At 38.6% G+C, this 57671-nt stretch carries 58 protein-coding genes and 1 pseudogene (1 of these 59 running past the window's edge); 9 read left to right on the top strand and 50 right to left on the bottom strand.

Annotated features, from left to right (window positions below; genetic code table 11):
- From ACTVAI_RS05875 to comGA, 16 genes are all read right to left on the bottom strand, one after another.
- Window positions 1–87 carry the start of a TlyA family RNA methyltransferase gene (locus ACTVAI_RS05875; protein ID WP_443486142.1) on the bottom strand. The gene continues 753 nt to the left of window position 1, outside the view, so only the first 87 of its 840 coding nucleotides appear in the window; it begins with the start codon at window positions 85–87; its stop codon lies beyond the left edge, outside the window.
- A 3-nt stretch (window positions 88–90) separates the two neighbouring features.
- Complete coding sequence (locus tag ACTVAI_RS05870; protein WP_443486141.1) at window positions 91–1011, bottom strand: polyprenyl synthetase family protein; 921 nt, start codon at window positions 1009–1011, stop codon at window positions 91–93.
- 6 nt (window positions 1012–1017) lie between these two features.
- Complete coding sequence (locus tag ACTVAI_RS05865) at window positions 1018–1251, bottom strand: exodeoxyribonuclease VII small subunit (protein WP_443473076.1); 234 nt, start codon at window positions 1249–1251, stop codon at window positions 1018–1020.
- A complete protein-coding gene (gene xseA, locus ACTVAI_RS05860; RefSeq protein ID WP_443486140.1) occupies window positions 1244–2587 on the bottom strand; it encodes an exodeoxyribonuclease VII large subunit in 1344 nt (447 codons plus the stop codon). Before xseA ends, ACTVAI_RS05865 begins: the two co-directional genes overlap by 8 nt.
- A gap of 9 nt (window positions 2588–2596) precedes the next feature.
- Window positions 2597–3442, bottom strand: coding sequence for a bifunctional methylenetetrahydrofolate dehydrogenase/methenyltetrahydrofolate cyclohydrolase FolD (folD, locus tag ACTVAI_RS05855; RefSeq protein ID WP_443486139.1), 846 nt, complete (start codon window positions 3440–3442; stop codon window positions 2597–2599).
- Window positions 3443–3539: 97 nt separating this feature from the next.
- Window positions 3540–3989 (bottom strand): transcription antitermination factor NusB, encoded by a 450-nt coding sequence (nusB, locus tag ACTVAI_RS05850; RefSeq protein WP_443486138.1) that lies wholly within the window; start codon window positions 3987–3989, stop codon window positions 3540–3542.
- Window positions 3986–4408 (bottom strand): Asp23/Gls24 family envelope stress response protein, encoded by a 423-nt coding sequence (locus ACTVAI_RS05845; protein ID WP_443473072.1) that lies wholly within the window; start codon window positions 4406–4408, stop codon window positions 3986–3988. The genes nusB and ACTVAI_RS05845 overlap by 4 nt, the downstream gene beginning before the upstream one ends.
- A gap of 26 nt (window positions 4409–4434) precedes the next feature.
- On the bottom strand, window positions 4435–4992 hold the full coding sequence (efp, locus tag ACTVAI_RS05840) for an elongation factor P (RefSeq protein ID WP_443473071.1): 558 nt from the start codon (window positions 4990–4992) through the stop codon (window positions 4435–4437).
- 65 nt (window positions 4993–5057) lie between these two features.
- Entirely contained in the window at window positions 5058–6119 is a 1062-nt protein-coding gene (locus ACTVAI_RS05835) for a M24 family metallopeptidase (protein ID WP_443473070.1), read from the bottom strand.
- Window positions 6120–6234: 115 nt separating this feature from the next.
- Window positions 6235–6549, bottom strand: coding sequence for a hypothetical protein (locus ACTVAI_RS05830; RefSeq protein WP_443473069.1), 315 nt, complete (start codon window positions 6547–6549; stop codon window positions 6235–6237).
- Window positions 6530–6985, bottom strand: a complete 456-nt coding sequence (gene comGF / locus ACTVAI_RS05825) for a competence type IV pilus minor pilin ComGF (protein ID WP_443473068.1) — start codon at window positions 6983–6985, stop codon at window positions 6530–6532. The genes ACTVAI_RS05830 and comGF overlap by 20 nt, the downstream gene beginning before the upstream one ends.
- Window positions 6966–7280, bottom strand: coding sequence for a hypothetical protein (locus ACTVAI_RS05820; RefSeq protein ID WP_443473067.1), 315 nt, complete (start codon window positions 7278–7280; stop codon window positions 6966–6968). The genes comGF and ACTVAI_RS05820 overlap by 20 nt, the downstream gene beginning before the upstream one ends.
- Window positions 7261–7704: a prepilin-type N-terminal cleavage/methylation domain-containing protein gene (locus tag ACTVAI_RS05815; protein WP_443473066.1), complete on the bottom strand. Its 444-nt coding sequence runs from the start codon at window positions 7702–7704 to the stop codon at window positions 7261–7263. The genes ACTVAI_RS05820 and ACTVAI_RS05815 overlap by 20 nt, the downstream gene beginning before the upstream one ends.
- Window positions 7701–7988 (bottom strand): competence type IV pilus major pilin ComGC, encoded by a 288-nt coding sequence (gene comGC / locus ACTVAI_RS05810; RefSeq protein ID WP_443473065.1) that lies wholly within the window; start codon window positions 7986–7988, stop codon window positions 7701–7703. Before comGC ends, ACTVAI_RS05815 begins: the two co-directional genes overlap by 4 nt.
- A gap of 1 nt (window position 7989) precedes the next feature.
- The gene (gene comGB / locus ACTVAI_RS05805) at window positions 7990–9045 is read right to left on the bottom strand and encodes a competence type IV pilus assembly protein ComGB (protein ID WP_443486137.1); all 1056 of its coding nucleotides are present in this window, start codon (window positions 9043–9045) and stop codon (window positions 7990–7992) included.
- Window positions 8999–10048, bottom strand: coding sequence for a competence type IV pilus ATPase ComGA (gene comGA, locus ACTVAI_RS05800; RefSeq protein WP_443473063.1), 1050 nt, complete (start codon window positions 10046–10048; stop codon window positions 8999–9001). Before comGA ends, comGB begins: the two co-directional genes overlap by 47 nt.
- A 153-nt stretch (window positions 10049–10201) precedes the next feature.
- On the opposite strand from comGA, the gene ACTVAI_RS05795 reads away from it, so the two are divergent.
- A complete protein-coding gene (locus ACTVAI_RS05795; RefSeq protein WP_443473062.1) occupies window positions 10202–11098 on the top strand; it encodes a YitT family protein in 897 nt (298 codons plus the stop codon).
- A gap of 46 nt (window positions 11099–11144) precedes the next feature.
- On the opposite strand, the gene ACTVAI_RS05790 is transcribed toward ACTVAI_RS05795, so the two are convergent.
- Window positions 11145–11882 (bottom strand): YebC/PmpR family DNA-binding transcriptional regulator, encoded by a 738-nt coding sequence (locus ACTVAI_RS05790; RefSeq protein WP_443473061.1) that lies wholly within the window; start codon window positions 11880–11882, stop codon window positions 11145–11147.
- Window positions 11883–12016: 134 nt separating this feature from the next.
- Here ACTVAI_RS05790 and ACTVAI_RS05785 point away from each other — a divergent pair, with 134 nt between their 5' ends.
- Window positions 12017–13828, top strand: a complete 1812-nt coding sequence (locus tag ACTVAI_RS05785; RefSeq protein ID WP_443473060.1) for a M3 family oligoendopeptidase — start codon at window positions 12017–12019, stop codon at window positions 13826–13828.
- A 334-nt stretch (window positions 13829–14162) separates the two neighbouring features.
- On the opposite strand, the gene ACTVAI_RS05780 is transcribed toward ACTVAI_RS05785, so the two are convergent.
- Complete coding sequence (locus ACTVAI_RS05780; protein WP_443473059.1) at window positions 14163–15038, bottom strand: diacylglycerol/lipid kinase family protein; 876 nt, start codon at window positions 15036–15038, stop codon at window positions 14163–14165.
- A 109-nt stretch (window positions 15039–15147) separates the two neighbouring features.
- Here ACTVAI_RS05780 and trhO point away from each other — a divergent pair, with 109 nt between their 5' ends.
- Window positions 15148–16125, top strand: coding sequence for an oxygen-dependent tRNA uridine(34) hydroxylase TrhO (trhO, locus tag ACTVAI_RS05775; RefSeq protein ID WP_443473058.1), 978 nt, complete (start codon window positions 15148–15150; stop codon window positions 16123–16125).
- Between the two features lie 126 nt (window positions 16126–16251).
- Window positions 16252–18924 (top strand): transglycosylase domain-containing protein, encoded by a 2673-nt coding sequence (locus tag ACTVAI_RS05770; protein WP_443486136.1) that lies wholly within the window; start codon window positions 16252–16254, stop codon window positions 18922–18924.
- Window positions 18925–18963: 39 nt separating this feature from the next.
- Here the strand turns inward: ACTVAI_RS05770 and ccpA are convergent, their stop codons facing one another.
- On the bottom strand, window positions 18964–19977 hold the full coding sequence (gene ccpA, locus ACTVAI_RS05765) for a catabolite control protein A (protein WP_443486135.1): 1014 nt from the start codon (window positions 19975–19977) through the stop codon (window positions 18964–18966).
- Between the two features lie 228 nt (window positions 19978–20205).
- On the opposite strand from ccpA, the gene ACTVAI_RS05760 reads away from it, so the two are divergent.
- Complete coding sequence (locus tag ACTVAI_RS05760) at window positions 20206–21288, top strand: aminopeptidase P family protein (protein ID WP_443486227.1); 1083 nt, start codon at window positions 20206–20208, stop codon at window positions 21286–21288.
- A 46-nt stretch (window positions 21289–21334) separates the two neighbouring features.
- On the opposite strand, the gene ACTVAI_RS05755 is transcribed toward ACTVAI_RS05760, so the two are convergent.
- Window positions 21335–21778, bottom strand: a complete 444-nt coding sequence (locus ACTVAI_RS05755) for a YtxH domain-containing protein (protein ID WP_443473055.1) — start codon at window positions 21776–21778, stop codon at window positions 21335–21337.
- 34 nt (window positions 21779–21812) lie between these two features.
- Window positions 21813–22268, bottom strand: a complete 456-nt coding sequence (locus ACTVAI_RS05750) for a DUF948 domain-containing protein (RefSeq protein ID WP_443473054.1) — start codon at window positions 22266–22268, stop codon at window positions 21813–21815.
- 211 nt (window positions 22269–22479) lie between these two features.
- On the opposite strand from ACTVAI_RS05750, the gene ACTVAI_RS05745 reads away from it, so the two are divergent.
- Entirely contained in the window at window positions 22480–23379 is a 900-nt protein-coding gene (locus tag ACTVAI_RS05745) for a mechanosensitive ion channel family protein (RefSeq protein WP_443486134.1), read from the top strand.
- 38 nt (window positions 23380–23417) lie between these two features.
- Here the strand turns inward: ACTVAI_RS05745 and cbpB are convergent, their stop codons facing one another.
- The 4 genes and pseudogenes from cbpB to racE all read right to left on the bottom strand — a co-directional run bounded on the left by cbpB (window position 23418) and on the right by racE (window position 25933).
- Window positions 23418–23903 carry a cyclic-di-AMP-binding protein CbpB gene (gene cbpB, locus ACTVAI_RS05740; RefSeq protein ID WP_443473052.1) on the bottom strand — a complete coding sequence of 162 codons (486 nt, stop codon included), beginning with the start codon at window positions 23901–23903 and terminating at the stop codon, window positions 23418–23420.
- A 58-nt stretch (window positions 23904–23961) separates the two neighbouring features.
- On the bottom strand, window positions 23962–24486 hold the full coding sequence (locus tag ACTVAI_RS05735) for a YfcE family phosphodiesterase (protein ID WP_443486133.1): 525 nt from the start codon (window positions 24484–24486) through the stop codon (window positions 23962–23964).
- Between the two features lie 18 nt (window positions 24487–24504).
- Window positions 24505–25098: pseudogene (locus ACTVAI_RS05730) on the bottom strand (XTP/dITP diphosphatase); the annotation flags it as partial.
- A gap of 16 nt (window positions 25099–25114) precedes the next feature.
- On the bottom strand, window positions 25115–25933 hold the full coding sequence (gene racE / locus ACTVAI_RS05725) for a glutamate racemase (RefSeq protein ID WP_443473050.1): 819 nt from the start codon (window positions 25931–25933) through the stop codon (window positions 25115–25117).
- A 90-nt stretch (window positions 25934–26023) separates the two neighbouring features.
- Between racE and ACTVAI_RS05720 the strand changes: the two genes are divergently transcribed.
- A complete protein-coding gene (locus ACTVAI_RS05720; protein ID WP_443473049.1) occupies window positions 26024–26326 on the top strand; it encodes a hypothetical protein in 303 nt (100 codons plus the stop codon).
- 246 nt (window positions 26327–26572) lie between these two features.
- Window positions 26573–26983, top strand: a complete 411-nt coding sequence (locus ACTVAI_RS05715; RefSeq protein WP_443473048.1) for a DUF2507 domain-containing protein — start codon at window positions 26573–26575, stop codon at window positions 26981–26983.
- 292 nt (window positions 26984–27275) lie between these two features.
- On the opposite strand, the gene trxA is transcribed toward ACTVAI_RS05715, so the two are convergent.
- From trxA to ACTVAI_RS05650, 13 genes are all read right to left on the bottom strand, one after another.
- On the bottom strand, window positions 27276–27587 hold the full coding sequence (gene trxA / locus ACTVAI_RS05710) for a thioredoxin (protein ID WP_443473047.1): 312 nt from the start codon (window positions 27585–27587) through the stop codon (window positions 27276–27278).
- Window positions 27588–27661: 74 nt separating this feature from the next.
- Complete coding sequence (locus tag ACTVAI_RS05705) at window positions 27662–30040, bottom strand: endonuclease MutS2 (RefSeq protein WP_443473046.1); 2379 nt, start codon at window positions 30038–30040, stop codon at window positions 27662–27664.
- Window positions 30041–30076: 36 nt separating this feature from the next.
- The gene (locus ACTVAI_RS05700; protein WP_443473045.1) at window positions 30077–30625 is read right to left on the bottom strand and encodes a CvpA family protein; all 549 of its coding nucleotides are present in this window, start codon (window positions 30623–30625) and stop codon (window positions 30077–30079) included.
- 4 nt (window positions 30626–30629) lie between these two features.
- Entirely contained in the window at window positions 30630–31091 is a 462-nt protein-coding gene (locus tag ACTVAI_RS05695; RefSeq protein ID WP_443486132.1) for a cell division protein ZapA, read from the bottom strand.
- Between the two features lie 116 nt (window positions 31092–31207).
- Window positions 31208–33622 (bottom strand): phenylalanine--tRNA ligase subunit beta, encoded by a 2415-nt coding sequence (pheT, locus tag ACTVAI_RS05690; protein WP_443473043.1) that lies wholly within the window; start codon window positions 33620–33622, stop codon window positions 31208–31210.
- A gap of 3 nt (window positions 33623–33625) precedes the next feature.
- Window positions 33626–34675, bottom strand: a complete 1050-nt coding sequence (gene pheS / locus ACTVAI_RS05685; protein WP_443473042.1) for a phenylalanine--tRNA ligase subunit alpha — start codon at window positions 34673–34675, stop codon at window positions 33626–33628.
- A 319-nt stretch (window positions 34676–34994) separates the two neighbouring features.
- Window positions 34995–35324, bottom strand: coding sequence for a winged helix-turn-helix transcriptional regulator (locus ACTVAI_RS05680; RefSeq protein ID WP_443473041.1), 330 nt, complete (start codon window positions 35322–35324; stop codon window positions 34995–34997).
- A 69-nt stretch (window positions 35325–35393) separates the two neighbouring features.
- Window positions 35394–35924: an HD domain-containing protein gene (locus ACTVAI_RS05675; RefSeq protein WP_443473040.1), complete on the bottom strand. Its 531-nt coding sequence runs from the start codon at window positions 35922–35924 to the stop codon at window positions 35394–35396.
- 102 nt (window positions 35925–36026) lie between these two features.
- Window positions 36027–36767 carry a TrmH family RNA methyltransferase gene (locus ACTVAI_RS05670; protein WP_443473039.1) on the bottom strand — a complete coding sequence of 247 codons (741 nt, stop codon included), beginning with the start codon at window positions 36765–36767 and terminating at the stop codon, window positions 36027–36029.
- Window positions 36768–36840: 73 nt separating this feature from the next.
- Window positions 36841–38175 carry a murein hydrolase activator EnvC family protein gene (locus tag ACTVAI_RS05665; RefSeq protein ID WP_443473038.1) on the bottom strand — a complete coding sequence of 445 codons (1335 nt, stop codon included), beginning with the start codon at window positions 38173–38175 and terminating at the stop codon, window positions 36841–36843.
- A 354-nt stretch (window positions 38176–38529) separates the two neighbouring features.
- Window positions 38530–39933, bottom strand: coding sequence for a dipeptidase PepV (pepV, locus tag ACTVAI_RS05660; protein ID WP_443486131.1), 1404 nt, complete (start codon window positions 39931–39933; stop codon window positions 38530–38532).
- A 44-nt stretch (window positions 39934–39977) separates the two neighbouring features.
- Window positions 39978–40706, bottom strand: coding sequence for a pseudouridine synthase (locus tag ACTVAI_RS05655; protein WP_443473036.1), 729 nt, complete (start codon window positions 40704–40706; stop codon window positions 39978–39980).
- 15 nt (window positions 40707–40721) lie between these two features.
- Window positions 40722–42473, bottom strand: a complete 1752-nt coding sequence (locus tag ACTVAI_RS05650; protein WP_443486130.1) for a putative polysaccharide biosynthesis protein — start codon at window positions 42471–42473, stop codon at window positions 40722–40724.
- A 245-nt stretch (window positions 42474–42718) separates the two neighbouring features.
- Here ACTVAI_RS05650 and ACTVAI_RS05645 point away from each other — a divergent pair, with 245 nt between their 5' ends.
- Window positions 42719–44110 (top strand): LysM peptidoglycan-binding domain-containing protein, encoded by a 1392-nt coding sequence (locus ACTVAI_RS05645; RefSeq protein WP_443473034.1) that lies wholly within the window; start codon window positions 42719–42721, stop codon window positions 44108–44110.
- A gap of 42 nt (window positions 44111–44152) precedes the next feature.
- On the opposite strand, the gene ACTVAI_RS05640 is transcribed toward ACTVAI_RS05645, so the two are convergent.
- The 12 genes from ACTVAI_RS05640 to ACTVAI_RS05585 form a co-directional block, all read right to left on the bottom strand.
- Entirely contained in the window at window positions 44153–45796 is a 1644-nt protein-coding gene (locus tag ACTVAI_RS05640; protein ID WP_443473033.1) for a phosphoenolpyruvate carboxykinase (ATP), read from the bottom strand.
- Window positions 45797–45917: 121 nt separating this feature from the next.
- Window positions 45918–47051: a molecular chaperone DnaJ gene (gene dnaJ / locus ACTVAI_RS05635; RefSeq protein WP_443473032.1), complete on the bottom strand. Its 1134-nt coding sequence runs from the start codon at window positions 47049–47051 to the stop codon at window positions 45918–45920.
- A gap of 173 nt (window positions 47052–47224) precedes the next feature.
- The gene (dnaK, locus tag ACTVAI_RS05630) at window positions 47225–49045 is read right to left on the bottom strand and encodes a molecular chaperone DnaK (protein WP_443473031.1); all 1821 of its coding nucleotides are present in this window, start codon (window positions 49043–49045) and stop codon (window positions 47225–47227) included.
- Between the two features lie 52 nt (window positions 49046–49097).
- Window positions 49098–49598 carry a nucleotide exchange factor GrpE gene (grpE, locus tag ACTVAI_RS05625; RefSeq protein ID WP_443473030.1) on the bottom strand — a complete coding sequence of 167 codons (501 nt, stop codon included), beginning with the start codon at window positions 49596–49598 and terminating at the stop codon, window positions 49098–49100.
- Between the two features lie 12 nt (window positions 49599–49610).
- Complete coding sequence (gene hrcA, locus ACTVAI_RS05620; protein ID WP_443473029.1) at window positions 49611–50657, bottom strand: heat-inducible transcriptional repressor HrcA; 1047 nt, start codon at window positions 50655–50657, stop codon at window positions 49611–49613.
- Between the two features lie 98 nt (window positions 50658–50755).
- Window positions 50756–51889 carry a radical SAM family heme chaperone HemW gene (gene hemW, locus ACTVAI_RS05615; protein WP_443486129.1) on the bottom strand — a complete coding sequence of 378 codons (1134 nt, stop codon included), beginning with the start codon at window positions 51887–51889 and terminating at the stop codon, window positions 50756–50758.
- The gene (gene ribF, locus ACTVAI_RS05610; protein WP_443473027.1) at window positions 51886–52869 is read right to left on the bottom strand and encodes a riboflavin biosynthesis protein RibF; all 984 of its coding nucleotides are present in this window, start codon (window positions 52867–52869) and stop codon (window positions 51886–51888) included. Before ribF ends, hemW begins: the two co-directional genes overlap by 4 nt.
- Window positions 52870–52887: 18 nt before the next feature.
- Window positions 52888–53814 (bottom strand): tRNA pseudouridine(55) synthase TruB, encoded by a 927-nt coding sequence (gene truB / locus ACTVAI_RS05605; RefSeq protein ID WP_443473026.1) that lies wholly within the window; start codon window positions 53812–53814, stop codon window positions 52888–52890.
- An 88-nt stretch (window positions 53815–53902) separates the two neighbouring features.
- Complete coding sequence (locus tag ACTVAI_RS05600; RefSeq protein WP_443473136.1) at window positions 53903–54154, bottom strand: DUF1294 domain-containing protein; 252 nt, start codon at window positions 54152–54154, stop codon at window positions 53903–53905.
- Window positions 54155–54182: 28 nt separating this feature from the next.
- A complete protein-coding gene (gene pepT, locus ACTVAI_RS05595) occupies window positions 54183–55418 on the bottom strand; it encodes a peptidase T (protein WP_443473025.1) in 1236 nt (411 codons plus the stop codon).
- 21 nt (window positions 55419–55439) lie between these two features.
- A complete protein-coding gene (locus tag ACTVAI_RS05590; protein WP_443473024.1) occupies window positions 55440–56582 on the bottom strand; it encodes a Nif3-like dinuclear metal center hexameric protein in 1143 nt (380 codons plus the stop codon).
- The gene (locus ACTVAI_RS05585; RefSeq protein WP_443473023.1) at window positions 56579–57280 is read right to left on the bottom strand and encodes a tRNA (adenine(22)-N(1))-methyltransferase; all 702 of its coding nucleotides are present in this window, start codon (window positions 57278–57280) and stop codon (window positions 56579–56581) included. Before ACTVAI_RS05585 ends, ACTVAI_RS05590 begins: the two co-directional genes overlap by 4 nt.
- Window positions 57281–57671: the final 391 nt, after the last annotated feature.

The following is a 57671-nucleotide window of genomic DNA, read 5'->3' as shown; positions in this document are numbered from 1 at the left end:
GCCGGCCATAATCATTCGCTTAGCTTTTTCGCGTGAATCAGTAAGCCCTTGTTGCACTACTAATAAATCAATCCGTTCTTTTTCCATCTTTTATGCTCCCATTTCAATCCTGACATAATCCATCATCTGGAGTAATATATTCAAACTTTCTAAATTGTATGTTCCAGATTCAAGCGAACGCGCTAAATTATTAATTTCTTTTTCTGCAGCCTCGATTTCGCCTTCCAATTGTTTTAGGGCAGGTTCCAACCCTAATAACGAAGGATACGTATTTTTCCCTAATTCAGCGTCTTGGCCTGCTTTTTTTCCGGATTGGTCAGAATCATAAACAACATCTTTTAAATCATTATGAATTTGATAGGCTAATCCTAAATGTTTTGCATAACTCAAAAGTGAGATGGATGCATTTACCGGTATATCCGCAATGAGGCTACCGGCAGAAATCGCATATTCAATCAAGGCACCCGTTTTTTGACGATGGATTGCTTGTAATTCTTCCAATGTTAACTCTTTGCTTTCGCCTTCGATATCCGCCATTTGTCCAGATACCATTCCTTTAGGACCAGCTGCGACCGCCAAATTTTTTGCAAGTTGGACCCTTTTATTGAGCGGCAACTCTTCATGATCCAAAATCATCGTGAAGGCGGTAGTCAGCATTGCATCACCCGCTAAAATAGCTATCGCTTCATTAAATTTTTTATGGGTCGTAAGCTTTCCTCTGCGATAGTCGTCATTATCCATCGCAGGTAAATCATCATGAATTAATGAATAAGTATGAATCCATTCTAATGCCGCTGCTACCGGAAAAGCTTGAGTCATATCCCCGTTACCGAATTGAACAACAGCCAAGAGCAACATAGGGCGGAACCTTTTTCCACCTGTAGAAAGTGCATAGGTCATGGCCGATTTGAGAGTATCAGAATCATTCGCATAGCGATTTAAATTTCCTTCCATATACTCTTCAAATTCCAGCATATATTTTTTTAATTCCTTTTCCATTATTTCACCCATTTCTGATTATTCCAAAGTCTCTAAATCCTGGATATCCCCGTCAGGAGAGATCATTTTAGTCAATGTCCGTTCAGCATTATTTAGGGTATCTTGACAATATTTGCTTAAGACCATTCCCTCTTGAAAATTTGATAACGCATCTTCTAACGGTACATCGCCAGATTCTAACTTTGTAACAATGGCTTCTAATTTCGCCATGGCATCTTCAAAAGTGAGTCCATTTAATTCTTTATCAGTCATGTTCATTCTCCTTGATTTCAATGATTTTAGCTTTCAAGTTTCCGTCGAGCAAGTGGATCTCTACAGTTTGATTTAATTTTGCATCATCAACGGATTTTAAAATACCATTCTCATCCTGGATGTATGCATATCCACGGTTCATGATTTTTAGGGGGCTTAACATATCAAGGGAAACCATTTTTTGGGAAAGCTCTTGTTTTTGTTTATCCATATAACGCAACATCGTTTCATGCAAATCCTCATCCGCATTTTTCCAAGTTTCTTTTAAGATGCGAACTTGATTGAGTGGATTTACATTTCTCAATTGCAGTTCGAGACGGTGATGGTTATGGGTTTGCTGTTCCATCATTTTCATGGCAACTGTTTGAAGATTGGAAGTTAATTGATCTACCCTCATCAAATGCCCTTCATACAAACGCTTTGGTTGCCTGAAAACATAGGAGTGCATGAGGCGATTTAATTTTTCACTTCCGATGGCTACTTTATTACGCATCACTTGATAGAGGCGCTGTTCTTCTTTTTGAATAGATAAGAGCACTTCTGCCAATACGGGAACGGATAATTCTGCTGCAGCTGTCGGTGTCGCTGCTCGTACATCAGCCGCCAAGTCAGAAAGTGTTGTATCCGTTTCATGGCCAACTGAAGAAATAATTGGAATATTCATGGCAACTATTTGTCTGATGACCGCTTCTTCATTAAAAGACCATAAATCTTCAATGGAACCCCCACCACGTCCGATAATTGCCAAATCAAAATCTTCCGTTTCATTAATCCGTTTTAAGTTCGTAACAATGCTCTGGGCAGAGTCTTTTCCTTGAACAACTGTTGGATAAAGAACTAATTGGACAATGGGATAACGTCTTTTAATCGTAGTCATGATATCTTTAATGACTGCCCCACTCTGGCTTGTTACTATTGCTATTTTTTTTGGATATTTTGGTAAGGTTTTTTTCGGGCGGCTGAACAATCCTTCTTTGGACAGTCTCTCTTTTAATTCTGAATAAGCTTGATACAAGGCGCCAATGCCATCGGGCTCCATATGTTCAACGACTATATTGTAGCTTCCGCTTGGTTCATAAACATTTACACGACCGATGACCAAAACTTTCATGCCATCTTCAAGCTTGAACTTGAGTCGGTTAAATTCTCCCCGATACATGACTGCTGCTATAACAGAGTTATCATCTTTGATACTAAAATATTGGTGATTCGGCCGTTTTCTATAGTTAGAAACTTCACCCGTTAAAAAAACCCGTTCTAGATAGGGATCAGCATCAAATTTACGTTTTATGTATTTTGTTAGAGCTGTTACCGTTAAATATTGTTGGGTGCTCACTTAACCACCTCAGTCTGTTTCTACTTTATTTATTGTTTGGTCTAATAACATGGTAATGGTCATCGGTCCGACTCCCCCTGGTACGGGTGTTACGAAACTCGCGATACCCTTGACAGAGTCTGTATCTACGTCCCCAATAAGCTTACCCTCAGCACTTCGGTTCATTCCCACATCAACGACAACGGCACCTGGTTTAATAAATTCTCCCGTTATCATATGACCTCGCCCAATAGCCGCTACAAGGATATCCGCTTGTTGTGCCAATTCTTTCAGGTTTTCAGTTCTTGAATGGGCGATGGTGATGGTCGCATTTTTCTGCATTAACATCAACGCCATTGGTTTTCCAACAATGTTGCTCCTACCTATGATTAAAGCATTTTTTCCTTCTATAGAGATGTTATAAGCTTCCAGCAACTTCATAATTCCATAAGGCGTACATGGTAACGTACTAACATTACCCAAAAGAAAATTTCCCATATTCATCGGATGGAAACCATCGACATCTTTGGAATAATGAATGGTGCGTAGAACTTTTTGCTCATCAATATGTTTTGGAAGTGGTAATTGAACCAATATTCCGTGGACAGTCTCATCCCTATTTAATAACTCTATTTGATCGAGCAATTCTTGCTCGCCTATTGATTCGGGTAAGCGAATCACTTCTGATTTTATACCTACTGTATTAGCTTGCTTTTCCTTATTTCTTACATAAACTTGACTGGCTTTATCTTCACCAACTAAAATAACTGTTAACCCAGGAATTTTACCCTGCTCCCGTAAACGGTCCACGCGATTTTTCATATCAGCTTGCATTTGTTGTGCTAATTTTTTGCCATCTAATATTTTTGTTTCCATAAAGTTACCACATCCTGAGTTTTTTCTTTATTCTATCATAATGGGGAGAACTACCAAAGCACCTTAATCAAAAGAAAAACCCTAATGATTTTACTCATTAAGGGTTTTGGATTTCTTTAAGTAAATTTGAAAGAACTGCATTTATGAATTTACGTGAACTGTCATCGCAATACTGCTTAGCTAGTTCTATCGCTTCGTTCAAAGCAACTGTTTGTGGAACATCAGTGTTTTTGGAAAAAACCATTTCATAGGTCGCAATCTGTAAAATAATGACATCAGCTTTTGCCAGGCGGTTCATAGTCCATTTCTTTAAAAAGGGCTGAATTGCCTCATTAATCGCTGCTTCATTGTCTAATACACCGTTTACCAACTCATCTAAATAAGGATATTCTGGAATGACAAATTCATCGCTTGCTTCTTCTGAATCGCTAAGAAGTGCCATCGAAATTGCTTCTTCGCGCTCTAATTCCGCGTTTGATCGAATTTGGAAAATCGCCTGTAATGCTTTTTCTCTAATTTGATGCCGATTTAATGAAGGAAAGCTCACGCTTGCTCCTCCAATCCTTTGGCTAGGGCCGCTTGATGTTTTTCAACTTCTCTAGGCGTAACCAGACCAACTACATGAACGTTGACAATCGCAATGTCTAAATCACTCATGAATAAGATTTGTTCTTTAATTTTTGTTTGCATTTCAAGAGCTACTTTTGGCACGGAGACCCCGTATTTTAAGTAGCAATACACATCAATGGACAATCCATCTTCAGTATTATTCAAATGAATGCCTTTATTGTGTGAGGAGCGTCCTAATAATTCGTTTACCCCACTCTTGAATGAACCTTGCATCGCATAGACACCGTCGATTTCATTTACCGTAATGCCAGAAATGATTTCAAGTACTTCAGGTGCAATTTCAATCGTACCAAGGCCTTTATTTTTTTCTTCTAAAAGAATGTTTACTTCTTCCACACTCTTCAACCCCTCTTCAGTCATTATTATCCACGTGATACGTATGAACCATCCTCAGTGTTGATAACAAGTTTGTCTCCTGCATTTACAAAGAAAGGGACGTTAACATATAATCCGGTTTCCATTTTAGCTGGTTTTGAACCACCTGAAGCTGTATCTCCTTTGATTCCTGGCTCAGTTTCTTCAACTGTCAATGTAACGGTATTAGGTAATGTCACACCTAATGTTTCTGTTTCATACATAATAATATGTACTTCCATGTTTTCCAACAAGTAGTTTAGTTCGTGCTCAAGTTGTGCGGCTTGCAATTCAACTTGTTCATAGTTTTCAGTATCCATGAAAACATAAGAACCGCCAGATTCGTATAAATATTGCATTTTACGGTTAGAAATGTGAGCACGCCCAACTTTTTCGCCAGCACGGAAAGTTTTTTCTTGAACAGCACCAGTACGTAGATTTTTTAATTTAGAACGTACAAAAGCTGCCCCTTTACCTGGCTTAACGTGTTGGAAGTCAACTACTTTCCAAAGGCCACCATCCATTTCGATTGTAAGACCGGTTTTAAAATCATTCACTGAAATCATATTGAATCCTCCTGAGACATCATTTTGCTTAATTTTACCACATTTTCGTTCTTTCTACCTACGAATTATACAATAATTAGCTCTTTGGGTGAAAATGTCAATACTTCATTCCCATTTTCGGTAATTAATAAGTCATCTTCGATACGAACCCCGCCCAAGCCTTCAATATAAATACCTGGTTCGTTGGTGATAATGTTGTTTGGAACTAATACTTTGGGTGATTTCTGTGACGTGTTTGGACCTTCGTGAATTTCCAATCCAATACCATGACCGTTAGAATGGCCGAAGTATTCACCGTAACCTTTTTCCGTAATATAATCACGCGCTACACTGTCTACTTCGATACCGCTCATACCTGCTTTTGCTTCCGCGTTTACTTTCAACTGTGCTTGAAGAACAATATCATAAATTTCTTTCAACTTAGGATCAGGTTCACCCACAGAAACTGTACGTGTCATATCAGAAACATATCCTTTGTAATAACAACCAAAGTCAAGGGTTACAAAATCACCTTGTTCAATTAATTTATCACTTGCCACACCATGGGGCATTGCAGAACGGTAACCACTCGCCACGATTGTTTCGAAAGATACGCCAGTCGCTCCTTTTTCACGCATAAAGAAATCTAATTTATTGGCAATTTCGATTTCTGAAACCCCAGGTTTGATGAAATCAAGAATATAAGTGAATGCTGCATCAGAAATAGCACAAGCCGCTTTAATAGTAGCAATTTCTTCTTCATCTTTAACTTCTCTGAGTTCTTCAATAATACCTGAAGCCGGAACTAAGTCACTGGACAGTAAAGATTCCAGTTCATCATAACTTCTGAATGAAACATAGGCATCCTCGAAGCCTAATGTTTCGATTTTGCAATCTTCAACAATTTTTGCAACTTCTTTAAATATTGGTCCAAGGTTGCGAACCACTTTAAATCCTCTTGCTTGATCTGCCGCTTGTTTTGTATAACGGAAATCCGTTACGAAATATGCTTCATCCTGGGTAACGACAGCCAGACCTGTAGTACCGGTAAAGTTGGAAACATACCGTAGGTTATATGGGCTGGTCACCAGTATTGCATCCATTTTTTCTTCTTTTAAAACTGCTTGTAATTTTGATAGTCTGCTCATAAACAGCAACTTCCTTTCTGCATTTCAGAAATCATTCTTATCTATTATAACAAAGAATTAAACGTTTCGGAGAAAAATACCGTTTGCCAACTGATTTTTTTCAGTTGGCAAACGGTTAGTTGATAATTATAGTTTTAATTTCAGTATAACCGGAAGGCAGATGGCAGGTTAGCAGGTAACTCTTATCACTGATTTTTTCAATTTGTACCCTACCGATATTAAATGCAATTAATTTTGCATGATCATTTTCGCTTAATTCACTTTCCGTAATAGAAAGTAGAGTTTGGGCCTGGTAGTGTTGGGATAAGAGAATATAGGTTTCCATTTGATTCTCATATATTTCCATAACACTAAAAAAAGTAAGTTGGGTAATAACGAGTGCTACCAATACAATTGGGAGGACTGCGCCTCTATTGCCTTTTCTTTTCAATCGCCATCGACCCTCTCAAAATTTGACCATTTTTGAAATGAGATTCTATTGAAAGACCGTTTTCAGTTTCCTGAAATTTTACATCCTTGACTTTATTTAACATGGGAACATAGCCAGTGCCGTTTCTCAGCCATTTAATTTTTGCAGCTGAAAGCGAGTAGGTGATTTTATCTTTTGTTTGATTTTCCTCTAGGGTCACTTCGTAAGGGACGACTTTTATCATTTTTTTATCAATAACATCATTTTCAACTTGATTTAGAAATATATGCCACTCAATATTTTGTTTTTGATCTTCCATAACGGTTTCTGTTTTCACCATTGTCTGCAGTGTCGTTCCCACCAATAGCAACACCAAACTGTTTACCATCAACGCAAACAAGCTTTCTAGGAGTGTGAATCCTTTGTTATTTCTGAATTCAAGGCAATATTTCCACATATAACACCTCTATTCCTTCGGGATAAGAAATCGTTATTTGCTGCTTGTTTTCTTGTCCACTCCATATCATCTGATAACCGTCACTAGTCCTACTGGAAATAACGCCACGGTCTTTATGAAGAATCACACTATCCTGGAAATAGCGCCATCCTTCCACTTCTCTTTGGATATTTTGAACTTTTTGCATCATTTGTGCGATTACAGGAATCATGGTCACAATCACGAGACTGATTATGCTCAAACTGACCAAACTCTCAACTAACATGAAACCACCTTCATTTTTTAGTTTCTTCAACTTCCATCCTCCCTAATCCAAATTGGAAAGATATTCTGATATTCAAATGATTGTTCCAAAAATTGACGGTGGAAGGAGGTATGTATCCCGTATGACTTTTAATCCAGAAGGAACTGAAATTAGTGGCTGTTACTGATGAAGGTAAAACAAGTCGTTTTTGAGTTCCCATTTTGATTGAGTCATCTTGGGAAAAATAATAAATAGTTTCTCCATTCTCTTTTTTTCTTTCAACAATGACTCCTCTTCCTGTGACGACCGCCTTATTTTGTGCATTTTCGATTTCACTCATAAATTCTTTAACAAAAAAACGTAGTTCGTAATTATCTGTTTGAATACTTTTAACTTGTATACCAACCATGAATATTATGGATGTAATCAAAAGCACAGTAAGAGTTTCGAGCAAAGTGAATCCTGCTTTTTTCACGGTATGGTAATTGCCCAAATCTCAGCTTTATCAACCTGTTCTTGCGTGAGGTATCCACCCTGTTCTAACTCTGCCAGCGTACTTGGGGCGGTTCCATTCTCTAACTTATATATGCTGGCTTGTGACTCAATAACCCGGGTTAAAGCATACTCAGCTTCCTCATCTACATTTTCGGTTGTTTTGGAAATATTTGGAACAATCAACAAACTCAGTACTGAAACAATTACCAGCACAATCAGCATTTCTATCAATGTAAAACCTCGTTTATTTTTAATTGCTTTCATTTTAATAGACTCCTCTCATCATGTTTAGCATCGGCAACATCAACGTTAAATAGATTAGTATAACCAGTAGCCCTATCCCCATAAAGATGACTGGCTGAACAATTTGAATCAATCTCTCAATCCGTTCAATTAATTCTTTAAAGCATGTCACAGAATAAAATTTTAGTTTGATAGCCACTTGACTAGTAAGTTCACCGTGGTGAATAATCCATGACATTTCTTGATTGAAAATTAGGGTATCTGATATAAAGTGAGGTAAGGTATCCCCTGAAAGAAGACTATTGGACATTTTATGTGCTAATTCTGCCATCAAAGGATCGGTTTTTAATTGTTTCATCATTTCAATCATTTGACTGACTGAAAGCCCATTCTCCAAAAAGCAGGAGAGTTCCCTGGCAAAATAAAAAGAATAATAAAGGCGCACGTAGTTACCAACTAGGGGGATTTGTGTCAAAAAGCACGCGCGATAATATACGTCTTTCTTTTTCCAATAAAATCCAAAACAACATAAGGTAATAAACAGGACGCTCGTCGTTCCCCATGCAATGTGAGGTAAGTATTTCAAATACCAAAGTACAAATCGCGTCAAGTTATTAGCATTCCCCCCTACTGACTGGAGGGTCGGCAGCATAAAACGTCTAACAATAAACAACATCGTAATGGCCATAAAAACAAGAAACAAGGGATAAATGGCAACTTTTTTTAACATCCGACGTTGTTTATCAATTGTTTGAATATATTCGGCACAAAAATTCAATGTTTCAACAAAGTTACCGTTTAGAACAGATAAATGAAGTTGGGTTAACATTCTATGGTTAAATCCTAATGGTTGGATAGCATCAACGAAAGAAAAACCTCGTTCTAATTGTTGTGAGACAGCGTTGATTGCTTTTTTTTGTGATCCCATTGTAATTTGTAAAAAATGAAGACCATCAATCAGAGGAAAACCTTCGTGTAACAATTCTGATAACTGCAATAAAAAATTCACCTGTATCTTAGAGGACCACTTTTTATGTAACATAGTGGTTTTTAAAGTCTTTTTCGCTAATATAGCCACAACCATAGGCTTTTCGTAACTTTGCATTCATTTTTGCAAAGTCTCGATTCCCCTCCTTACATTTCAAAGTCGATTCTAAATTTTTTGAGGATAAAATTTCAAACATAACGGCTTTTTTCTCGGTCGTTTGATTATGACGACAGTATATTGAACAAGCGCCTTCGCATAATGGACAGAATTTATTAATCAGACGTTGCGATAACACCCCAATCAGGGACTGACGTAATTGCTCCATTGAAACCCCTAATTCCAATAAGCGTTCAATTACACCAACGCAGGATTTAGCATGAATGGTCGCTAATACTAAGTGCCCAGTTAATGCGCTACGGATAACCATTTTGGCAGTTTCGACATCCCTGATTTCTCCAATAACAAGAATATCGGGATGATGCCTGAGAGATTGTTTAATTAAAACCTCGTACGATAGACCTGCCTTTTCATTGACTTCCGCTTGTAAGAATTTGGGTTCCTTAATCTCAACGGGATCTTCCATAGTGATTACTTGCATGGGTTCACTCGCATACTTTTGCCTTAATAAATGATAGATGGTGGTAGTCTTCCCTGAACCAACAGGACCAGAAAATAAAATCAAGCCACTTTTGTGATTGAGTAGGCGTTCTAGTTCATCGTATTCACCTGGAAAAAATAATTGCATTTTTTCATTTGATTGTTGGTGATGGTCATACAGGATTCTTAAGACCATTGATTCCTGATACAAATAATTTGAAATAGTCGATATTCTCAATTCCAATACTTGACTATCAATCTGAATATGACAAGATCCAGATTGCGGTCTACGCCTTTCACCAATATCCATACTAGCTGAAAATTTAAAATGAGCCAGGTAACGCAATCCAGTGTCTAACGGCATTTGAAACATTCGCTGTAGTCCAGATGGAACACGAAAAAATACTTCGTACTGAGAGGGGCTTGGTAAGACATGAATATCCGAGATGCCGTTTCTCATGGCCAGGCGTAGCATTTCTTGAATCTGCTTTTCCAATGTTAAATTCCTCCTTTCATATATATATAAGCAAAAAAAGCTAAAAAGCTTTTTTTTAAAAATTAATTTTTTCTCATTAAGGGATTTGTTTTCTGAAAACTGATTGCTTCGGGCTATAATGGATTCATTCATGTAAGAAAGGAGTTTTGAAGAATGAAAAAAAATATATTTTATTCCCTTTTGTGGTGTACACTAGGAGCTTTCATTTTCTCAATTGCTATTAACACATTCTCGATTCCCAATAATCTGGGTGAAGGTGGCGTAACCGGAATTGGATTGATGATTTATTATTTAACGAGCTTGCCTGTTTCTGTCACCACGTTAATTTTAAACGGCATTATATTAATTATTGGCTACCGATTCTTGGATCGAATGACGATGAGACTAACAATTTTTTCTATGCTGATGACTTCTATCTTTCTCCAATTGACTTATGGCTGGTCCTATGAGATGGATTTAATCATTTTGGCACCGTTATGTTCCGGAGCTTTAGTGGGAGCTTCAGTTGGAATCATTATGCAAGCGGGAGGATCAACAGCAGGAACTGATATCATCGCTTTAATCATGAACAAGTATTTGGGTTGGAGTACAAGTATCGCCTTGGTAGTATTGGACATCATTATTGTGACACCTTCCATCTTTATAATTGGTTTGGAGAATGTGCTGCTGACGATAGTACATCTATATGTACAAACCAAAGTGCTAAACTTTATTCTAGAAGGGTTCAATCCCAAAAAATCTGTATTCATTGTGAGCGATAAGCACGAAGAAATTGCCAAAGAGATTGAACATATTATTGGTCGGGGCATGACCTTATTCTATGCAGAGGGATATTATCGTAAAGATAATAAAAAAGTCATTATGGTTGTGATTAACCGTCAACAACTGATGCCTCTGAATAAACTCATTACACACATTGATGACAAAGCTTTCGTTGTTATTAGCGAAGTACAAAATGTGGTTGGTGAAGGGTTCTCATACATTGTTTCAGACGAAGAATATCAAGTTAAAATGACAGAGTATATCGAAAATAAGGAATATGAGAGTTAATCTGTACAAAAAAAGGTTTGGCGAAAAAATTCGCCAAACCTTTTTGTTATTCTTCATCATCTAAATTTGCGTTGTGATAAACTTCTTGCACGTCATCGTCTTCTTCTAACTTTTCAAGCATTGTGCGGAACATTGTTTCTTTGTCAGCATCAATATCAACCATTGTCTGCGGGATCATTGTCGATTCGGCTTGCGCCAAAGTATAACCTTCAGACTCCAAAGCATCACGAACTGCATTCAATTCAGAAGGGGCAGTATAGATTTCGAATACATCTTCACTTGTTTCCAGTTCTTCACCACCTGCTTCCAATACACTCATTAACATTGTATCTTCATCAACGTCTAAACCTTCACGCTCGATTGCGATATACCCTTTGCGATCAAACATATAAGCTACTGAACCGGATTCTCCTAGAGCCCCACCATTTTTATTAAATGCAACACGAATATTTGTGGCTGTACGGTTACGGTTATCTGTTAAGGCTTCAACTAATACTGCAACACCGTTAGGCCCATAACCTTCATAATAGATTTCTTCATAGTTTTCACCTTCCCCAGAAGATGACGCTTTTTGAATTGCTCGATTGATATTATCATTTGGCATATTTGCCGCTTTTGCTTTTTCGATTTTCAAACGCAAAGCCGGATTAGATGAGGGATCAGGACCGCCTTCTTTCGCTGCAATATAGATTTCCTTAGAAAATTTTTGGAAAACTTTCCCTCTTTGTTGATCTGCTGCACCTTTAGAATTCTTGATCTTACTCCATTTTGAATGTCCTGCCATTCAAATCCCTCTTCTCTCATAGTTTATTTACTCACATATTCTATCAATGAATGATGATTCATGCAATTCCTTTTGCGTTTTAGAAAGTAATAGTCTAAAGTAAATAATAGTAATTAATGGAAGGAAGTTTTCAAATGAAATATGCATTGACATGGGACTTGGAAAGTATTTTCTCCGGAGGCAGTCACTCTGATGCCCTACAGAACAAGCTTAAAGAAATAAGCACCTTATTGGATGAATATACCCAACTAGCTGAAGAATGGAAGCCACTGAACGATAAACCTGATTATCATGGTCTTTCTGTTCTTATATCAAAAAGTGAAGTGATAACAAACGGTCTCGGCCAAGCTGGAAGCTATATTAATGCCGTTCAATCAGCAGACGTTTCTGATGCGCATGCAGGCACTGTACTTTTCCAAGTAGCTAAGCTTCGCGGAAACTATACCATCATACAAAATACAATCGTCAAAAAACTGGCAACCATTACTGACGAAGATTTTAAAACATTAATCAGTAATGATGCTTTTAGTGCATTATCCTTTGCTTTATCAGAAACGCGTGACGAAGGAAAGCGTCTTTTGAGTGAAAAGGAAGAAAACGTGATTTCCAAATTAAGCCAGGATGGATTCCAGGCCTGGAGTAATCATTACGATTCACTTGTATCTTTGATTAAAATATCTGTTAAAGATCAAGATGGAAATATACAAGAATTATCAGCTGGCCAAGCAATGAACCGGATGTATTCAGATCCAGACCCGCAAGTGCGTAAACAAATTTTTGTGGAATGGGAAAAAGCTTGGGGACATTTCGCACCCCTCTTCGCAGATACATTGAACCATTTGCAAGGATTCCGTCTGGAAAACTATAAATTACACGGTGAAACAGACTTTATGGTAGAGCCATTACGCTACAATCGCATTGAAAAAGCTTCTTTGGATGCAATGTGGAACGCCATCAGCAAAAATAAACACCCCTTCTTGGACTTCATGAACCGTAAGGCTGCTTTGATGGGCAAGGAAAAACTAGCTTGGTACGATGTTGATGCGCCAGTTTCCATCGGCGATTTCAAAGCTCGTACATTTAGCTATGATGAAGCCGTAGATTTTATTATCGAAAACTTTGCCAAATTCGGTCCTAAGTTGGCAGAATTCTCACAAAATTTAATTGAAAATCGTTGGGTTGAGGCAGAAGATAGATCGGGGAAACGGCCGGGTGGTTATTGTACAAGCTTACCCGAAACAAAAGAATCACGGATTTTCATGACCTTTACCGGTTCAGCAAGCGATATGAGCACGTTGGCTCATGAAATTGGTCATGCCTTCCATAGCTATACAATGTGGGATTTACCACGCATGAATACTCGCTATGCAATGAATGTGGCAGAAACAGCCTCAACTTTTGCTGAAACGCTTGTCGCTAGTGCAACGGTAGAAGCAGCTGAATCTGAAGAAGAAAAAATTTCATTATTGAACACAAAACTGGAAAATGCGACGGCAATGTTTATGAATATTCACGCGCGTTTCCTATTCGAAAATGCCTTCTATTCCGAACGTCAAAATGGACTGGTAACAGCCGATCGCTTATCAGAATTAATGGTAAATGCTCAAAAAGAAGCATTTGATAATCAGCTAAGTGAATATCATCCCCATTTTTGGGCCTCAAAACTTCATTTTTTCATTGATGATATTTCCTTCTATAATTTCCCTTACACTTTCGGCTTCTTATTCAGTTTAAGCATTTTTGCAGAATACAAAAAGAATCCTGAAGGTTTTGAGGATAAATATATTGCCTTGTTGAGAGATACAGCAGTAATGAGAACAGAAGACCTTGTCCAAAAACACTTAGGTAAAGATATCACCGTAGAAGATTTTTGGAAACAAGGCATTGATATTATGGCCGAAGATGCGAAAGCATTTCTGGAATTAACTGAAAAATATATGGACTAAAGTACAGGAGAGTGTGAAAAAAGGCGTTTAGCCCTGAACCACTGGAACGAATAAGCATAGGATGGTCGCAGACCAGCTGAGCATTATTATGGGGGCACTGTCGGCTGACGCCAAGTGTATCATGTTTGTAAGCTGCTGAAGCAGCAATAACCAGGACAAAGTGGCGTCGGGGCTGTCTTTTTGAGCACGTTTGTGTTGAATTATTCGTAATAGATAAGGAGCAGGGAGTTATCTCCCTGCTCCTCTTTATGTAGGTTAATTGGTGTTTGTTGAAGGAAATGCCTTACAGGATTCCCGAGAAGAATACTGGCCAACACCATAAATGATTGAATCTTTATTTTTTTACAATCACGGGTAAAACCTTGGGAAATATTTTAATAACCAGGCTACCTCCTTGCTCTTTTTCGCCATCAATGTTGATGCTCGAATTTTCTGGGACTTCGATTTTAGCCTCTGAAAACGAAAAAATATTTATTTGCGGATTCTGGTGAATTTTGCCCGCTAGTATTTGTGCGACAAAGAAACCGGCTTTTATTAGCTTAAAAATAGGAAAGAACATGATATGCAGCTTACCGTCATTGGGTTTTGAATCTTTAAAAAACTTCTCCATTCCAGCTACAGAATTTCGCAAAGATATGACTAATAAGGAGGTTTCCCCTTCAAATTCCTGATTATCCAACTGGATTTTATAGGGAAAACTTTGTTGTTTAAAAGCATACCGAACACCGTTCATAAAGTATGCTCCCCTTCCCCATTTATTTTTAGCCTGTGAAGTTACATCATGAATAGCCTGGGGAATGCCTCCAAGTGCAATCAACGAGATAAAGTAAGAAGTATTCACTGATCCGACATCAATTTTTTGAATACTATTCTGTCCTAATATGTTAATGGCTTCATTAGGATCTAGGGGAATATCCAAAGAACGAGCCAAGTCGTTAACAGTCCCAGCAGGTACAATACCTAAGGTAGCCATGTTCTCATTTTGCATCATGCCATTTACTACTTCTCGGACGGTCCCATCTCCACCAACTGACACAATAATATCTGCAGTGGTATCTTTCGCAAATTGGGTTGCATCTCCTTTTCCTTTTGTGTAAGCTATCTCGACCGGAAAATATTGTTGATTCAATTTTTCAGTTAAAATATTTAAAAATTTATGGAAGTCTGCTTTTCCGGATGATGGATTAATAATGACGAGACATTTTTTCACACTATCCCCCCTTTTGTTTAAAAGTCTAACATGTGAGCTTTTATGTAGCCACAAATAACTATTAGGACTATAATAAAGAGTAAAAGTAAAAATTATTGGAGGAATTATCATGGCAGGAGATTTTCGTGTCCTACTATTTTATAAATATGTAGAAATTGAAAATGCAGAAACATTTTCTAAAGAACATTTAGAAGTATGCAAAAAACTAGGTTTGAAAGGTCGTATTTTGGTATCAGAGGAAGGCATCAATGGGACTTTGTCAGGAACAATCGAACAAACAGATGCCTATATCGCCCTTATGAACGAAGATACACGATTTAATGACATTATGTGGAAAATTGATGAGGCAGATGGACATGCTTTCAAAAAAATGTTTGTCCGTTACCGTCCTGAAATTGTTTCTCTACAATTGGGAGAGGATGATTTAAATCCTAATCAAGTAACCGGCGATTACCTATCACCGCAAGAATTTAAAGAAGCAATCCTGGATGAAAACACAGTAGTTATCGATGCACGAAATGACTACGAATACGACTTAGGTCATTTCCGTGGAGCGGTTAGACCTGACATCCGTAATTTCCGTGAACTCCCACAATGGATTCGTGATAACAAAGAACAATTCATGGATAAACGTGTCGTAACCTATTGTACTGGAGGAATCCGTTGCGAGAAATTCTCCGGTTGGTTAGTTAAAGAAGGTTTTAATGATGTCGGCCAATTACATGGTGGGATTGCTACTTATGGAAAAGATCCAGAGGTTCAAGGCGAGCTTTGGGATGGCAAGATGTATGTTTTTGACGAGCGCATCGCTGTTGACATTAACCGCAAAGAACATGTTGTGGTAGGTAAAGATTGGTTTGATGGTTCTCCTTGCGAACGTTATGTTAACTGCGGAAACCCAGATTGTAATCGTCAATTCCTTTCTTCGGAGGAAAACGAACATAAATACTTACGGGGTTGTTCACACGAATGTCGCGTATCTCCTAGAAATAGATATGTTTTGGGTCATCATTTATCGGCAAGTGAAGTCGAAGACCGCTTAGCGAAAATTGGCGAGACAATTGAGAGTGTTGAACTTACAAATTAAATCGAAAAGAAACCAGTTATATTACAGTCTGGTTTCTTTTTTATATCTATCAAGCCACAAAATAGATACATGCTCCAATTTTTGGTATAATTGTTCGAGACTATGGATATTAGAGAGAGGGATAAAATGAATAATTCGAACGGGAACCAGTTTGACGCAATTTCAAAACAAGTTTCTGCATTCTCGAAAAAGTTATATGTCAGTACTTCGCTATTTTTAAAAGATACGTATAAGCAACTCAAGTCAAACAAGAATTTACATATGATTGCATCTAAAGGTGCATTCGGTTTTAATGTTACTTACGGTGTGGTAAAAACGATTATGATTTCAATTGCACTGATTATTGCACTTCTAGGTTTTCTGGGTGCCGGTGTGGGCTTGGGATTATTTGCCTCATTGGTTGATACAGAAACTCCGCCAGATCGCACAGTGATGTCACAGGCAATCGGAAACGTAGAATTAGTTTCCAGTCTTCATTACAGCAATGGTGACAGGATTTCTGAAGTGCGTACAGATATTCAACGTACGGTTATCCAACACGATCAAATTTCACCTTATATAATTGATGGGTTGATTTCGACGGAGGATGAATACTTTCATGAGCATAATGGGATTGTTCCCAAAGCTGTTCTAAGAGCTCTCATCACGGAAGTAACGGGTGTGGGTGCAACAACTGGTGGATCAACAATCACGCAACAACTCGTTAAGCAACAATTACTTACAAGCGAAGTCACCTTTTCGCGTAAGGTAAATGAAATGTTGTTGGCGATGCGATTGGAAAATTATTTTGATAAAGACGAAATTTTGACAGCCTACTTGAATGTTTCTCCTTTTGGACGTAATAGCGCCGGTTCAAACGTCGCTGGTATTGAAGAAGCAGCGCTCGGAATTTTTGGTGTTCATGCTAATGAGGTGAACTTACCACAAGCTGCCTTTCTAGTAGGTTTACCGCAGAATCCATATATCTATACCCCATACACAAATACCGGTGAATTATATGAAGATAATTCAGCTGGTATTGACCGGATGAAAACAGTTCTGACACGGATGTTTGAAGAGCAAACAATCACAAAAGAAGAATATGACTCTGCAATGACCTATGACATTGCAGCAGATTTCGTTCTCGAACAAGATAGCAATTTAGATAATCATAACTTCCTTTACCAACAAGTAGAGAAGCAAACGATTGAAACTTTAATGGCTGTCGAGGCTGAAAAAAATGGTTTGAGTTTTGAAGAAGTCGATGCAGATGTTGATTTATATAATGAGTACTATTTTAGAAATCAAGATTACCTAGAAACGGCTGGTTTGAAAGTCTATTCTACTATCGACAAAGACATTTATAATGCGATGCAAGAAGCAGCAGCTGAATATGCTCCGAATCTAGGAGAAGAATATATTGATACTTATGTAGATGAAGAAACAGGAGAAACGAAAGAGCAAATTGAATTGGCTCAATCAGGTAGTGTATTACTTGAAAACACAACGGGACGGGTGCTAGGGTTTATTGGCGGTGTTGACTTTTCAGTTGACCAAGTAGACCATGCTTTTGATGCCCCACGTTCCCCTGCTTCAACTATCAAACCTTTAGCTGTGTATGCTCCAGCGATTGAAATGAATTTAATTTCACCCGCTTCAATGCTGCCTGATACGCCAATGGGTGAAGAAGCTAGGGAAGCAGATGGCAGTATATGGTATGTTGCAAATATAGGTAATGTTATCTCAAATAAATTAGTCACTGCCCGAGAAGCTTTATACCAATCAATGAATAATCCAACAGGTAAACTTTATATTGAGATGCTTAACAATGGCATGGAGCCATATAAATACATGGATATGATGGATTATGAAAATATTGATAACGAAAAAGGCTATAAGTCTTTCTCTTTAGGTGCGACAGATGTTACCATAGCGGAACAAACAAATGGATTTGCTACTTTTGCAAACCATGGTGATTATATTCCCCATTACTTAATCGAAAAAATCGAGGATGCTAATGGAAATATCATTTATGAACATGAACATGAATCAAGAGAAGTTTTCTCAGATCAAACTGCTTACTTGACGTTAGATATCCTACGTGATGTGGTCGATCTTGGTTTCTCCAAACAAATTAATAATTATCTGGATTTTAGTTCCGATTTGGCAGCCAAGACCGGTACTTCTGATGCTAATAAAGATTATTGGTTTATCGGAAGTACTCCAACAGTTACTTTAAGTTCTTGGGTTGGATACAATAATAAATTTGAAGAGCACATTTTCTATGACCCATACTTTACGGGGTGGCCATCGGTTAATAACATGAAATACTGGGCCTTAATAGCCAATAAAGTTAATGCTGTTAGTCCAGAAACTTTTGGTACAGACCAGGTACATCAACGTCCTGGTGGTATCGTAGAAAAATCCGTCGTCGCAAGTACGGGTACTCTTCCGGGTAAAGTAACTATCCCGGGAACAAATAAAACCGTTACTGTTGATGGAGCGAAACGAACAGATTTATTCAAGGAAACAAATCTACCAAAAGCTCCTACTTATAATTTCTCACCTGGTGCAACAGATGTTGATATTAAATTGGCTTTCTGGAACGCGGAAGAGAAAAGATTAAGTGATGCGGAAGCTGCAGCTAAGAAAAAAGCGGAAGAGGAAGCCAAGAAAAAAACAGAACAATTGGCCTCTGCTGATAAGAAGAAACAGGATGAGGCGGCAAAGAAAAAGGCGGAAGAAGAAGCCAAGAAGAAGGCGGAAGAGGAAGCTAAGAAAAAAGAAGAGAAAGAAAAAACTGAAAATAACAACAATTAAAAAAACCGTATTCCCAATGTTGGGAATACGGTTTTTTTGCTAATCTTCTTCTGTAAGTGTTGTTCCACGATAAACAACTTTGTATGGTAACGTTATTGTTTTTTCGTCAACTTCTTCTTTGTTCATGATTTTTGTCAGTAAACGCATTGCTACGGCACCGATATCATAAAGTGGTAACATGATAGAGCTCAATTTAGGACGCGCCATATCCGTGATTTTTGAATTGTTACTTGAAACAATTTCAAAATCTTCTGGAACTTTAACGCCTGCATTGATGATTCCATTTAACAAACCAATTGCTAATTCATCATCTGTCACATAAGCACTATCAATTCCTTTTTCAAGTAATTGGGTAGCCAAAGCTTCACCTGCATCCACTGAACCGTCACTTTCAAATACATTGCCTTCGTTAAAAGGAATCTCTGCTGAAAGAAGTGCATTTTTGTAACCTTTCAAGCGATATTGGGCATTGATAGGATTCGCTAAATGTGATGTTACAAATCCAATGTTTTTTCTTTTGCTTTCAATTAATTTTCCGATAACTTTTTCAGTCGCATCAATATAATCGATATTAACACTTCCTACTTGTTGGTCGGGATCAACTGTACCAGCCAATACAACTGGTGTCTTTGAGCGGGAAAATTCAGCACGAAGTTCATCCGTTATTTTATTTCCCATGTAGATAATACCATCAACTTGTTTTGCAAGTAACGTATTAAGAACTTGGATTTCTTTGCTTTCATTTTGATCTGAGTTTGCTAGGATGATGTTATACTTGTACATCGTAGCAATGTCATCAATCCCTCTTGCAAGTGATGCAAAGAACATGTTGGTAACATCTGGGATGATAACCCCTACTGTTGTTGTTTTCTTACTAGCCAATCCTCGTGCCACTGCGTTTGGACGGTAGTCTAGACGATCGATTACTTCCAGAACTTTTTTACGTGTTGATGGTTTAACGTTTGGATTGCCGTTAACAACACGTGAGACAGTCGCCATAGAAACATTTGCTTCACGGGCAACGTCATAAATTGTAATAGTTTGTTTCTCCATACCCTTTTTCCCCTTTTTATAAATGTGTTTTTTTATTTAACATCTGCATAAAGATATAATTACATTCCCAATGAAAATTTATCATTATTTTCATATAAATGCAAGCGTTTTAATGTTTTTTTCATGAAAATGATAAGATTTATTTCACAATTTTGATTCCATGTTATAATATACCACAAAAAGGAGGAAAATAAATTGCATAATCACTTAAATATTATTACCGAAAAAATGAAAGAAGATCAAATAGACGTAGTGTTTTTTAATGACCCAAGTACTATACATCTTTTGACTGGATATCTTAGTGAACCTCATGAAAGAATTCTCGCTCTTATGGTATTCAAAGAAGCATCCCCTATCCTTTTCACACCCGCTTTAGATAAAGAAGGTGCTGAACGAATAGTATCAAGTATGACCGTCCACAGTTATATGGATACTGAAAATCCATGGCAACTTATAAAACAAATAATTAAATCAATGCAGGTTGACGCCACACAATGGGCGATTGAAAAACAACAACTCTCTGTCTTTAAATTAGAAGCGCTCATGTCAGAATTTCCTTCCAGCCATTTTAATCATGACTATTCACCCGTAATTGAAAACCTGCGAATTCAAAAAACACCGGAAGAAATCGAAAAAATGCAGGAAGCAGGTTTTTGGGCAGATGAAGCAATTAAAATCGGGGCTCGTTCTCTAAAAATCGGAGTAACTGAGTTGGAAGTTGTGGCTGAAATTGAGTATCAATTAAAAAAACAAGGTATAAGTCACATGAGTTTTGATACTATGGTGTTATTCGGGGATAATGCCGCAAATCCTCATGGGACTCCAGGAAACCGACGCCTAGAGGAAAATCAGTTTGTTCTTTTTGACTTAGGTGTCATGTACAAAGGTTTTGCCAGTGATGTGACGCGGACGCTATTCTTTGGTGAAACACCTTCAGAACAGCAAATTGAGGTCTATCATACTGTCCTTCAGGCCCATGATGAAGCAATGAAGCAAGCTTCACTTTCCATGACAGCTTCGGAGTTAGACGGGGTTGCACGCAAGATTATTAGTGATAAAGGCTATGGAAAATATTTTAACCATCGCTTGGGTCATGGCTTAGGCCAAGGTGTCCATGAATTCCCCTCGATTATGGACGGAAATGATATGAAACTCATTAAAAATATGTGTTTTTCTATTGAACCAGGCATCTATATTCAAAATGAAGTCGGTGTTAGAATTGAGGATTGCGGTTATATCGACGAAGACGGATTTCATTCATTTACGTTCTTCCCAACAGAAATAAGTGCTTACGTAGATTTTATCAAATAATAGTAAAAGAGCTTGTGTGGCAGTGCCACTCAAGCTCTTTTATATATTATCCTAAATCATTTGTTGGATGTTTTTCATTCGCTGTTTTTTCTTTTGCTTCTCCAACAATTTCAGTGGCAACATCTTTCCCTACAGCAGCAGATTCTTTTACATCCGCAACTGATTTATCAACTTCGGTTTTTGCTTTACGGAAATCTTCTGATACTTTGTCTTTCGTTTCAGCATATTGCGTTTTCAAATGACTGGATGTATCTTTCAGACTCACCTTGATATCATCTGTCGTTTCTTTAGCAACTTCTACAAGCTCGCTGCCTTTTTCAACTGCGATATCTTTGTAGTCATACATTGTATCCATTAAATCATCAAATTCATTTGTGATATCCTGACGTAGTTCTTTTCCAGATTTTGGCGCAAACAACAAGGCTGTAATTGCTGCAGCAGCTCCCCCGATAATTGCTCCTAATACAAATCCGCCATCTCTTTTACCCATTTTTCATTCTCTCCTTCATTATTAAATTTATTGTTTAGTAGACATTAATATTGGTGCTTTCAGCATTCTTTTTCTCTTTGCGACGACGATTTAGCGTCGTTGCCGTTCTTCCCAGCTTGCTGACAGTAGACTCTTTTTTAAGCTTGTGTGCTTTTCCAGTGACCGATGTTGCCAAGTTCCGCGTAGATTGATTCACATCAGATACTGTCACTCCAAGATCACCAATCGCTGTGAATAGCGGATCAGTTTTGCTGATTTTACCATTCAAATCATCAACCAATGTATTCGCCTTGTTTAACAATCCTTCGACCTCTATGGAAAGATGGTCTACATCTTTAGTAATCACTGCAACACTCTTATTTGCTTCTTCAGCAATTTTTGAAACCTCGCCGAGAACAACTGTTGCTTTTCGGATTGCCAGGATTAAAAATATGACCAATGCTGCAAATGCTATTGCCGCAATAAGTCCTGCTATTTCACCCCAACTCATATAAATTCACGCTCCCTTGCTAATTATTTGGCTACAATAAAGTGTTAGATACTATACATTATTGCAACACTTAACTTAATGAAATAATATCATAAGATACTATTGAATGCTATTGAAAGCACTTCAGAACCGATTAAACATACTCCCTTTGACCAGGAAATGAAAACATGATAATCTTTTTGTTGAAGTATAAAATAAAGGATGTTAACGGATGAAAATATTAACTACACTTATAGAAGACAACCCTATCGATGAAACGCTTGATTCTGTTGTGGAGTCCTCCAATTACTTTATGCAGTGGTGGCAAAACATTAATTGGTCAAACATAATCTCCCAGTTTATGACTAAAGTGATTTATTTACTTTTTACAATTTTTGTATTTCTACTAATAAAGAAAATTGTGAAATTTCTGTTGAAGCGTACTTTTGAAACGAAACGAAATAAAATGGATATTTCAAGCAGTCGAAGAAATACTGTCTATAAAATGGTTGATAATACGGTCTCTTATGTACTAGCTTTCTTCTTGGTATACACCATTCTCTCTATTCTTGGTATTCCTATTTCAACATTATTAGCCAGTGCTGGAATCGCCGGCCTTGCAATAGGATTAGGTGCGCAATCATTTATTAACGATATCGTCAATGGGTTTTTTATTTTATTGGAAAATCAATTTGATGTTGGTGATTCAGTAATTATCGGGGAATATTCCGGAAAAGTGGTCTCAATCGGATTACGTTCCACGCAGATACAAGGCTTCGATGGCACCCACCACTTTTTACCTAATCACACCATTGATGTTATCAGCAACAATTCCCGCAACGATATGCGTGCGTTAATTGAGGTTAAACTTCCCGCTGATACTGATTTCGAAAAAGTACGTAATATTTTGGAAACTGTCAATGATCGCTTAGTGCCTAATTTTTCAGAAATCGTGAGTGGTCCAAGCTATATCGGGCCCAATAATAGTGTCAATGGTTTAATGGTAATGAAGGTTACTTTCTACACCTTAAATGGCCAGCAATTCAATGTTCATGATCATTTTTTGGCGAAATACTTGGAAGAATTGAGCAAAGCCGGTATTTCACTTCCCACTCAAACATTTATAAGCTAATAAAAAAAAATCGCATACACCGAGTGTATGCGATTTTTTTAATGAATTCCGGAAATTGACTTTTCCTGTAAGTCGTATTGATTATGAATCTCATGAACGAGATGATTAACCCGACTGAGAATTTCTTTTCTTGTTACAATCCCTTTGAAGTATCCTTCTTGATTAACTAAACACAAAAAACTGTGATCAATTAATTTTCGTAGAATATCTTCCAATTCATCTGAAACTTCGACAATCGGAACATTTTTATCCATAACGTCTTGAACTTTCATAGTTTCAAGTTCTTCGAAACGGATTGCATCAATACCGATAATTGAATTAATGATCATAGACATTGAAACCAATCCTCGAATATGGGATTCGTTGTCCAATACCGGAATAGCATTGTAGCCAATTTTAGATAATACTAACATAGCATGATTAAGATTGTTGTTTATATTTAAGTTTGCGACATTTTCGCTAGATATGAAAATCTGGCCGTCATCATCTTGAAGGAGCATTCTTCTCACTTCTTCACTGATCATAGGTACCCTCCTCAAATTTTCTTATCTTAAGTATACGATGAATTCGTTTCCAATACAGTTATAATTTGATTAATTTATCGCTTTTAAAGGTTAAGGATTCTAGCTTTTCATGATTATGCCTGAACACTTCAATGACAAGTCGGTTTGATTCAACTGAGAGAATGCAATAAGTTCGTTCTCTCAAGTCTCCTCTGGGAGATTGGATACTGTCTGGATTAATAAAGTAGATGCCGTCTTTATAGTCGAATTTTAAAATATGTGAATGGCCATAAAAAACGATCGGGACTTCTGCTTTACGTGCCAAATCTTTCAGCGGTTCCAAGGACCATTTCACATCGTGACGATGTCCATGTACGATAGCATAATGTTGGCTGAGCTTACGACTTATGAATAATTCATCATAGCCGCCATCATAGTCACAATTGCCCCGAACGGTGTCCATCATTTCCCAAATAAGGTCATCCGAAGGTAACTCAGAATCCCCACAATGGACAAATGCATCCACTTCGTCTCCGTATTTTTCAGCAAGTTCATTCAGTATTTGTTTGTTTCCGTGGCTGTCACTGACAACTAAAATCCGCATGCCTTTCCCTCCAAATTCTTAAACAAACCACTCATCTATTTTTTCGTTCAATTTCATCAATGCCCGAGCACGATGACTAATGGTATTTTTCTCTTGGTCCGATAATTCAGCGAAAGTTTTTCCTAATTCCGGCAAGAAAAATAAGGGATCATAGCCAAATCCATTTTCGCCCTTAGGTATATTGGCAATTTGACCTGTGATGGTTCCATCTACCACCAAACTTTCCTTTTCAGAATGGGCCAATACCAAAGTACAATGGAAATGTGCTTGGCGATTGGACTCCCCCATTTCCCCTAGCATGGCTAAAACTTTTGCATTGTTGGCTGCATCACTTTTTGGTTCGCCAGCAAAGCGCGCAGAAAAAACGCCCGGTTGACCATCCAAGGCATCTATCATAATGCCAGAATCATCAGCCAAGACGGGGGCATTTAATAAAGAAGAGATAGTTTCAGCTTTTAAGCGCGCATTTTCTTCAAAAGTAAAGCCTGTTTCTTCCACCTCGGGGATTTCTGGATAATCCAGTAATGTCTTTATAGTAAAACCTTTTGGTTCAAGTAAGGTTTTAAAGTCTTTGGCTTTTCCAGCATTTTTAGTTGCAATAATAATTGTTTTCAATAATAACTCCCCTTTAAACTGTCACTTGTTCAACTTCTATATTATCTAACTCCAACCATTCTGTCGCAATTTCAGAAAATAGTCGTTCTGATCCGGTTGTGTAAAATTTATACTCCCGATCAGCTCGGTTTGAGTAATTTGCTGAAATTCCGTAGTAGTCCAATAACGTACTTACTTCAGATACTGTTTCAGCCCCCGAATCCACAAGAGTCACTTGTGGTCCCATTACATTCTGTATTTGATGTTTGAGTAAAGGATAGTGAGTACAGCCAAGTATCAAAGTATCCAGATTCGCTTTTGCCAAAGGCTCTAAGCTTTCATACACCACTTTTTTTGCGATGGAACTGTCTAATTGGTTGCTTTCAACTAATGGTACAAACTTTGGACAACTTAAACTCGTTACTTTTATAGTGGGATCCTTAGCTAAAAGCGTTGTTTCATAGACATTACTTTCAATAGTACCTTTTGTCCCAATAACACCGATTCGATTTTTTGTTGAATACTTGATTGCTGCACGACTACCTGGCAAAATAACACCAACCACAGGAATATCCACCCTACTTCTAATCTCATCAAGTGCAACTGCAGTCGCCGTATTACAGGCAATTACTAATAATTTAATTTCTTTTTCCATCAGGAACTCAACAAGCTCCCATGTAAATTGAACAATCTCTTCGGCGGGCCTAGGTCCATACGGACAACGTGCGTTATCACCGATATAGTAAATGGATTCATTGGGCAATTGTTTCATTGCTTGTTTGACTACTGTTAATCCACCCACGCCTGAATCAAGAAATCCTATTGCTTTTTCATTCATAATAAACGTCCCCATACTTTTAGTTACCGTAAATATTATAACAAATATTCGGCAGTTTAGCTTGGATATGATACAATTAAAGAAATATTAACTGGAGGTGGTTCTTTGAGTTATCAAGCAATTATAACGATCATGGACCGTGGAATTAGTGGCAAAGCTGTTGAGGCGGTCACGGAGACAGGCTCCCATTCAGGTACCCTGTTAAAGGGACGAGGCTCCGGTTTGCACGAAAAACAAAGAATCCTCAACGTAGCCCTTGAACCTGAAAAAGATATTCTATTGCTTGTCAGTAAAGAAGAAAATGTTGATGATATTATTCAGAATATCGATGAAAAAATAAAAATAACAGAGCCTGGCAATGGGCTCCTCGTCAGTATGCAAGTCAACCGCATCCACGGAATGCGTTAATCGTAGCGAGCATAGTAAGGGCTAGACACAACCTCGTGTCTAGCCTTTACCCTTTTGCTATATTCTTTTTGATTCTTCTTGCCAGTCCTGAATATATTTAATAACAGGAAGGATAAGCAAGATGAGACCAATCCACTTTCTCAAAGTTCTCATGCAAACAACCACCTTTCATATAGAACTCTTACAAATAAATTATGCATGAAATTTATGAGAAATGCCATTAATAACTACGAAAGAAGGATAAATATGTCTTCAAAAAATCGGGATGCCCTGATTGACTCCACACATTTCCCTTATATACTTATTAGAGATTTTCTGTTATCCAATATTTTGGGAGATGATAGGGATGAAATTTTATATTGGAGTGGGAAGGAGTTAGCGCGACAATTTCTCTTAACTGAAAAAGAAGATATCACAGAATCATTTTCTCATTGCGGATTTGGGGAGTTGGCAGTTTTAAAAAAAGATAAAAACAAACAAACATTCCAATTAATGGGTGATTTAATTGAAACGCGCCTCTTAAACCCGGCCGCTTCTTTTCAGTTGGAGGCTGGATTTTTGGCTGAACAAATGACCCACTTAAGCGGCTACAGCTGTGAAACAAAAGTAGAAATCATGGATGGGAAAACCGTTAATTTAATTGTCATTAGAGATTAAAAAGGTTCTATTATTTATGGTGTTGGTAGGTATTCTTCTCGGAAATCCCGAAGGACGGTGGAATTGCTTGTGGCCGTGTCAAGGAGGCAATGCGAAAGTAGGGACCGTTGATGCTTCAGCGTCTACGGTCCCTTTGAGGCTTGTAAGCCCGGTGACTACAGGCTCAGGGCGGTCCCACGGCAGTACACAAGCAAACACGCAGGCCGAAGGGCATTTCCTTCACCAACTCCAGATAACCAAGAATCATTAAAAAAGAGAAACCGGAAAATATCTCCGGTTTCTCTTTTTGTAATTATGCGTATTGTTCCAGAACTTCTTCAAGTTTTTCTTTTGGTGTGTAACCCACTAATTTTTCAACGACTTGGCCATCTTTTTTAACCAACAACGTTGGAATTCCCATAATACCGAATTGTTGTGGTGTTTCTGGGTTAGCATCCACGTCCATTTTTGCGAATGTTACTTTATCGCCCATCTCTTCATCCAATTCATCGATAATTGGTGATTGCATCCGACATGGACCACACCATGTAGCCCAAAAATCTACCAAAACTAAGCCATCTTTTGTTTCTGTTTCAAAATTTGCATCTGTAATTTCTTTAACCATTATAATTACCCCTTTAGTTTGCTTTTTTGTATATATAGTATATCAAATTATTTTTTTGAAACCTACTTATCTGCCTACCCCTTGAATACCGCTATTGTTGCACCATCTCCACCTGAACTCGGTGGTGCGAACGCGAACGATTTAACCTGGGGATGCTTCTTAAGAGCCTCAGTCACACCCTTACGGATTGCGCCAGTCCCTTTACCATGCACAATTGTAACGTTTGGGTATCCGGCTAATAAAGAGGCATCCAGATAACGATCCAATTCTTGCATCGCCTCTTCATACCTTAAACCACGTAAATCAAGTTGGGTCGCAACATGGCTTTCTGCACTCGAGCGAATTGTGGCAATCTGACGTTTCTTTCTTTTGGTCTCTTTCTCAGGCTCAGGTTGAATTTTCCTTAAATCAGCTTCCGGGAGTTTCATTTTCATAATTCCCAATTGAACAACCCATTGATTTTTTCCTGCTTTTTCTACCAATATGCCGCGTTGGCCATAAGATTCTGTAATGACTTCGTCGCCTGGTTTAAGTTTCTTTTTCTCTTTTTCGCGACGGAGTACTTTATTATCTGGGATTGTTTCTTCTTGATGAAGTTTATCGAACTGACTGCGCAAGCCAATTAACTCATGTTCTTTGACTTGGGCATTTTTTGATACATTCATCTGCATTTCCCTGATTTCCTGCATAAGAAATTCGGCTTCTTCTTTGGTCTTATCAACTATTTGGTTCGCTTCTTTTTTTGCTTTCTCAATTTCTTTTGCTTTCGTTAATTCTAGCGTATCGGTGGCTTTTTTCAGTTCTTCCAACAACTTATCTGATTCTGCAATTTGTTGACGCAACCGATGTGATTCTTGTTCAGCTTTGCGTCTTTTCTGTTCTAAATCAGCAATCATTTCATTCAGTGACTGATTTTCTTCTTGAATGAAGCCGGAAGCTTGTTCAATTATTTGACTGGGGATTCCTAAACGACGAGAAATATCGAAGGCATTGCTTCGACCAGGTATACCAATCTGAAGACGATAGGTCGGTGCTAATGTCTCTCCGTTAAATTCCATACTCGCATTGATGGTTCCAGGACGATTGTAGGCATATACTTTCAGTTCAGGATAATGGGTTGTTGCCATCACATAACTGCCCTTACCACCTATATAATCCAGAATGGAAATAGCTAGAGATGCCCCTTCTTGTGGGTCAGTCCCAGAGCCTAATTCATCAAACAAGAGTAAGGAATTTGCATCTGCTTGATCAAGAAAAGAAACGATATTTGTCATATGGGATGAAAAAGTACTCAAGCTTTGTTCAATGGATTGTTCATCACCGATATCAGCAAATATTTCAGTGAAAACACCGATTTGGCTGTTTTCTGCAGCTGGAATTTGCAATCCTGCCTGCCCCATTAATTGAATAAGACCAAGCGTTTTAAGAATAATTGTTTTACCACCTGTATTTGGACCCGTAATAATTAGCGCCTGATATTCTTCACCAATTAAAATGTCGTTTGCAACAACAGTATCTTGATCAATCAAAGGGTGCCTTGCTGCCCAAACGGCTATATGCTTATCCTTATTTAAATAAGGTTTGGTCGCATTGAGGCTGTCGGCATAACGCGCTTTAGCATTCATGATATCCAAATCAGTCAAGATAAGATGATTATAACGAAGCTCATTAATGTTCGGTTCCAGTAAAGCAGATAATTCGTAAAGAATACGTTCTTCTTCACGTGTCTCATCTGCCCGCAAAGTTCTAAGTTTGTTATTCAAATCAAGAACAGCTTGTGGTTCTATGAAGACTGTTTGTCCAGTGGAACTTTGGTCATGCATGATACCACCAAAAGCATTACGATATTCCTGTTTTACTGGCAAAACGAAACGATCATTTCTGATGGTTACCAAAGTGTCACTCAGATAATTAGACTTATTTCGAATTAAATCATCGAGTTTTGTCCGTATTGCTCCTTCGCTCGCTTTGATGGACTGACGAATGCGCCTAAGTTCTGGACTCGCATCACTTAAAATATCACCATCGTCTGAGACTGAAGCACTTATTCTTTTTCTTAATTCTGGTAAATCTACTAATTTTTCAACGATATCATAAAGATGGTAAAACGCAATTTCATGTTCGTGGAACCATTCAAAAAAATGCAAGACATCTTTAGTCGTACTGAGGACACGTCCAATTTGAGCGATTTCTTTACCATTCAACGAACCACCAATTTGAAGACGTTTCAGAGGCATGCCTATATCCTTCAACCTAGGAACAGGAATGCCTCCTTTTAACCGAAGTACTTTTCGTCCATCATCAGATTCATCTTGTTTCCGTTGTACATCTTCAAAATTTGTATAAGGTTCCAATACCAATAAATCTTGCTTACCATTTTCCGTAGCAGCATACTGTGCTAATTGCTGCCTAATTTTATCAAACTCCAAAGTTTTAATAATCTTTGAATTCAACCCGTTCACCTCTCTTGCGGTTGATTCTTTTTTTTATTAACCTGCAATAACCCCGATCCACCAGTCATAAATTGTTTGAGATAAGAATGGTGTGTTTTGGATTATCCAATTAGCTAAACCACTTCCACTCAGTTGATTCTGAATAAAATCAAAAGGAATAAAAGTTAAAAATGTTAAAGAAAGGAAAATACCAATATACTGCATGATAAAACCTAAAACTCCTCCACCCAACGTGTTTACTTGTTTCAATACAGGTATAAAAGCTAAAGAATTCAACATGTATCCGATAATGCGAGTCACTAACCAACCTACTGCAATAATAAGTAAGAACGATAAAGCATTATAAAAAGCTATATCAAGATTTAATTTCTCGATAGTATTGTAATATATCATCTCGTCCCCGATTCCAGGTTGGGAGTAAGGTATCAACATTTCCAAATGTTCAGATAATTGTAAATAGTAATTTTTTGCTACGAAAAACGAAATGACATAGCCCACTGTATGGACAACTTGCAGAATCAGTCCCCGACGCATGCCGGCATAAATTCCGATAAATAAAATGAATAAAATTATTAGTGTTAACATAATATCACCTTTTTTCAGTTTCACCTGGTCTGTTCAATAGCTTTTCTTTTGACGCACTTGGCATCCCAGGGGTATTTGTTCTTTTTGTTGCAGTACGTTTTTTTGTTATCAATCTGTTCTCAGCCCGAACAGGTTTTTGTTGGGACTGCAATACTTTAGAAGCTTGAGTCGTAACTTTACTTACAGAACTCTTATTTGGTGTCGTTTTTCCCTTCTCCAATTCTGAAATACGTTGTTTCAATTCGTTTATTTCTACTTGCTTACTGATAGCATCTGAAATAGCATTCACTGCAACCAATACGGATCGTTGTTCAATATCCAATTCAGGCATGGCAGCTTTTATTTGGGTGATTTTATCATTTGCAATTTCCGAAACCGTTTTAAGATGCTCTTCAGGTTTATTAGCTAAAATTGTATAAGGTCTTCCGGCAATGATGGTTTTGAACCGACGCTTCTCTTCGCTCATTCTCGTTCCTCCTTTGGCTACATCTTTTATATTTTAACATGTTTCCTTCTTGTTTTCAGTAAATTAACAAGAAAAAGCCATCCAAACATGAGATGTTGTTCGGATGGCACTTGTTACTATCTTATTGTTGCATTTAGCTCTTCACTAAGCGCTAATTTTACTGTTTCAACTGCTGAAGTAACTTCCTCATCTACTAATGTAGCTGTTGGGTTCAGGAAGGCCAACGAATAAGCCATTGATTTCATACCCTCTTCAATACCTTTACCTTGATAGATATCAAATAACTGCACGTTTACCAAGTTTTTGCCAGCTTTAGCTTCAATTACAGCTTTGATTTCTTCATGCGTTACCGTTTCAGAAACCAAAATGGCCAAGTCGCGACTTATTCCTGGGAATTTAGGAATTGGTTGTTGAGAAACCATTGTTTTATCAACATTCAGAACAGCATCTAAATTAAATTCAAAAACGTAAGTATCTTTTAAATCATATTCAGATGCAATGCCTGGATAAACTTGTCCGACATAACCAATAACTTCATTATTCAAGATAATATTTGCTGTACGACCTGGGTGCATCCAATCAATATCACGGTTTGCTTCAAAACGAATTGCTTTAAGAACGCCCATCGACTCGAAGTAAGCTTCTAAAATGCCTTTAACGTGGTAGAAATCAACCGCAACAGATTCTTGTTGCCAATTTTTACTTGCCACATTCCCCGTCAAGATCCCAGCTACTTGTTCTGCTTCAATTGGAAGAACATCCGCTTCGTTAGGTAGGAAGATCTTACCTATTTCATAAAACTGGATATCGGAATTTTTTCTCGCCACATTATATGTGGCATTTTCTAATAAACTAGCTAGTAAATTCATACGAAGTGTTGAACGATCTTCACTCATCGGCCAGGCTAGACGAATAGGTTCGCCTGTTTCAAGTGTGAAAGCCTTCGCTTTATCTTGGGTTGTTAAAACATAACTGATATTTTGTGTAAGTCCTGCAGCTTCCAAATAATTACGTGACTGACGAACAACTTTTTGTTTATTCGTCAACTTACCTGGAGTACCTGCTGTAACTGGAAGTGTTGCCGGCAGACGATCATAGCCATAAATACGCGCAACTTCTTCAATAATATCAGCTTCGATACTGATATCCCATCTTCTAGGAGGAACAGAAACGGTAATTAAATCACCAGTAACTGAATGCCCGAAACCTAACTGTTCAAAGATAGCTTCTACTTCAGTTAGTGGAATTTCGGTTCCTAAAGTACGATTTATCTTTTCCAATGTAATGGCCACAGTCACATCAGTAGATTTTATAGTATCTACAGAAGCTGTACCCGCAACGATAGTACCTCCAGCCAATTCACTCATTAATTGAGCAGCATAGTGGCCCGCTTCCTGAATGGTTGCAACATTGATACCTTTTTCAAATCGTGCACTTGACTCACTACGCAAATTGAATTTTGTACCTGTTTTACGGATTGATAAAGCATCAAATAGTGCAGCTTCTAAAGCAACGTTTACCGTTTTATCAGTTATTTCTGAATCTAAACCGCCCATTACGCCAGCCAAAGCAATCGGTTCGGAACCATTTGTAATCACGATATTAGATTGATCAAGTGTACGTTCAACACCATCCAGTGTTGTGAATAGTTCGCCTTCATTGGCACGACGCACTTTGATTTGTCTAGATCCGATTTCATCGTAATCAAAAGCATGTAGAGGTTGTCCATACTCAATTAAAATGTAATTTGTAATATCCACCACATTATTTATTGGACGAATTCCAGCATTCATTAATTTGGTTTGTAACCAAAGCGGACTCTCAGCAATTTTCACATCTTTTATGACTTGGATATGGTAAGCTGGCGCATCTTTTGTATCGCTAACTTCAACACTTATATAGTCATTGATGTCCCCTGTTTGCTCTGGCAATTGTGGCACTTGGAAAGTCGCTTTTTTATTGTAAATAGCAGCTACTTCATGGGCAACACCACGCATACTGAGAGCATCGGCTCGGTTAGGAGTGATATCAATATCAAGGATTTGATCATCCATATTCAGGACTGTTGTTACATCCAGTCCAATTTCTGTGTCTTCTGGCAGCACGAAAATGCCATCTGCATATTTCTTCGGAATAACACTTTCCGGATAACCTAGCTCATCTAATGAACAAATCATCCCGTTGGAAACTTCACCACGGATTTTACCTTTTTTGATTTTATAATTGCCCGCAATGCGCGCCCCATGTAAGGCAACGATTACCTTTTGTCCTGCCGCGATATTTGGCGCACCACAAACGATTTGGATAGGTTCGTCCGCTCCAACATCAACTTGGCAAATATGGAGGTGATCTGAATCCGGGTGATCAACGACTTCTAATGTTAATCCCACAACAATTTTTGACAAACCTTCACTAGGTTTAATCACACCATCTACTTCAACCCCGGTACGGGACATTTTTTCAGCTAATTCATCAGCAGTAATATCATTTATATCAAGATATTCCTGTAACCATTTATAAGAAACTTTCATCGATTATTGCTCCTTCGCTTTGAATTGATCTAAGAACCGTTTGTCATTTTGATAGAAATGACGGATATCATCAATTCCATATTTCAACATAGCCACACGCTCTGCTCCTACACCGAAAGCGAAGCCGGTATATTTATTAGAATCTACGCCTGACATTTCTAAAACATCCGGATGAACTTGTCCGGAACCTAAGATTTCGATCCAGCCGCTGCCCTTACATACATTACAACCATTGCCACCACATTTAAAGCAACTTACGTCTACCTCAACGGAAGGTTCAGTAAATGGAAAATAACTTGGACGGAGACGGATTTCGCGTTCCTCACCAAATAGCTTTTTGGCAAATACATCCAAGGTACCTTTTAAATCACTTAAAGTAACATTTTCCGCCACTACTAAACCTTCAATTTGAGTAAATTGATGGGAGTGTGTCGCATCGTCACTATCTCGGCGATAAACTTTACCCGGACTGATCATTTTCAAAGGCCCTTTTTCAAAGTCATGTTTTTCCATTGTCCGCGCTTGAACAGGTGAAGTATGTGTACGCATTAATATTTCATCGGTAATGTAGAATGTATCTTGCATATCACGAGCTGGATGATCTTTAGGCAAATTCATTTTTTCAAAGTTATACGAGTCCAATTCCACTTCCGGGCCGTCAATAACTTGATAACCCATACCAAGGAAAAAGTCTTCTATTTCTTCCATAATTTGCGTCAGAACATGCTTCGTTCCAATGGTTACTTTTTTACCAGGTAACGTAACATCAATCGTTTCTGATTCGATTTGTGCTGTTAATGCTTGTTCTTCTAAAACGACTTTAACACCTTCAATTGCTTGTGCGATATCATCACGAACGTTATTGGCAATTCCACCAATGACGGGACGCTCTTCAGCAGCCACATCCTTCATCCCGCGCAAAGCCTCGGTGATAGGTCCTTTTTTACCTAAATATGCGACACGATAACTATTTAATTCATTCAAGTTCTTTGAAGCTTTAATCTTGTTTAAAGCTTCTAAACGGAGTGTTTCTAGTTGCTCTTTCAATCCCATTAACTTTCCCTCACAGTCTATAATTTTGCACAAAAAAATACCTCATCCCCAAAAAGGGACGAGATATCGCGGTACCACCCTTGTTTTGCCCGAAAAACCGGAACAACACTTCATTCGTTAACGACAAAACTGCCGGGTCTTTATTCATTGCAGTTGCAAATCCCAAAGCCTGCTCCAGGAGTGAAAATCTTGCCGTCCACGTCCATTTGCTCTCAGTCACGGCAAATTTTCCTGTAGTTCGTTTTTCTGGCAGATGGTTCCCATCAGTGCATTTATACTATTTCATTCAATTTATCAGTAAATCGGTTCAACGTCAAGATTAGATTGTAATCCATTTATTTGACCAATCCTGAATTTCAATCATGACCTTCTCTAAATTTTTCCCTTTTTCGGTCAAGCCATATAAAATTCTTATTGGACCATCTGTCAATTCTTTACGGACAACAATTTCTTCGTCTTCAAGTTCTTTCAATCGTTCCACTAAAACGCGATCACTCACGCCTGGGATTTCCTCAGCAATTTCTTTAAACCGGTGATCACCCGTTAGCAAGACTTCGATAATTAGACCTGACCATTTTTTTCCAAATATCATGAACGTCTTTTCGAATTTCGGACAAATGCATGAATGCATCTCCATTGTTTCTTCCATAGCGTTCACCTCTTTTCCTTGAATAATATTTATTAAAAAAGTAGGCAGTTTAGCCTACTTTTCGCGTTTTTAGAAAGAAATCGAATTTGCAACAATCGTTTGCTTAACCAAATTCCATTTTTCTGAAAGCGATAGTTTCGCTTTAGCAATAACTGGAGAAATTGCTTCATCGCAAGCACAATACTTATCAACTAAAGTGACAACGAAGCTTTCTTTATATTTTGGCATGGCAACCGTCGCACCCCACATATGTTTGAGGATGATGTCTTTTTCTAAATCTGAGAGCTCCGTGAGCTTTTCGGCATTCGCACAAGCAATCCGTGGGTGAACGTAAGCATGTGAACCCTCGTCAAATTTAGTTGTGCGCCAGTCATAATAAAAAAGATCGTGTAAAAGACCTGCTCGGGCAATAGCGCGCGTATTACAGTTAAATTTTTTGCCAATACAGAAGCTACGATAAGCGACAGAAATAGAGTGATCTAAACGAGTGCTATGGTAATGTTGCGTAATACCTTTAAGTTGTTGGACTTCTTCATACGCTAGTAAATCACTGATATGCGATACAAATTCTTCGTCCAATTCCCATTTCTGTAATTCCATTCATCATGCTCCTTTTATTTGTTCGAAGTTTATTATACATGAAAATGTTACTTTGAAAAGACTTTTTACTTACTTTTAGTCAAATTGTAACATTATTCACAATTATACAAAGTGGTACATGAGTATACCGCCAGCAATTGCTACGTTCAAAGACTCTGCTTTACCGACAATTGGTATATAAAGGTTACGGGTAGTTTTACTCAACACTTCAGAAGAAACACCGTTTCCTTCGTTTCCTAGCACGATGGCAACATTATCTGTTTTTGAAACGGAACGAAAATCTTTCGCATTTTCATCTAGAGCAGTCCCATAAACATATTCAAAATGATCCATTATGGATGCAATACTTCCTCGGTATATGGGGATATGAAATTGACTTCCTTGCATCGAGCGCACCACTTTATCGTTATAAGGGTCCACACTTCCATTCCCAAAAATGACACCATCGAAACCTGCGGCATCCGCAGTTCTTACAATAGTCCCCCCATTCCCGGGATCTTGGACTCCATCCAGAATGACATATTTTCCATCGAAAGAATCTGGCAATTCTAGTCTAGGTATGTCAAGGATACAGAATATACCTTGCGAAGTCTCTGTTTGTGACAAAGACTTCATGATGTCTTCGGTTACGAGGATTGCCTCGTCTCTTTGGTCAGCAGATAGTTTGTCAACAAATTTATCGGTCACAATAATGGTATTGAGCTTGACATTACTTTTAATGGCTTCTAGATATAAATGTTCCCCTTCGATTACGTATTGATTCGATTCTTTTCTTCCTTTGGTAGTATGTAATTTTTTCCACTGTTTAATTTTTTGATTTTTTACAGAGGTAATATTCTCCATTTTAGGATCCCCCTCATTAATTAGAAAAGAGTCATTGTTCCTAATGGAAAACAATGACTCTTCATATTATGCATTATAGTGAAAAATAATTCAACGGGTTAATGCGAACACCATTTTCGTAAACTTCAAGATGCAAGTGGACACCGGTAGATTCGCCAGTAGTCCCCATGATTCCGACTTGTTGTCCTTGGCTGACATACTGCCCTGGAGCAACCATCAATGACGGAGTCATATGTGCATACAATGTTTTAACGTTATTACCATTAATGGTACCGTGGTTTACAACTACGTAATAACCCCATGAAGGGCTGTAAGTTGCCACTTCCACAGTTCCTTCGCGGGCTGCAACGATTGCACCACTACCTGCGAAGTCAATACCATTGTGTGAATGGTATGTTCCAGAAATCGGATGGAATCTCATTCCGTAAGGTGAAGAGATATACCCGGATGCTGGACGAATGAAACCACCTGATCCAGAATTAGAAGATGCCGGTGCTGCTGCTACTTGTTCAGTAGAGGCAACCATATTTGCTGCTGCTTCGGATTCTGCAGCTGCTGCTGCGGCTGCTGCTTCAGCTTGTTCACGAGCCAATCTATCGGCTTCAGCTTTTTCACGGGCGATACGCTCTTGTTCGATACGTTTTTCTTCTGCTGCAATTTCTGAACTGATTTCACTTGTTTGTGCGGCTAAATCAGATTTTGTAGATTGCAATTTCTTTTTCTCGTTTTCGGTCAACTTAACGTTTTCCAATACAAGCGTGATTTGATGATTCAATTCATTTTGTTGTGAAACAACATTATTTTTGCTGACAATAATTTGTTGTTTCATCGCTTCAGCAGCAACTTTTTCGTCTTCAACTGCCGATTTTGTATTTTCAACTTCTTTTTTATCATTTTCTTGCTGTGTAACAATATCTTTATTGGCTGTAATCAAACGGTTTACAGTAGATATTTTCCCTACCATATCAGTTAAAGATTCAGAATTCATGACAATAGATACCATATCCGTCATACTAGCTTCTGTTTGAATAACACGAGCTTGATTGTTCAACTTCTCTGTACGTTGTTCAATAATGTTTTGAAGTTCTTCAATCTTGGCTTGTAATTCAGTAATCTTTTGTTCGATTTTTTGTAGTTCAGCTTCTTGTTTTTCAAGTTGCAATAATAATTCATCTATACTCTTTTGTAGTTCCGCGACGCGGCTTTCCAAATTAGCTTTTTCGTCTTCTAAGTTCTTTAAAGAAGATTCTTTTTCATTGATTTTATTTTGAACATCCTGAGACTTTTGTTCTAATTGGCTTTTTTCTTTGTTAAGTTCATCTAATGTTCCTGCTTGTACTTGCATCCCGCCTACTAGTGGTGATAACAAGACCATTGAAGATAACAATGCTATATACTTTTTATTCAATGTTTACTCTCCTTTGTCATTTCTCACAATGAGCAGTATAACATTGATGGCATCGTAATTCTGTAAAGGGAATATGACATTTTGATTGCATCAACCCTGAAAAGGTGGTAGCTAGGCTTGTTTTATATTTTTAAAATAAACCTATATAACGAAATCGAAATGTTCATTTATGAACACAATGGCTGATTATAAATCACTATATTATCTATTAATTGTTGTTTCACAAAATTATATTTATAGTTTTCAAAGTTTGTTCATATTTCGATTGTAACATTTGTAATCTTTCTGTAATGATTTTCGCATTTTTATTCACTAACTCAAAAAAAAGAGCCGCAATTAGCGACTCTTTCAACATTATTTAATTAATTCATAGATAGCATCAGCATAAATGGCCGTAGCGCGGAACAAATCGTCCAAAGCCAGGAATTCATTCGCTTGGTGCATGGTGTCAATGCTATCCGGGAATAAAGCGCCATAAGCAACACCGCGTTTCAATAGACGACCGTATGTGCCGCCTCCAATAGAACGCTCTTTGCCTTTTAACCCCGTATGTTTTTCATAAACAGCCAGAAGTGTCTTAACTAGCGGATCATCTGCCGGGACATAATGCGGCTCTTTGCCTAATCCACCTTTTGCAATTGTAATGCCGTATTGACTTAAAGCTGCTTCAAGATTAATTTCCAGACCTTCCGCTGAAACACCCGTTGGATATCGGAAATTCAAGGCGATTTGGCCACCCTCTTCAGCTGTAAAAGTGAAGATACCCGCATTCATTGTTAGTTCGCCCATGATTTCATCGGTATGAGCCAGACCAAGTTTTTCTGCCGTGAATTCAAGATGGATATAATCAGTAATTAGACTAAAGAATTTTGCTGCTTCTCCGCCAAAGTTGAACTGATTCAAGAAAACAGCCAAATAAGTACCGGCGTTAATACCAGCTGCTGGGTTCATCCCGTGTGCAGATTTACCAACTACTTCAATTGTGACAGTATCGCCTTCAACAGTAACGGTCCCTTTAACAGGGTTGTTTTCAACGAAATTATCCCAAGCCGTCTTAATGTTTGCTGTTTCAGAACTTGTAAATACGACAGTCGCATCTTGCGGAACCATGTTTTCTCTTAAACCAGCATCAAAGCTGGTTAATTGATTCTTTCCGCCTGCTACCTCATTTCGGAAGCGAACGTATAGAGATTGATTCCCTTTTTCACCGTTGATGATTGGGAAATCAGCGTCTGGAGAGAAACCAAAAGCTGGGGTTTCTTCGTGCTTAAGGTAATGTGTCATACATTGCCAGCCACTTTCCTCATCTGTGCCGATAATCATGCGGACGCGTTTAGAAACTGGTAAACCTAAATCACGAATAATTTTGATGGCATAGTAAGCTGCCATCGATGGGCCCTTGTCATCACTTGATCCCCGTGCATAAATACGATCGTTCTTGATAATAGGTTCAAAGGGATTTGTTTCCCAACCCGTTCCTGTAGGAACCACATCAACGTGACCAAAAACGCCCATCAATTCTTCGCCAACACCATACTCAATATGGCCTGCTAAATTATCAACATTTTTTGTAATAAATCCATCCCGTTCACCAATTTCAAGGAAAGCTTCTAATGCTTCTTTTGGTCCAGGACCAACAGGCATTTCCGGTGTCGCCTTTGAATCATCTCGCACACTATCAACTCGTAAAATTGTAAATAAATCTTCTAGAAGTGCTTCTTTTCGCATTTCTACTTCTTTTGTCCAGTTAATTTCCATAGAGACACATCCTTTTTTAAAATCATGTATATAGTTTAACACTTTTAGCGGTTTTCGGGCAGAAATTCCTTCAAGTCATTCAATTCTTGTTCCGTAAGTGGACGGAATTTTCCTTGTTTCAATGTGTCATCCAGTTTCAGGCTACCCATAGTCAAACGCTTCAAGTAAGTCACTTCTTTCCCACATGCCAAAACCATGCGCTTCACCTGATGAAATTTACCTTCTTCAATGGTAATTTTCACTTGGGAAGATTCATCTGTACTGCTGATAATTTCTAAAGAAGCTGGTAGGCATTTATATCCGTCCTCCAAAATAATCCCTGCTTCAAAAGCAGCAATATCCTTTTCATCCATGACACCTTTAACCTCAGCGTAATACGTTTTCTTCACATGTTTTTTAGGTGATAAAAGAAAATGAGCTAATTCCCCATCATTGGTAATTAATAACAGTCCTTCTGTATCTTTATCCAGCCTTCCTACCGGAAAAGGCTCAAATCGTCGGGATTCATCATCTAATAAATCAATAACCGTTTTTTGTACATTGTCTTCCGTTGCACTCAAGTAACCTGCTGGTTTATGCAACATTAAGTAAATGTACTTTTGATAATGTACAGTTTCCCCATCAACTGATACAACATCTTTTTTCACGTCCAGGATAAAGTCTCCTTTGGTGGCAACCGTTCCATTAATCTGAACAACTTTCTTTTTCAGTAATTGTTTAACATCTTTACGACTTCCAAAACCTGTATGAGACAAAAATTTATCTAACCGCATCAAATATTCACCTCATTAACTAATTCGCAATTTTTCTCTTAAAGACCCAACGCGTGAGCCAAGAACAGCGTCGGCTACTCGCAGTTTTAGCAATAAGTACACATAAATCGCACCACCGATACCCGCAATGATCAATACCATGAGCAATGCGATCAGTTTGCGTTCTGGGACCATAAACAAACCCATAATACGACTTACAAAGTGAGCAATCAAGAACATATAACCGGTAGACAAACTAATCAGACCGATGATTTTACCGGTCCCTTTAACATTAAACGGCACCAATTTGTATATCTTCACGAGTGATAATGCGGACGTTACAATAAATCCTAACGCTGTCGCATACAAAGCTCCCGCTGTTCCAAATAATGCTATAAATGGATATTGAACCAGTAATTTAATTAACATCCCTATTACCAAGTAAATGATTGCTTCCTTGTGCTTGCCGAAAGATTGCAGTATCGAAGATACAATCGTAAAAGCACCAAGAATAATACTCATCAAAGAGGAAATAGCTAACAAGCGAATCCCTACTGGTGTCAATTCTGTAATTGGATAAAATAAATTATATATTGGTGCAGCCACTACCATCATTCCAAAGGCAGCGGGGAACATGGCAAAAGCAAACAATTCAAAAATCTGTCTAATTTGATTCCCGAGTTGTTGAATATTTCCCTTGATGTAATTTTCAACCAAAAGTGGGATTGAAGTTGCAGCCATTCCCACCGCTAAGGAAATGATAATCATAATCAACTTATCCGCATTAAAACTAAACAAGCCATAAAGAGTACTGATCATTTCTGAATCAAATTCTGTCGTCATCTCCATAATAGGTTTAAACGTAAACTGATCGACTAACTTGGCAAAGGTGATTCCTGAACCAATAATGATAAAGGGAATGGATTCTTTCACCATTTCTTTAATTGCACTGGCGACGTTTAACTGTGATCCGTTTTCACTACTGGCCTCAATCGCCTCCCCATAAACGCGCATATGTTTCTGGTAATACCACATTAACATCACTAATGAAGCAACCGCCCCAACAAATGCCGCAAAGGTAGAATGGGCTACAGCTGTTGAGAAATCGCCATTGAATACATTCATAACGATAAAAGTCGCTAAAAGAATGTAAATCACCCGAATCACTTGTTCAATCACCTGGGTGATTGCGGAGGGAACCATATTTTGATAGCCCTGGAAGTAGCCTCGAATCAAACTCATGATGGGTACAATCAGCAATGCGGGTGCCAAAGATCGAATTACTAAGGTATTCGCTTCTACCGATACGCCAGGACTATTTGCGCCAATCATCGGTGCTAAGACATACATCAAAATAGCACTAACAAGTCCGGTTGCAATCATAAACAAGGAACTCTTTTTAAATAGTTCCTGTCCTTGACTGTATTGACCTTTGGCATTATACTGGGCGATTTGTTTCGACATCGCCGAGGGGAAACCCGCAATCCCGATTGAAAGAAATAACTGGTAGGGTGTATAGCCGACCGCAAACAAAGCATTTCCCATTTCAGCACTTGCTCCCATCATGGCATTCCAGGGAATAATATACAAAGCGCCTAACAACCGTGAAAAAATACTACCAAACGTCATCCAGAAAGTTCCCTGGACCATCTTATCTTCGCCCGTTGCTACCGGTTGGGCAACTTCTGCTGGCATAGGCGCTACTTCTTCCTTTTCAAAATCCTGGATTTTGTCGAGTATTTCTTTCTCTACTCTTTTTCTTTCTTTTCTACTGTTATAATTTGGCATTATTCAACCCTCAATTTTTTTACTTTTTTTACACTTTAATCATTTTACCAAACTGTAGCCTGTTTTCAAATTGCAAATCCAGACTCTTATCTATTTTATAATTTTTAGCAATGTTTTTTGGCGTACATTTGTTTAAGGAGTGTATTAAATACGTGTAAAGTGGTATAATTAGGTTAGTTAAAAGAACAAATATCCCATTGGCAATCGCCCTTTTATAAGAGTACATACAGGAAAGAGGGATTAAGATGAAAAGGTTCAAGCATGTTTCCATGCGGCGCCTAATGACAACTATCTTCTCATTGCTTACATTCCTATTCTTACTCGGTCCCCCTGCTCAGGCAGCCACCTCACAATTCATCATAAAGGGCAATACATCCGAAAAAGTAATTGCCTTGACATTTGACGATGGTTCGGACGGAACCAACTTCAGCAAAATACTCTCGGTACTTTCCAAACACAATGTTAAAGCTACCTTCTTCTTAACTGGTTCAGGAACCAATAACCATCCCTCTGTTGTAAAAACTGCCGTAAATAATGGCCATGATATTGGGAACCATTCTTTCAACCATCCCGACTTCACCACTCTTTCGACAACCCAAATGCTAAGTCAACTTTCCCAAACAGAAACGATCATCAAAAACACCACCGGTAAAAGCACAAAACCATTCTTCCGTGCTCCTTATGGTGCTACGAATGCGACGGTCTTGAATACAGTTGGAAATGCTGGTTATACCTATACACTCCACTGGACTATTGATAGTTTGGATTGGACAGGTAATAGTGCAGCGACTATTATAAATCTGGTTATGACAAGGGTTCAACCCGGAACCATCGTGTTGATGCATACCGGAGATGGAGCATCAGGCACATCTACTGCTCTTGAAACCATTATTCCTCAACTTAAAAATCAAGGCTATCGTTTTGTGACCATTTCTCAGTTACTCGGACTTCAATCTGTACCACCATCTGGCGGCACAACCTATACCGTAAAAGCTGGGGATACCCTTTATGCGATTGCCCTTCGCTATGGCGTGACGGTTGCCCAATTAACTTCTGCTAATAATATTACGAATGCAAATCTCATAAGTGTCGGTCAAGTATTGCGAATACCTGGAACGGGAACGACTACCCCACCACCGACTGGAACGACCAATTATACAGTCAAGGCGGGTGACACACTTTCTGGGATTGCAGCTCGTTATGGCGTAACGGTTGCACAGCTGGCCTCCGCCAACAATATAACGAATGTTAACCTCATTCGTGTCGGACAAGTGCTGCGTATTCCAGGAACCACAGGTGGACCAGTCACACCACCGCCTGCGACTGGAACGACCAATTATACGGTTAAATCCGGAGATACTCTTTCCGGAATTGCAGTTCGTTATGGAGTGACGGTTGCGCAAATTGCTTCTGCCAATAACATTACAAACACGAACCTGATTCGGGTAGGACAAGTGCTGAAAATACCTGGCACCACTCCTCCACCCGCCACAACAGTTCGTTATACGGTCAAATCTGGGGATACCTTATATGCCATCGCAATCCGTTACAACACAACAGTCCAACGTCTCGTTACTGCTAACAACCTTTCAAATGCAAACTTGCTGAGCATCGGCCAAGTGTTGATCATTAAATAAAAATAGAGGCAGACCGATTGGTCTGCCTCTATTTTTATTGATTTAAAGAGAATCAATTACTTCTTTAAGGGATTTTAATGCGTCTGCTGGTAGTTGATCGTTCACATTATCCTGATTATATTTCTCCAGGAAATCAACCCGCATTTGCATTCTTTCTTTTACTAGTGCTAGATACTCATCCGTAACTTCGGGATTAAAACCTGGAACATCCAAGTAACTCAGTCCAGAAACGGAACCAAATGGCTTAAATTCACCTGTTTTATCCACTACACTCTCAATGACACCAATCGTCACTTCTTTTGGTATTTTCTTACCCATAAAGAAACCGGTATTGATAATATAACAACTCATATCTTCACGTTGAAGCAGTTCTTTGAAGTCATTGAAATCTTCGCTTAATGGGTAAACACGGAAAGGATTGGCATACGGCTCAATAACAAGCTTGTCAGTGGACTCACCTTTTTTGATATTCTCAGCAGTGGACCGCTTCGTTGCTAATGTAGCTCCAAACGCAGATCCCAAAACTGGGTCAGCAATTTTAACTAAAGGCGGTAAAGCATCGTCTTTCATAATCCAGTATACAGCATTGATAGGCTCAGAGAATTTATCAACGCGATTAGGTGTCGAATAACGGGACTTGACTGTCCGTCCATTCCCATTACGGATATCTTCAGTGACAAGTACTTTTTTTCCATCTGTATCAAGAGAGACGCCCACATTCTGTACAGTCACAAAATAATCTTGCTCAGGATGGTCAGCAGGATAATCCTGTGTCTTATCAAAGTAGGCAGGTTCTAATGCAATAGAAGAGCCATCTTGCAGATTAATAATAAAAGCATCATCATGTAAAACCTTGACATCATATTTATTTTCATGTTTTGCGTGCGTCAATGTCGATTTCCCGGATCCTGAAAGACCAAAGAAAGACGCTACGTATGAACTGCCATCATCCAGATAAAATGCTTTTTGACCTCCATGACAAGCGACATATTCATTGCGGTGCGCAGTACCCCAGGCCAATGTCAATGTCCCTTTTTTAAATTCCCCGAAATATTGCATTCCTAAAATACATGCCACATTTTTATCCGGTTCAAAATATGCCAATCCAACAGGATAATCTGGATGACTCCAATCCGGATCAGTGTAAATAAAAATATCGCCTTCTTCATATTTTTTTGAATCTTTATACACTTCATCGTATTCATCATTCGCGGGCTGGAAATTCAACAACCATGAATAAAGGTTGTTTTCTTGTCCCTCTGGAAAGGCAATATGGGCTTTAATCATAAAGTCCTTATCCAACCCCACGTATCCAGTTGTTTTATAATAAAGGCTGTCTCGATTTGCATAGATTACATCGCGAACAATACCCTCTATTTTTTCGTCAACTTCTTTGTTATCACCGCGTATCACTTTTGCCCGGGCAGTACGGCCAACTATTTTGCCACCATTTTCTACCAGAATCTTTGCATCATCTGGTAAACCTAATTCAGAGGTGTGCTTAACCGGAAGATCGGTTACGATTGTGCTGCCGGATTCTTTTGCAAGTTGATATGCTTCTGCGATGTCAGTGACTTCAACCATATTATTACCGTAAAACGCTGTTTCCACAGTCGTACGAAAACGGGATAATAGCGGATTGTGCTTCTTTAAATCTGATTTTTCGTATCTGCCTACAGTTGCCATGTACTACCACTCCTTTAATATTGATAACTCTATTATAAACTTCTTTTCACAAAATGTAACCCTTTTCATTTTTTGGCATAAAAAAGGAATCAACAATTAGTCATGTTGATTCCTTTTTATATTATTTTTTGAATGCATCTCGCATTTTATCGAAGAAACCGCCTGTTTCATCAGAAACTGAATCTCCTGATGCTTCAGCGAATGCACGTAATGCATCTTTCTGTTCGTCGTTCAAACTTTTTGGTGTTACTAACGTTACTTTAACGTGCTGATCACCATTGGTTGTACCTCTCAAGCGAGGGGCACCTTTACCTTTTAGACGGAATGTTGTTCCGGTTTGGGTACCCGCTGGAATTTTCAGTTTTACGTTACCGTGAACAGTAGGTACTTCGACCTCTGTGCCTAATGCAGCTTGGACAAACGAAATCGGTAATACGTAGAAAATTTCTGCCCCATCACGATCAAATATGTCACTTTCTTCAACAGAAAAGACAACATACAAATCGCCATAAGGTCCACCATTCTTACCTACTTCACCTTGTCCGGCTAAACGCAATTGCTGACCATCCTCTACACCAGCTGGAATTGTTACATTAACAGAGTGTGTGTTTTCTACATGACCAGAACCGTGACAATCGCCACACTTGTTAATGATTTCTTTACCCGTGCCGTTACAGACATCACAGGTTGCTTGGGTCATAACGCGACCGAAAGGCGTATTACGTTCAACTTGGACGGCACCAGCACCATGACATTTTGAACATGTTCTTGGTTCAGTACCAGGTTTCGCCCCAGAACCATGACACGTTTCACATTCTTCCTCACGTGAGTAACGAATCGTTTCCTTTTTACCGAAAATAGCTTCTTCAAACTTCAAATGGACACGGTATTGTAAATCCGCACCTTGACGTGGAGCATTCGCATTACGCGATCTGCCACCGCCCCCAAAGAAGGTATCAAAAATATCATCAAATCCACCCGTAAATCCACCGAAGCCACCGCCACCAAAGCCGCCGCCTGCTCCGAAGTTTGGATCAGTACTTGCATGACCATATTGGTCATAAGCTGCACGTTTTTGGGAGTCACTCAATACTTCATAAGCTTCCGCAACTTCTTTGAATTTTACATCGGCATCATCCGCTTTATTAATATCGGGATGGTATGTTTTTGAAAGTTTTCGGTAAGCTTTTTTTATTTCATCATCTGAAGCGTCTTTGGAAACACCCAATACTTCATAATAGTCTCTTTTCGCCATTTAATTTCCTCCATTTGATCACTATGACACGGATGTTTTCCGCTCATGATGTCGAAAGGGATATTATTTATCCATCCGCATGCGATAGTTGCTCTAGAGTTTCGGCAACCGTTCAGGAAAACACGTACAGTCTGTTAACAGAGCCCTGTACGTGTTTAATCCTTATTAGTTGATTAGTCTACTTCTTCGAAGTCAGCGTCAACGACACCGTCATCAGAACCACCGTCAGATGATTGACCGTCTTGAGCTTGTTGTTGTGCAGCTGCTTGTTCATAAAGTTTTACAGTCAAGTTTTGAACAAGTTCATTCAAAGCATCACGTTTTGTCTTCATTGCTTCTAAATCGTTAGCTTCAACAGCAGCCTTCAATTCATCGCGTGCTTCTTCAGCTTTTTTCACTTCTTCAGCGTCAACTTTTCCTTCCAAGTCTTTCAATGTTTTGTCAGTTTGGAAAATTAGTTGGTCAACTTCATTGCGAAGTTCAACTTCTTCTTTACGTGCTTTATCCGCTTCAGCATTTGCTTCCGCATCTTTAACCATTTTTTCAATTTCTTCATCTGTTAAACCGGAAGATGATTTAATAGTGATTTGTTGTTCTTTTTGAGTTCCCAAATCTTTAGCACTTACGTTTACAATACCGTTCTTATCAATATCAAATGTTACTTCGATTTGAGGAACGCCCCGTGGTGCTGCAGGGATATCTGTCAATTGGAAACGACCCAATGTTTTATTGTCGGCAGCCATTGGACGCTCACCTTGTAATACATGTACATCTACGGCTGGTTGGTTATCAGCTGCTGTAGAGAATACTTGTGATTTACTTGTAGGAATTGTTGTATTACGGTCGATTAATTTAGTAAATACGCCACCCATTGTTTCGATACCAAGAGAAAGTGGTGTAACGTCAAGAAGGACAATATCTTTAACATCTCCAGAGATAACGCCACCTTGGATAGCAGCACCCATTGCTACTACTTCATCTGGGTTTACTGATTTGTTAGGTTCTTTACCTGATTCACGACGAACTGCTTCGATAACCGCTGGAATACGTGTGGAACCACCAACCAAGATAACTTGGTCAATTTCAGATTGTTTGATGCCAGCATCTTCGATTGCACGACGTACAGGAATTTTAGTCCGTTCTACAAGATCAAGTGTTAGTTCATCAAATTTTGCACGCGTTAATGTCATTTCCAAATGCAATGGACCAGCTGCTCCAGCAGTAATAAATGGCAAGCTGATTTGTGTTGAAGTTACACCTGACAAGTCTTTCTTAGCTTTTTCAGCTGCATCTTTCAAACGTTGTTTAGCCATTTTGTCGTTGGAAAGGTCAATGCCATTTTCCTTTTTGAACTCTGCTACCATGTAGTCGATGATTTTGTTATCGAAATCATCCCCACCAAGTTCGTTATCACCAGCAGTACTTAGTACATCAAATACGCCGTCTCCTAATTCTAGAACAGAAACGTCGAATGTACCACCACCAAGGTCAAATACCAAGATTTTTTCGTCTGTATCAGTTTTATCCAATCCGTATGCCAAAGCTGCAGCAGTCGGCTCGTTAACGATACGTTCCACTTCCAAACCAGCAATTTTACCAGCATCTTTAGTTGCTTGACGCTGTGCATCGTTGAAGTACGCTGGTACAGTAATAACTGCTTTATCTACTGTGTCTCCTAGATAAGCTTCTGCATAGCTTTTCAAATATTGTAGGATCATTGCAGAAATTTCTTGTGGTGTATAGGATTTTCCTTCTGCTTCAACTTTGAAGCCTGGTTGACCCATGTGACGTTTAATAGATGCAATTGTGTGTGGGTTTGTAATCGCTTGACGCTTAGCAACTTCCCCTACTTGAATTTCACCATTTTTGAAAGAAACAACTGAAGGTGTTGTACGGTTTCCTTCTGGGTTAGGAATAATTTTTGCTTCTCCACCCTCTAAAACAGCAACTGCTGAGTTTGTAGTTCCTAAGTCGATACCAATAATTTTACTCATAATCAAATTTCCCCTCTGTGTGTCATTTTTAGAATAAATCGATTAACTAAATTTATTGTGCCACGATAACCATGGCCGGTCTTAATACACGTTCATCTAACTTGTAACCTTTTTGAACAACATTGATGACTGTATCAGCTTCTTGCCCTTCTTCTGCTTCTTGAACTTGGATGGACATATGATAATTCGGATCGAATGGTTCGTTAATTGGGTTGATCGCTTCGATTTTTTCATTTTTCAAAGCTTCTAACATAAGATTATAAACCATCTCTACACCTTTTTTAAAGTTAACTGCTTTTTCATCTTCCACTTCAATTTCCAAAGCGCGTTCGATGTTATCAATAACGGGCAGTAATTCAGTAGCCAGGTTTTGTGAACGGTATTTAGCAGCGTCTTGTCTTTCTTTGGCGTTACGTTTTTGGATATTAGCCAACTCTGCTTGAACGCGTAAATAGCGATCTTGTAACTCCTCTACTTGTTGTTGCAACTGTTCAACTTCTGTCGCTTCAACCATTTCTGTGTTTTCATTTTGCACATTGTTTTCTTCTGTCACGTCAATTCCCCTTTACTCATCTTGATAAAAATCATGCATGCTATCGGATAATTCGTCTCTCGTGATACGCATAATATTAATGATTTGATCGTATGGCATATTGGTTGGACCCAACAAAGCAATGAGACCCTTCGAATTTTGCCCGACATCATATGTTGCGGTAATGAGACTAAAATTGGATAACAAGTCATTTTTCATTTCTGGTCCAATTTGAATATTGAGATCTTCCTGTCCTTTTGTAAGCAAACCTAAAAGGTCCTTAGATTCATGGATTAAGCTGATAATAGCCTTCATTTGTTCTCTTTCATGAATACGTTCAAGATTAAAATGATTCAGCAAATTCATTTCCCCGCCTACATAAATACGGTCACTACTCATTTTTGAAATAACCTCGTGAAAGATAGCCTGTAAATTAATTTCTTTCCCGATATATTTTCTGATCATGTCGGGTATTTCCATCTGTAATTTTCGATGGACATCAATTAATCTCAAACCCACGAGTTCTTCATTGAAAATATTAACCATCGTTTGAATTTTGGCTGCATCGACATCCTTTGATACAGTAAAGATTTTGTTCTCGACGTATCCCTTATCAGTCACCAATATTGCCATATAATGCCCACTGGTAATAGGGACGAGTTGGAAATTCGATAAGCGACTATCCATTTTTTCAGGTCCGATACTCAAAGCTGTATAGTTAGTCATAAATGATAACATTTCAGCTGACGTTTCCAGAATTTCTTCTGCCTCTTTATAAGGAGCCCGGATAGATTCTTGAACTTTTCTACGCAAGCCATCTTGTTTTTGTTTCTGGTTACTCTTCAAAAGAAGGTCAACATAATGTCGATAACCGAGATTTGAAGGAATTCTTCCTGAAGACGAATGCATTTTTTCTAAAAAACCTAATTCCTCAATATGCATCATTTCGTTACGAATCGTTGCTGGAGAAACGGATAAATTAGTTTCTTTCAGTAAGGTCTTTGACCCCATTGGCTCACCATGCTGAATATAGTGCTTGATGATTGAATTCAAGATCAAGAGTTGTCTTTCTGTTAACATCTTTTCACCTCGCTTTAGCACTTGGCATTCATGAGTGCTAACCCATGAAATAACTTATCACGATGGTATATTTTTGTCAACAGGATTACCTTGATTTTTTAATTAAAAAGAAATTCCTGGAACACTTCGTTGCCTAGAAACTTGCCTTTTCTGGTTAATCTCAAATGGTCATCTTCAATTTTCAAGAGTTCTTTGGTCATTAAACCATTAATTTCATTTGCATAAAAGTTTTCGATTGGTTCACCAAATTTTTGCTGGAATCCAGAACGACTGACCCCATTCATAGTACGCAATCCCAGCATCAATTCTTCTTCTATTACATTGGCTCTCGTCAATTCTTTTTGGTAGAGAATTGGCGATTCGCCAGCGCGTAACGGCTCCAAATAATGTTGGATCGGACCATTATTATTGTAACGTATGCCATCAATGTAACCATGGGCCCCCGCCCCGAACCCAAAATAGTTTTCGTTCCGCCAGTAAGCAAGATTATGTTGCGATTGGAAACCCGGTTTGGCATAATTGGAAATTTCATAATGCTCTCTACAGAACTTGGCCATCGTGTCCATGGCTAATGCATACATATCCGCTTCTTCATCTTCTGAAGGCAAAGGAAGCTTTCCTTGTCTCATCAAATTAAAGAAAATCGTTTTATTCTCCAGAATAAGTGAATAAATCGAGTAATGCGGTAAATCCAGCTCCATAGCTTTTTCCAAAGTATTAGCAAAATCAGAAAGGGTCTGGGTAGGCAAGCGAAAGATTAAATCAATACTCATGTTGTCAAAACCGGCTTTTTGCGCTAGTTTTACACATTCATATACCTGATCTGAAGTATGTATCCGCCCAATCTTCTTTAAGATCGCATCATTAAAGGATTGGACACCCATGCTTATCCGATTAACCCCGTACTCTTTCATAACTTTAAATTTATCCATAGTAATGCTTTCGGGATTTGCTTCAACTGTAAATTCTGCTTCTTTAGACATTGGAAAATACGTTTGAACACCAACCAGTAATTTTTCCATTTGTGGAGCTGTTAACGTCGTTGGTGTCCCTCCACCGATATAAAATGTTTCTACTTTTTCATCAGGATGCCGTTCCTTCATGATGGCCATTTCTCTCACGACCAAATCAACATACTCGTCAACCGGCTGCCCTTCCAAAAAAACTTTGTTGAAATCGCAATAAAAACAAATATGATCACAAAAAGGAATATGTAAATAAGCTGCTGTCATAACTCTCTCCCCATGTCCTTTGGTTCCAGGGCTTCAGGGTTTTTCTTAAAATAGTTTTCTGTATCAACTTGGTCTTGTTTTAATTGCTCGATTAAAGCTTCCATTCCAGAGTATTTTACTTCATCCCGCAGAAAATGATGCCATCGAACGATGACTTCTTCACCATAAATCATTTTATTGAAATCTAAAATATTTACTTCAATGGTTTTTTCTCTATTCTCTTCAAACGTGATGTTATAACCGATTGAAGCCATCCCTTTGTACCATTTACCTTGGACTTGGATACTGACAACATAAACACCAACTTTCGGTAACCTTACATTTTTAGCTACTTTAATGTTGGCAGTTGGAAAGCCCATTTCGCGTCCCCTGGCATCCCCATGCATCACATGGCCACTGAACTGATAGGTATACCCCAACATGCTGTTCGCTTTTTGTAAATCCCCTGTGTCCAGTGCCTCCCGAATACGCGTCGAACTTATTTTTTCCTTATCTTCTGCCACTTGAGCTGGAATTTCCAAAATATCAAATCGCTTTTTCGCATATATTGGCAAATGCGCCATATCCGCAATAGTCTTTGGTCCATAGGTATAATCAAAGCCTGCCACAACAGCACAAGCGTTTAATCCTGCAATATATTGGTCAACGAATTCCTGTGGCTTCAATGTTCCAAAATCATAAGTAAATTCGATTACATAGAAGTAATCGACACCCAGTTGTTCCATTAATTCAATTTTCCGATTCATTACAGATAAGTAACGCATTGTTTCAACATTCAATTTCTTAAAAACAATACTTGGATGATGATTAAAAGACATAACAGCTAATTTAGCATTGCGTTTTTCTGCTTCTTTTTTTGCTTCCAAAATTACCCTTTGATGGCCTTTATGGACACCATCAAAAAAACCGAGCGCTAATACAACCGGTTCATTTGGAATTATTTCTTTTTGATATGGATGGTGTATATTTATAATCTCCATTTATCCTTCAACACTCTTTCATTGACCATTAGACGAAAGAAACATCTTTCTTGGCTTTTTCATAGTTGGTTTGTTGGGATGATTCTCATATAAGGCTACCAGATTACCTTCAAAATAGACAGCAATTAAAGGCTCATCTTCCAGTCCGCCAAAAGTCTGAGATGGCAAAACTGCCCCATTTTTTATTTTATCCCAGGTTTCTGTTTCTGCATCAAATCTAGGAAAATCAGCAAATACTGATTCAATGGGGAGGAAAATTGAAGCGATGGCCCCTGCTTCCATTAAGGCCCTTACTTCATCCAAGGTTACACAGTCAGCTTTCTCAAATGGGCCGCTTGCGGTTCGTGTTAGACGTGACATGTGTGCTGGATAACCCAGAGCTTCCCCCAAATCGACTGCTAACGTCCGGATATATGTTCCTTTCCCACAGCTTACTGAAAAATCCCAAGAAACTGTTTTTTCAGTTTCATTATAACGAAGCTCACTTGTACGAATAAAAGAGTAAATTTCTGCTTTCCGTTCGGGACGTTCTACAGATTCTCCTTTTCTTGCATACTCGTAGAGCCTTCTACCATTAACCTTTACCGCAGAATACATGGGTGGAATCTGGGTAATCGTTCCCACAAATTTTGTCATAAGGTCATCAACGGTTTCTAAATCAGGCATTTCTATGATGGCAACCCGTTCCACAACGGGCCCATGGGCATCTTCCGTTTCTGTGGAATAGCCAATGGTTATTTCTCCTTCATATGCCTTACCCATATCTGTCATAAACTCGGCAGCTTTGGTTGCTGAGCCAACACAAATGGGCAAGACACCGTCTACCTCAGGATCCAATGTTCCAGTGTGGCCTATTTTTCTAGTTTTTAATATTTTTCTTAAGTGAAAGATGCAATCATGACTAGTCATGCCGCGCTCTTTCCACAATGGCAAGATACCATTCATCGCTTCTTCCCCCTTTTTCAACTTGCTTATTATATCATAGAAGGCGTAAATAAGGCTGCTTCTGATTTGAAAAGCAGCCTTACTCCTATTAAATTAACCGATACGTTATCCAAGCCCACATCCCTAAACTTGCAGCATATACAAGATAAAAATAGCGATGTTTCGTTTTATGCCGGAACAGATTCATCCCTAACAGTCCACCAACCGGTCCGCCAAAAAATCCCAAAGATAGAAGTAGCTTCTCAGGTATACGTTGTTTTCTTTTACGTGATTGCTGTTTATCAAAACGCATTAAGGCAAACAATAAAATATTAATCACAAAAAGCCAAACAAAAAGCATTTTTAGTAACAATTCGCTATTCATCATGCTATGCGTTAGTTAATCCGCTTTGACGAACAATTTCAATGATTACGGCTGTTGCTTTTTCCATTGCTTCAATTGAAACATATTCATAGCGACCATGGAAATTTTCTCCGCCGGCAAAGATATTTGGTGTCGGCAAGCCCATGTAAGTAAGCTTGGAACCGTCTGTTCCACCACGAATCGGTTCAATAGTAGGTTCAATTCCCAATTCACGCATTGCTTTTTCAGCTAATTCAACCGAACGCATATCATCTTTCAAGATTTCGCCCATATTATAATATTGATCGTTCATCCCAACTTTAATACGTGGTTCTGTGAATTTTGCATTCATCTTATCTGCGATTGCCAACATATTTTCTTTTTTGGCTTCGAACAATTCACGATCATGATCACGGATTATATAAACCATCTTGCTATCTTCCACTGTTCCTTCAATACCCAACAAGTGGTAGAATCCTTCTCTATGTTCGGTTCTTTCCGGAACTTCATCAGCTGGTAAATAACTATCATATTCAAGGGCTAATTTGATTGCATTAACCATGGTATCTTTCGCTGTTCCGGGGTGAACATTTTTACCTTGGATTGTAATGACTGCTTGAGCGGCATTAAAGCTTTCAAACTGTAATTCACCGACTGGACCACCATCCATCGTATAGGCGAAATCTGCCGCAAAGTCCTCCACATCGAACAAATCAGCACCTTTTCCAATTTCTTCATCCGGACCAAAAGCAACTTTGATATCACCATGGCGAATGGCATTATCTTGTTTGATTGTTTCCATCGCTGACATAATTTCGGCAATACCAGATTTATCGTCTGCTCCCAGTAATGTATGACCATCTGTAGTTATTAAAGTTTGGCCAACATAATTTTTTAGGTTAGGAAAATCTTCCGGTGAAAGAACGATGTTTTTCGCTTCATCCAAAACAATTGCCTGACCATCATAATTTTCATGAATTTGTGGGTTAACGTTCCTTGATTCAAAGTCTGCTGTATCCATATGGGCAATAAAACCAATGGTCGGCAAACCTTCCGTATTCGCAGGTAAGGTTGCGGTCACAAAACCATTAGCAGGGTTGAATTTAATTTCAGAAAGTCCGATTTCTTCTAAATGAGGCATAATAATCTCTTTGGCAAAATTCACTTGAGAGGATGTTGAAGGTACTGTTTCGCTGTTCTCATCAGAACGCGTATCATATTTTACGTAGGTTAAAAAACGGGATAATAATTTTTCATTCATTGGTAGGACTTCCTTTCAAAATTAAAATTCATGATCGAAAATAAATGGATTTGTATCAATCCCGGACTGGATAATTTCCAAATTCCATTGCTCTGTTTGTTTCCAATCAGTCAGCATATCTGCTAATTTAGGTATACAGATTTTTTCAATAATATGGCCGGGATCAACAACCATCATGCCATCAGCCTGCATATCATGTGCAGTGTGGTAATAAACATCTCCAGTTATATAGACATCCGCCTTTTTATTAAGGGCATGGTGATAATATTTTCCGGCATCCCCACCACAAAGCGCTACACGCTTAATAGAGGTAATTTTTCTGGATGGCGGTACAACAACACGGAGTCCCTTCACTTTAAATGACTCCTTAACATAAGGAATAAATTCTTCCAAAGTCATTTCTTGTGACAGATTACCTACACGACCCAAACCATATTTTTCGCTTTGCAATTGATCGATTGAGTACATTTCATAAACCGGTTCTTCATAAGGATGTGACTCAAGCAAAGCTTCCATAACGGTACTCACATCATCTTCTTCCAGTATAACTTCGATACGTTCTTCATTAACCAGCTCTGATTTGCCTATCTCCCCTATTGTAGGATTCGCTTGGCCTACCGGCGTGAAACGGCCTACTCCTTTTACGGAATAGGAACAGTCTTTATAATCACTTGTAATTCGACCCGCTCCTGCAGCTGTGATGGCCTTACGGACGGCATCAGCTTGTTCTTCCGGCACATAGACGTTTAATCTTTTAAGCTGCTTGGTGTGTGAGGGTGCCATAATTTCTACATCACTTAAATCCAGGGCAGCTGCCAGCCAATCGTTCATGCCACCATTGGCATTATCAAGATTAGTATGGGCAGCATACACTGTAATGTCATGTTTAATCAAGTCCGCATACATACGCGTTTGTGGATCCGTTAAATCAATACGTGCTAAAGGTTTATAGATAGGTGGATGATGGGCTAAGATAAAATCAACGTTATTTTCAATCGCTTCTTGGACTACTTCTGGCCTCACATCTAAAGTCACCATCACTTTAGTAACGGGCAGACTCAAATCACCGACATGCAAGCCCACCGGATCACCTTTTTCGGCTAACCAAAGGGGTATTTTCTTTTCGAAATACTCTACAAAGTCATAACCAGAAATTTTTTTCATTGTATTTCCTCCTTTATGATTTGCATCATCCGTAAAACTTCTGCTTTTTTTTCTGTTATGTCGCGCTGTGATTGCTCGAGACTATCAAGAATATATTCATACTTATGTATTTCAGACTGCCATTTCTTGATGAACGCCTCATTTTTATTTGACCGCAGGAATTTACCAAAAAGATAATCTTCGAAAGTATAATCCGAAACTTGTTTCGCTGGCTCTGCAATAATTATTTCATATATTTTCTCATTTTCTTCAATGATGGTCTCTTCGATAATTTCAAAACCATTTTCTATTAACCAGCGTCTTAACTTCATCTCTGCATTGTTCGGCTGAAGAATCAAACGTTTAACAGTATCCAATTTTTGGTCCTCATAACCAGCATCCAGAATACGAGCGATGAGATCGCCACCCATTCCGCATATAGTAATCGTATCGATTAAATCATTTGATTGAATAACTTCCAGGCCGTTGCCTAAGCGTGCCTCCACGATACCTTCTAAACGAGAAGCTGTAATTTGTTTTTTGGCTGATGTGAATGGGCCGATGACTACTTCTCCGGCAATCCCAAACTCTATAATACCTTGTTGCGCCATATTGCATGGTAAATAAGCGTGATCCGATCCGATATCAGCTAATCGCGCTCCTTTTTGGATATAAGATGCAGCAGTTTCCAATCGTTTTGACAATTGATTTTCATTCATTTCTGCTCCTCCTTTCATATTTCTTTTAACTTATTAATCTTATCAGTTTAAGAGAAAAATGTGAACTACTGACAAGCGTTCTTCTAGCAAGAAAATCCCAAGCTAATCAAATTATTATACTGTCCCCTGAGATATATCTTCCCCACCCTACACAGAAGACAAAAAAGGGCTCTATAATAAATGGTGTTGGTAGGTATTCTTCTCGGAAATCCCGAAGGACGGTGGAGTTGCTTGTGACCGTGTCAAGGATGCAATGCGAAAGTAGGGGGGAGTGGGACAAAAGGCGGTTAGCCCCGAACCACTGGAGCGAATAAGCGCAAGATGGTCGCAGGCCATCTGAGCATTATTCGTGAAGTGGACGTCGGGGCTGCCTTTTGTCGCACGTTTAGAA

Source organism: Jeotgalibaca sp. A127, assembly GCF_052266745.1.
GTDB lineage: Bacteria > Bacillota > Bacilli > Lactobacillales > Aerococcaceae > Jeotgalibaca.
The sequence above is the reverse complement of the archived record's forward strand: the minus strand, read 5'-3'. Positions and strand labels throughout refer to the sequence as shown.

What these genes read in the sequence shown, in the direction of transcription:
- ACTVAI_RS05870 (WP_443486141.1), bottom strand. Translation starts at nt 1,011, where the DNA reads ATGGGTGAAATAATGGAAAAGGAATTAAAAAAATATATGCTGGAATTT.
- ACTVAI_RS05865 (WP_443473076.1), bottom strand. Translation starts at nt 1,251, where the DNA reads ATGACTGATAAAGAATTAAATGGACTCACTTTTGAAGATGCCATGGCG.
- folD (WP_443486139.1), bottom strand. Translation starts at nt 3,442, where the DNA reads ATGGAAACAAAAATATTAGATGGCAAAAAATTAGCACAACAAATGCAA.
- efp (WP_443473071.1), bottom strand. Translation starts at nt 4,992, where the DNA reads ATGATTTCAGTGAATGATTTTAAAACCGGTCTTACAATCGAAATGGAT.
- ACTVAI_RS05835 (WP_443473070.1), bottom strand. Translation starts at nt 6,119, where the DNA reads ATGAGCAGACTATCAAAATTACAAGCAGTTTTAAAAGAAGAAAAAATG.
- comGF (WP_443473068.1), bottom strand. Translation starts at nt 6,985, where the DNA reads ATGTGGAAATATTGCCTTGAATTCAGAAATAACAAAGGATTCACACTC.
- comGC (WP_443473065.1), bottom strand. Translation starts at nt 7,988, where the DNA reads ATGAAAGCAATTAAAAATAAACGAGGTTTTACATTGATAGAAATGCTG.
- ACTVAI_RS05795 (WP_443473062.1), top strand. Translation starts at nt 10,202, where the DNA reads ATGAAAAAAAATATATTTTATTCCCTTTTGTGGTGTACACTAGGAGCT.
- ACTVAI_RS05790 (WP_443473061.1), bottom strand. Translation starts at nt 11,882, where the DNA reads ATGGCAGGACATTCAAAATGGAGTAAGATCAAGAATTCTAAAGGTGCA.
- ACTVAI_RS05785 (WP_443473060.1), top strand. Translation starts at nt 12,017, where the DNA reads ATGAAATATGCATTGACATGGGACTTGGAAAGTATTTTCTCCGGAGGC.
- trhO (WP_443473058.1), top strand. Translation starts at nt 15,148, where the DNA reads ATGGCAGGAGATTTTCGTGTCCTACTATTTTATAAATATGTAGAAATT.
- ACTVAI_RS05770 (WP_443486136.1), top strand. Translation starts at nt 16,252, where the DNA reads ATGAATAATTCGAACGGGAACCAGTTTGACGCAATTTCAAAACAAGTT.
- ccpA (WP_443486135.1), bottom strand. Translation starts at nt 19,977, where the DNA reads ATGGAGAAACAAACTATTACAATTTATGACGTTGCCCGTGAAGCAAAT.
- ACTVAI_RS05760 (WP_443486227.1), top strand. Translation starts at nt 20,206, where the DNA reads ATGAAAGAAGATCAAATAGACGTAGTGTTTTTTAATGACCCAAGTACT.
- ACTVAI_RS05755 (WP_443473055.1), bottom strand. Translation starts at nt 21,778, where the DNA reads ATGGGTAAAAGAGATGGCGGATTTGTATTAGGAGCAATTATCGGGGGA.
- ACTVAI_RS05750 (WP_443473054.1), bottom strand. Translation starts at nt 22,268, where the DNA reads ATGAGTTGGGGTGAAATAGCAGGACTTATTGCGGCAATAGCATTTGCA.
- ACTVAI_RS05745 (WP_443486134.1), top strand. Translation starts at nt 22,480, where the DNA reads ATGAAAATATTAACTACACTTATAGAAGACAACCCTATCGATGAAACG.
- cbpB (WP_443473052.1), bottom strand. Translation starts at nt 23,903, where the DNA reads ATGATCAGTGAAGAAGTGAGAAGAATGCTCCTTCAAGATGATGACGGC.
- ACTVAI_RS05735 (WP_443486133.1), bottom strand. Translation starts at nt 24,486, where the DNA reads ATGCGGATTTTAGTTGTCAGTGACAGCCACGGAAACAAACAAATACTG.
- racE (WP_443473050.1), bottom strand. Translation starts at nt 25,933, where the DNA reads ATGGGGACGTTTATTATGAATGAAAAAGCAATAGGATTTCTTGATTCA.
- ACTVAI_RS05715 (WP_443473048.1), top strand. Translation starts at nt 26,573, where the DNA reads ATGTCTTCAAAAAATCGGGATGCCCTGATTGACTCCACACATTTCCCT.
- trxA (WP_443473047.1), bottom strand. Translation starts at nt 27,587, where the DNA reads ATGGTTAAAGAAATTACAGATGCAAATTTTGAAACAGAAACAAAAGAT.
- ACTVAI_RS05700 (WP_443473045.1), bottom strand. Translation starts at nt 30,625, where the DNA reads ATGTTAACACTAATAATTTTATTCATTTTATTTATCGGAATTTATGCC.
- ACTVAI_RS05695 (WP_443486132.1), bottom strand. Translation starts at nt 31,091, where the DNA reads ATGAGCGAAGAGAAGCGTCGGTTCAAAACCATCATTGCCGGAAGACCT.
- pheT (WP_443473043.1), bottom strand. Translation starts at nt 33,622, where the DNA reads ATGAAAGTTTCTTATAAATGGTTACAGGAATATCTTGATATAAATGAT.
- pheS (WP_443473042.1), bottom strand. Translation starts at nt 34,675, where the DNA reads ATGGGATTGAAAGAGCAACTAGAAACACTCCGTTTAGAAGCTTTAAAC.
- ACTVAI_RS05680 (WP_443473041.1), bottom strand. Translation starts at nt 35,324, where the DNA reads ATGGAAGAAACAATGGAGATGCATTCATGCATTTGTCCGAAATTCGAA.
- ACTVAI_RS05675 (WP_443473040.1), bottom strand. Translation starts at nt 35,924, where the DNA reads ATGGAATTACAGAAATGGGAATTGGACGAAGAATTTGTATCGCATATC.
- ACTVAI_RS05670 (WP_443473039.1), bottom strand. Translation starts at nt 36,767, where the DNA reads ATGGAGAATATTACCTCTGTAAAAAATCAAAAAATTAAACAGTGGAAA.
- pepV (WP_443486131.1), bottom strand. Translation starts at nt 39,933, where the DNA reads ATGGAAATTAACTGGACAAAAGAAGTAGAAATGCGAAAAGAAGCACTT.
- ACTVAI_RS05655 (WP_443473036.1), bottom strand. Translation starts at nt 40,706, where the DNA reads ATGCGGTTAGATAAATTTTTGTCTCATACAGGTTTTGGAAGTCGTAAA.
- ACTVAI_RS05650 (WP_443486130.1), bottom strand. Translation starts at nt 42,473, where the DNA reads ATGCCAAATTATAACAGTAGAAAAGAAAGAAAAAGAGTAGAGAAAGAA.
- ACTVAI_RS05645 (WP_443473034.1), top strand. Translation starts at nt 42,719, where the DNA reads ATGAAAAGGTTCAAGCATGTTTCCATGCGGCGCCTAATGACAACTATC.
- ACTVAI_RS05640 (WP_443473033.1), bottom strand. Translation starts at nt 45,796, where the DNA reads ATGGCAACTGTAGGCAGATACGAAAAATCAGATTTAAAGAAGCACAAT.
- dnaJ (WP_443473032.1), bottom strand. Translation starts at nt 47,051, where the DNA reads ATGGCGAAAAGAGACTATTATGAAGTATTGGGTGTTTCCAAAGACGCT.
- dnaK (WP_443473031.1), bottom strand. Translation starts at nt 49,045, where the DNA reads ATGAGTAAAATTATTGGTATCGACTTAGGAACTACAAACTCAGCAGTT.
- hrcA (WP_443473029.1), bottom strand. Translation starts at nt 50,657, where the DNA reads ATGTTAACAGAAAGACAACTCTTGATCTTGAATTCAATCATCAAGCAC.
- hemW (WP_443486129.1), bottom strand. Translation starts at nt 51,889, where the DNA reads ATGACAGCAGCTTATTTACATATTCCTTTTTGTGATCATATTTGTTTT.
- ribF (WP_443473027.1), bottom strand. Translation starts at nt 52,869, where the DNA reads ATGGAGATTATAAATATACACCATCCATATCAAAAAGAAATAATTCCA.
- truB (WP_443473026.1), bottom strand. Translation starts at nt 53,814, where the DNA reads ATGAATGGTATCTTGCCATTGTGGAAAGAGCGCGGCATGACTAGTCAT.
- ACTVAI_RS05600 (WP_443473136.1), bottom strand. Translation starts at nt 54,154, where the DNA reads ATGCTTTTTGTTTGGCTTTTTGTGATTAATATTTTATTGTTTGCCTTA.
- pepT (WP_443473025.1), bottom strand. Translation starts at nt 55,418, where the DNA reads ATGAATGAAAAATTATTATCCCGTTTTTTAACCTACGTAAAATATGAT.
- ACTVAI_RS05590 (WP_443473024.1), bottom strand. Translation starts at nt 56,582, where the DNA reads ATGAAAAAAATTTCTGGTTATGACTTTGTAGAGTATTTCGAAAAGAAA.
- ACTVAI_RS05585 (WP_443473023.1), bottom strand. Translation starts at nt 57,280, where the DNA reads ATGAATGAAAATCAATTGTCAAAACGATTGGAAACTGCTGCATCTTAT.